The sequence below is a fragment of the Streptacidiphilus sp. EB129 genome (assembly GCF_041262645.1).
GTDB lineage: Bacteria > Actinomycetota > Actinomycetes > Streptomycetales > Streptomycetaceae > Streptacidiphilus.
The window spans coordinates 1-57,671 of the sequence record NZ_JBGCCS010000005.1 but is presented as its reverse complement, the minus strand read 5'-3'; the positions used below and the strand labels follow the sequence as shown (position 1 = coordinate 57,671).

The window sequence follows — 57,671 nt, the reverse complement described above, 5'->3', positions numbered from 1 at the left end:
CCGGCACAGCCCCAAGCACGGCACCGTCACGGTCCGGGCCGGACGGCGGGAGGACGGCGGGCTGCTGCTGGAGGTCGCCGACCAGGGCCCCGGCATCCCGGCCGAGGACCGGCACCGGGTGTTCGAGCGGTTCAGCCGGGGCAGCGGGCTGACCGCGCAGGGCCCCGGCAGCGACGGCGGCACCGGCCTGGGCCTGGCCATCGCCCGCTGGGCGGTGGACCTGCACGGCGGCACCATCGCGGTCGCGGACTCCCCGCTGGGCTGCCTGATCCGGATCACCCTGCCGGGTCCGCGCGCCGAATCCGACTGACTGGGACAGAATCGGAACAATTGCGGAAAGCTCCGGATATGTCCCATTTGGCAGCACTTATCCGACCGAACAGCCTCTCGTTATCCCCCATCACGACCGACCTCTAACGTTCAATTCCCGCCAAAGTCAGGGGCCGCACTGTGATCTGGGCGACGACCGGGGGGCGGGACCTGCGCGGACAGGCATCAGGGGCGTAGCCTTGGCATCCGCTGTCCACCATCCTTAAGGAAGCGGAAGAGGGCGGTTGCCGCCGTGTCGCCACAGTCCCCCCATACCTCGAACAGCTCGACCGCCACAGACCCCGGTCCCCTGCACTCGGGTCCCGGTGCCAACCCGGACGCCGGGTTCGGCCCCAACGAGTGGCTCGTCGACGAGATCTACCAGCAGTACCTCCAGGACCCGAACTCCGTTGACCGCGCCTGGTGGGACTTCTTCGCAGACTACAAAGCCGGCACCAAGGCCGGCTCCACAGCGGGTGCCCCCGCCGGAGCCGAGGTGACGGCGGCATCCCAGACCGCCGCGGCCCCCTCGTCCCCGGCAGCGGCCCCCGCGCCTGCGGCGTCCCAGCCGGCAGAGCCCCAGTCGGCGCAGTCCTATCCGGCGCAGTCCCAGCCGGTCCCCTCCGCCGCAGCGCCCGCAGCCACCGCTGCACCCGCTGCCGCAGCCGCCGCCCCGGCGGCACCGGCCGCCGCCGTCCCGGCAGCCGTCCTGCCGAAGCCACCGGCCCCACCGGCCCCGGTTTCGCATGCCTCGACCGTTCCGGCCGACCTGGCCGAATCTCCTAAGGACAGCAAGAACGTGACGTCCCCCGTCGCCCCCTCCGGCCCCGAGCTGATCGCCCTCAAGGGCCCCTCCGCCCGGATCGTGGCGAACATGGACGCCTCGCTCTCGATGCCGACCGCGACCAGCGTGCGCGCCGTCCCGGCGAAGCTGCTGATCGACAACCGCATCGTGATCAACAACCACCTGAAACGCGCCCGTGGCGGGAAGGTCTCCTTCACCCACATCATCGGCTACGCGATGGTGCAGGCCATCAAGGCGATGCCGGCCATGAACCAGGGCTTCCAGGAGAAGGACGGCAAGCCCTTCCTGGTCAAGCCGGAGCACGTGAACCTCGGCCTGGCGATCGACCTGACCAAGCCCAACGGTGACCGCCAGCTCGTCGTGGCCGCGATCAAGAAGGCCGAGACCCTCGACTTCTTCGGCTTCTGGCAGGCCTACGAGGACATCGTCCGCCGGGCCCGGCAGAACAAGCTCACGGTGGACGACTTCTCCGGCGTCACCTGCTCGCTGACCAACCCCGGCGGCATCGGCACCGTCCACTCCGTCCCGCGCCTGATGCCCGGCCAGGGCACCATCCTCGGCGTCGGTTCGATGGAGTACCCGGCCGAGTTCCAGGGGGCCGCCCAGGAGACCCTGTCCCGCCTGGGCATCTCCAAGGTCATGACGCTGACCTCGACCTACGACCACCGGGTCATCCAGGGCGCGCAGTCCGGCGAATTCCTCCGGACCATGCACCAGATGCTGCTCGGCCAGGGCGAGTTCTACGACCAGATCTTCGAGTCGCTGCGCATCCCCTACGAGCCGGTGCGCTGGGCCACGGACGTGGACAACAGCCACGACAACGAGGTCAACAAGACCGCCCGGGTGATGGAGCTGATCCACTCCTACCGGGTCCGCGGCCACCTCATGGCGGACACCGACCCGCTGGAGTACAAGCAGCGCAAGCACCCCGACCTCGACGTCCAGGCGCACGACCTGACGCTGTGGGACCTGGAGCGCGAGTTCGCGGTCGGCGGCTTCGCCGGCAAGGCGATGCTCAAGCTGCGCGACATCCTCGGCGTGCTGCGCGACTCGTACTGCCGCACCATCGGCATCGAGTACATGCACATCCAGGACCCGAAGCAGCGCCGCTGGATCCAGGCCCGGGTCGAGCGCGGCAACGACAAGCCGGAGCGCGAGGAGCAGCTGCGCATCCTGCGCCGCCTCAACGCCGCCGAGGCGTTCGAGACCTTCCTGCAGACCAAGTACGTCGGCCAGAAGCGCTTCTCGCTGGAGGGCGGCGAGTCCGTCATCCCGCTGCTGGACGCGATCCTGGACTCGGCCGCCGAGGCGAGGCTGGAAGAGGCCGTGATCGGCATGGCCCACCGCGGCCGGCTGAACGTCCTGGCCAACATCGTCGGCAAGTCCTACGCGCAGATCTTCCGCGAGTTCCAGGGCAACCTGGACCCGAAGTCGATGCACGGCTCCGGCGACGTCAAGTACCACCTGGGCTCCGAGGGCACCTTCACCGGCATCGACGGGGAGACCATCAAGGTCTCGCTGGCCGCGAACCCCTCGCACCTGGAGGCCGTGGACCCGGTCGTCGAGGGCATCGTCCGCGCCAAGCAGGACATCCTGGACAAGGCCGGCAACTCCTTCGACGTGCTCGCCGTGCAGATCCACGGTGACGCGGCCTTCGCCGGCCAGGGCGTCGTCGCCGAGACGCTGAACATGTCGCAGCTGCGCGGCTACCGCACCGGCGGCACCGTGCACGTGGTGATCAACAACCAGGTCGGCTTCACCGCCGCCCCGGCCGCCTCGCGCTCGTCGATGTACTGCACCGACGTGGCCCGCATGATCGAGGCCCCGATCTTCCACGTGAACGGCGACGACCCGGAAGCCGTGGTCCGCGTCGCGCGGCTGGCCTTCGAGTTCCGCCAGGCGTTCAACAAGGACGTCGTGATCGACCTCATCTGCTACCGCCGCCGCGGTCACAACGAGGCCGACAACCCCAGCTTCACCCAGCCGCTGATGTACGACCTGATCGACAAGAAGCGCTCGGTGCGCAAGCTCTACACCGAGGGCCTGATCGGGCGCGGCGACATCACGGTGGAGGAGGCCGAGCAGGCCCTCAAGGACTACCAGGACCAGCTGGAGAAGGTGTTCGCCGAGGTCCGCGCGGCCAACGCGGCGCCGGCCCCGGCCACCAGCGAGCGCCCGAAGGCCGACTTCCCGGTCAGCGTGCAGACCGGCATCTCCCAGGAGATGGTCAAGCGCATCGCCGAGTCCCAGGTCGCCCTGCCGGACTGGCTGACGGTGCACCCGCGGCTGCTGCCGCAGCTGCAGCGCCGCGCGGCGATGATCGAGGACGGCACCATCGACTGGGCCATGGGCGAGACGCTCGCCATCGGCTCGCTGCTGATGGAGGGCCACCCGGTCCGGCTGGCCGGCCAGGACAGCCGCCGCGGCACCTTCGGCCAGCGCCACGCGGTGCTGGTGGACCGGGTCACCGGCGAGGACTACACCCCGCTGCTGTACCTGACCCAGGACCAGGCCCGCTACACCATCTACGACTCGCTGCTCTCCGAGTACGCGGCGATGGGCTTCGAGTACGGCTACGCGCTGGCCCGTCCCAGCTCGCTGGTCGCCTGGGAGGCCCAGTTCGGTGACTTCGTCAACGGCGCCTCCACCATCGTCGACGAGTTCATCACCTCCGCCGAGGCCAAGTGGGGCCAGACCTCCGGGGTCACCCTGCTGCTGCCGCACGGCTACGAGGGCCAGGGACCGGACCACTCGTCCGCCCGCATCGAGCGCTTCCTGCAGCTGTGCGCGGACAAGAACATGACCGTCGCCCAGCCGACCCTGCCGTCGAACTACTTCCACCTGCTGCGCTGGCAGGTCCACAACCCGCACCACAAGCCGCTGATCGTCTTCACCCCGAAGTCGATGCTGCGTCTGAAGGCCGCGGCGTCCAAGGCGGACGAGTTCACCACCGGCGGCTTCCGCCCGGTGATCGGCGACTCCACGGTGGAGGCCGGCAACGTCCGCAAGGTCGTCATCACCGCCGGCAAGTTCTACTACGACCTGGAGGACGCCCGCACCGAGCGCGGTATCACCGACACCGCGCTGGTCCGGGTCGAGCGCCTCTACCCGCTGCCGATCGCCGAGCTCCAGGAGGAGCTGCAGCGCTACGGCACGGACGTCCAGTACGTCTGGGCCCAGGAGGAGCCCGCCAACCAGGGCGCGTGGCCGTTCATCGCGCTCAACCTGGTGGACCACCTGGACGTGGTCGTCGGCCGCAACGCCAACGGCTCCCGGCTGCGGCGCGTCGCCCGCCAGGCCTCGTCGGCCCCGGCGGTCGGTTCGGCCAACCGGCACAAGGCCGAGCAGGCGCAGCTGATCGAGGACGTCTTCAGCATCTGACCCACGGTCGCAGTACCCGTGGCCGCAGTCGCTGAACCGGGCCCGGTACCACTCCCTCGCGGGGCGGTACCGGGCCCGCCCCACACCCACCACCAGGAGATCCACCGTGTACTTCACCGACCGAGGCATCGAGGAGCTGCAGAGCCGGCGCGGCGAGGAGGAGGTCAGCTTCGACTGGCTGGCCGACCGGCTGCAGGAGTTCGTGGACCTCAACCCCGAGTTCGAGGTCCCGGTCGAGCGGCTGGCGACCTGGCTGGCCCGGCTCGACGACCAGGACGACGACGAGTAGCCCCGCGGCGCGGAACCGGCACCGAGGATGCGGAGCCGCTTGACTTCCCGGCAACACGATATATCGTGAATACCAGAGGACGCGATACATAGCGCGTCCTCGGTCAACGACCGTATCGGGGAGCCAGCATGTCCGAGCAGTGGACCGTCAGTACGCCGGAGAAGCTCACCTTCGAGGCCGGCGTCAGCCGGCTGAAGGTGCGCACCATCACCGGCGCCGTCAACGTCGTCGCCGCCGAGGGGCCGGCCCGGCTGGAGGTCACCGAGATCGACGGCCCGCCGCTGCTGGTCACCCTGGCCAACGGCGAACTCACGGTCAGCTACGACGACCTGCCCTGGAAGGACTTCTCCTGGAAGGATCTGGGCCCGCTGCTGGGCAGGTGGCGCACCGCCGCCAAGCGCCGCGCCGTGGTCTCGGTGACCGTACCGGCCGGGACCGCCGTCGAGCTCGGCTCCGCCTCCTCGGACACCGTCATCTCCGGCATCACCGCGCCGGTGACGGTCCACAGCGCCTCCGGATCCACCACCCTGGTCCGGCTGTCCGGTCCGGTCGACGCCAACACCGTCTCCGGCAGCATCCAGGCCCAGTCGGTCTCCGGCGACCTCAAGGTCAACACCATCTCCGGCGACCTCACCGTCTTCGACGGCACCAGCGGTCGGGTCAAGGCCCACTCGGTCAGCGGCGCGATCACCCTGGACCTGGTCCACGACAACGAGACCGACGTGCAGATCGCCAACGTCTCCGGCGACGTCGCGGTGCGCATCCCGGCCCCCACCGACGCCGAAGTTCAGGCCAACACCACCTCCGGCGACGTCTCCAACGCCTTCGACGAGCTGCGGGTCGGCGGCACCTGGGGCGCCAAGCAGATCAACGGCACCCTCGGCGCCGGCACCGGCAAGCTGAAGATCACCACCGTCTCCGGCTCGCTCTCGCTGCTCCGCCGCCCCACCTCCGAGGACGACGTCCCGGCTGACGCCACCGCACAGGACAAGACTCCCGCCGACGCGGCCCCCCAGGCCCTCGACTTCAGCAAGGAGGATGAGGCATGAGCCCCGTCTTCGCCCATGGCCGCCTGCGTCTCTACCTGCTCAAACTGCTGGACGAGGCCCCCCGCCACGGCTACGAGGTGATCCGGCTGCTGGAGGAGCGCTTCCACGGCCTGTACGCCCCCTCGGCCGGAACCGTCTACCCGCGGCTGGCCAAGCTGGAGCAGGAGGGCCTGGTCGAGCACAGCGTCGAGGGCGGCCGGAAGGTCTACCGCATCACCGACGCCGGACGGGCTGAACTCGCCTCCCGCGCAACGGAGATCAACGCTCTGGAGGCGGAGATCCGGGACTCGGTGGCCCAGCTCGCGGACCAGATCCGCGAGGACGTCCAGGACTCGGCGAAGGATCTGCGCGAGGAGATGCGCCGCGCCGCGAAGGAGTCCCGCCGCACCGGCAAGGACCGCGGTCCGGACCCGGTCTGGGGTGACGGACCCTGGCCCGGCATGGACCGCGAGTCCTGGCAGCGGACCAAGGAGGAGTGGCGGCAGGCCAAGGAACAGGCCAGGGAGCAGGCCCGGCAGGCGAAGGAGCAGGCCCGCAGCGCGCGCGAAGAGGCCCAGGCCACCCGCGAGCAGACCAAGGTGCTCCGGGAGCAGCTCCGTGCCGAGGCGCACCGGGTGGGCGAGCAGATCCGGGCCCACGCCAAGAACGGCGACTGGCCGACCGGGCTCTCCGAGGGGCTGTCCGAGCTGACCCGCACGCTCAGCGGCCTGGCCGACCCGTCCCGCTGGAACCAGCCCGCAGGCACCACACCGACGGATGCCCCGCCGGCTTCCGGGACCCGGATCGACCTGGACAAGGAGGAGCCGCCGGCCGACCTGCCGCCGTGGACCCTCACCAACCCGGCCGGCGAGCCGCTGCGCGAGCTCGGCGGCCTGCTGGACCGCTTCCGCGACGAGGTCCGTGACGCCGCGCGCGACCAGGGGTTCGACTCCGCCGCGCTGACCCGTGCGCGGGGTGTCCTCGCGGACGCGGCGAGGCGCTTGCGCGGCTGACGCCCTGAGGATCAGTACAACGGGGGCGCGGGGAACGGTGGCTGCCAACGCTCTACCTGCGTGGGTGGTTGGCAGCGCACGCGGTTCATCAAACAGAGCCTCGCGCCCCTTGGGCGCCCGCCTGGGTCAAGGGTTCAGGACGACCTTGCCGAAGAGGTCGCCCTTGGCCATCCGGGCGAAACCCTCGCGGGCCTCGGCCAGCGGCAGCACCGTGTCGATCACCGGGCGGATGCCGGTCGTCGCGCAGAAGGAGAGCAGTCCGGCCAGCTCCTCCTTGGTACCCATGGTGGAGCCGACGACCTTGAGCTCCAGGAAGAAGATCCGGGTCAGCTCGGCCGGCGGGTTGGGCCCGCTGGTCGCGCCGGAGATGACGATGGTTCCGCCGGGGCGCAGCGACTTGACCGAGTGCGACCAGGTCGCGGCGCCGACCGTCTCCATCACCGCGTCCACCCGCTCCGGCAGCCGCGCGCCGCTCGCGAAGGCCGCGTCCGCGCCGAGCTCCAGAGCCCTGGCGCCCTTGGCCTCGTCCCGGCTGGTGACCCAGACCCGCAGGCCGGCCGCCTTGCCGAGGACGATCAGGGCGGTGGCGACTCCGCCGCCCGCGCCCTGCACCAGGACCGTGTCCCCGGGCTTCACGCCCGCGTTGGTGAACAGCATCCGATACGCCGTCAGCCACGCCGTGGGCAGGCAGGCCGCCTGCTCGAAGCTCAGCTCGGCGGGCTTGGGCAGCAGGTTCCAGGTCGGCACGGCCACCTGCTGGGCGAAAGTGCCCTGGTAGTGCTCCGTCAGAATCGAGCGCGGCTCGCCGACGTCGACGCCGTGGCCGGTCTGCCCCACCACGGAGTGCAGCACGACCTCGTTGCCGTGCTCGTCCACCCCCGCCGCGTCGCAGCCGAGGATCATCGGCAGCTTCCCGGCCGGCAGGCCGACACCGCGCAGTGACCACAGGTCATGATGGTTCAGGCTGGCCGCCTTCACGGTGACCACGCTCCAGCCGGGGCGGGCCACCGGCTCCGGGCGCTCGCCCAACTCCAGCCCGCTGAGCGGGTCGTCGGCATCAATCCGGGCAGCATAGGCAGCAAACATGCCCCGACCCTAGGCCCGTACGCGTCCTTCCAGGAACATCAACCCGATGTGACTAGGCACACGACCAAGCACAACAGGGGCGCGAGGAACTGCGCTGCCAACCACCCACTCACGTAGAGCTATGGCAACACCGTTCCCCGCGCCCCAAAAGCAAACAGCTCAGCGCCGTGCGACGCCCTCAGCGCGAGCCGCCGCCGCCACAGCCTTGGTCACCGCCGGGGCAACCCGAGGGTCGAACGGGCTCGGGATGACCAGCTCTGCCGACAGGTCGTCGCCGACCAGCTCGGCCAGCGCGTCCGCCGCCGCGATCTTCATGCCCTCGGTGATCCGGGTCGAGCGGACCTGGAGCGCGCCGGCGAAGATCCCGGGGAACGCCAGCACGTTGTTGATCTGGTTCGGGAAGTCGCTGCGCCCGGTGGCCACCACCGCCGCGTACTTGTGCGCGACGTCGGGGTGCACCTCGGGGTTGGGGTTGGCCATCGCGAAGATGAAGCAGTCCTTCGCCATGGTCGCCACCGCCTCCTCCGGGACGGTGCCGCCGGAGACGCCGATGAAGACGTCCGCGCCCGCGAGCACCTCCACCAGCGAACCGGCCAGGCCGCCCCGGTTGGTGAGCTCGGCGATCTCCCGCTTGACGTCGGTGAGGTCGGTCCGGCCGACGTGCACCGCGCCCTGCCGGTCGCACAGCACCACGTCGCCGATACCGGCGCCGACCAGGATCTTCGCGATGGCGATGCCCGCCGCGCCGGCGCCGGAGATGACGGCGCGCAGGTCGCTGAGGGTGCGGTGGGTGAGGCGCGCGGCGTTGCGCAGCGCGGCCAGCGTCACCACGGCGGTGCCGTGCTGGTCGTCATGGAAGATCGGGATGTCCAGGGCCTCCTGCAGTCGCCGCTCGATCTCGAAGCAGCGCGGTGCGGAGATGTCCTCCAGGTTGACTCCGCCGAAGGACGGCGCGAGCCGGATCACCGTCTCGATGATCTCGTCGGTGTCCTTGGTCGCGAGCGCGATCGGGACCGCGTCCACGCCGCCGAACTGCTTGAAGAGGATCGCCTTGCCCTCCATGACCGGCAGGGATGCCTCCGGGCCGATGTCGCCCAGGCCGAGCACGGCCGTCCCGTCGGTCACCACGGCGACCACGTTGGACTTCCAGGTGTAGTCGTTCACCAGCTCGGGCTGTTCCGCGATGGCCGTGCAGACCCGGGCCACGCCCGGGGTGTAGGCGAGGGAAAGGTCGTCGGCGTTGCGCACCGGCACAGTCGCAGTGATCTCCATCTTCCCGCCGCGATGAAGCGCGAACGCGGGGTCGATGGGGTCCTGCTCGTCCACAGGGCGGGGGCTGATGATCTCGGCTGCCACGATGACCTCTTCGTCGTCGTCTGGGAGGAACGGCCGCCACGCTGGGCGACCTGGGCCTCCTGATGAGGGTTGGTTGAGTTTGCAATGCGTCCGGCCAGTGCCGATCTCGACACTAGTCGGGGCGCAGCTGCCGCACCTTCGTCTTTTCGTCCGCGTAACGGGGACTTCATGCGCCATTCCGTCGTTCGATCCGCCCGCACAGACGGAACCGGTTGCACACAGAGCACTCGGACGAGCGACGGCGTGACGCGAAGGTGGTACGGAAGCCGACCGTGCCGACGAGGCGCTCCGGCTCCGGAGCCTGCGTCGTCGGCTTCCGGTCCTCACGCCTCCCGGATCGGTCCCGATCCGGTGGCCTGCTCTCTCAGCGGGGGTCACCCGTTATGGGATTTTGACACACGAAGCGACCGGATTGGGAGCGGGGGGTGGCAAGATTCGATCTCATTCAGCCGTCGCGGCACCGCATAACGGTGTGCAGTCCGCAGCCCCACCAGCTCTACCTGCCCCCAACAGGAGGAATCCTCATGGCTCGCTCGATAGCCCAGCGCCTCGTCGCGACCGGTGCAGTGGTCGCAGCCGGTTCGCTGCTGCTCACCGGCTGCGGCAGCTCCAAGATCGGTGGAAACTCCGGTGCCGCGCCCAACGCCTCGCAGACGGTCAACGCCGAAGGCACCGACGCCGCGCTCGTGGCCCTGCTCCCGGCCGACATCAAGGCCAAGGGCAACCTGACGATCGCCACCGACTCCACCTACGCGCCGGACGAGTTCAAGGACGCGGGCGGCAACGTCGTCGGCATGGACGTCGACCTCGGCAACGCCATCCTGAAGAAGCTCGGCCTCACGGCCACCTGGCAGAGCGCCGACTTCGGCAGCATCCTGGGTGGCATCTCCGCCAAGAAGTACGACCTCAGCCTCTCCTCCTTCACCGACACCAAGGCCCGCGAGGCACAGGTCGACCTGGTCCAGTACTTCAACGCGGGCGAGGCCATCGCCGTACTGGCCGGTAACCCCGACAAGGTCGACGGCAACGCCGCCAACCTCTGCGGCTTCAAGGTCTCGGTGCAGAGCAACACCACCGAGTCCGACGAGATCAAGAACACCATCAACCCCGCCTGCAAGAAGGCCGGGAAGCCGACCGTTCCCAACGACGGCGACCAGTTCGCGGCGCAGACCGACGCCACCACCGCGCTGACCTCCAAGCGCGACCAGGCGATGATGGCCGACTCCCCGGTCATCGACTACGCGGTCAAGCAGAGCAACGGCGTGCTGCAGAAGATCGGCCAGAACTACAACAACGCTCCCTACGGCATCGTCGTCCCCAAGGGCAGCGCCCTGGGCCAGGCCATCGCCGGCGCGCTCAAGGACCTGATCGCGGACGGCACCTACGGCCAGATCCTCACCAAGTGGGGCGTGGACTCGGGTGCCATCACCGCCGACAAGGTCGTTCTCAACGGCGCCACCAGCTGAGTCGGGGCAAAGAACGTGACTATTCCTCAGGAATCTCTGCCTGAGGTGCCGGTGGCGAAGGGACGGCCCGAAGACATCCGGGCCGTCCCCGTCCGGCACCCCGGCCGCTGGGTCGCCGTCGCGGCGATCGCAGTGCTCGCGGCGATGTTCCTGCACGCGATGCTGACCAACGGCGCTCTGCACTGGGACGTCGTCGGACAGGTGTTCACCTACTCGACGGTGATCTCCGGCATGGAGCAGACGCTGCTGCTCACCGTGCTCGCCATGGTGCTCGGCATCGCCGGCGGCATCCTGCTCGCGGTGATGCGGCTGTCGCACAACCCGGTGCTGTCCGGGGTCTCCTGGATGTACATCTGGGTGTTCCGCGGCACTCCGGTGCTGGTCCAGCTGTTCTTCTGGAACTTCCTCGGCGCGATCTTCCCCAAGGTCGGACTCGGCATCCCGTTCGGGCCGACCTTCGTGTCCTGGAACTACAACGACCTGATGCCGCTGTTCACGGTCTGCGTGCTGGGTCTGGGCCTGAACGAGGCCGCCTACTTCTCGGAGATCGTCCGCGCCGGCATCCTCTCGGTGGACGAGGGGCAGGCCGAGGCCGCGTCCTCGCTCGGACTGACCCACGGCCAGACGCTGCGCCGGATCATCCTGCCGCAGGCGATGCGGGTGATCATCCCGCCGGCCGGCAACGAGACCATCTCGATGCTCAAGACCACCTCCCTGGTCAGCGCCATCGCCTTCACCGAACTCACCCGCGCGGCCACCGACATCGGCAACCGCACGCTCTACGTGATCCCCTCACTGATCGCGGCGAGCCTCTGGTACCTGCTGTTCACCTCGGTCCTCTCGATCGGCCAGTTCTACGTGGAGCGCTACTACGCGCGCGGGACCAACCGGGTGCTCCCGGCGACCCCCTGGCAGAAGGTCCGCCAGAACCTCAGCACGCTGCGGCTGCGCAAGCCGGTCGGAGACGCCTCATGACCACCACCGAACCCATGGTCCGCGCCGAGCAGGTGCACAAGTCCTACGGACCGGTCGAGGTGCTCAAGGGCATCGACCTGGAGGTCAAGTCCGGGGAGGTGTTCTGCCTGGTCGGCCCGTCCGGCTCGGGCAAGTCCACCTTCCTGCGCTGCATCAACCACCTGGAGAAGATCAACGCGGGCCGGCTCTCGGTCGACGGCGAACTGGTCGGCTACCGCGAGCGGAACGGCAAGCTCTACGAGCTCAAGGACCGCGAGGTGGCGCTGAAGCGCCGCGACATCGGCATGGTGTTCCAGCGCTTCAACCTGTTCCCGCACCTCACCGCGCTGGAGAACGTGATCGAGGCCCCGGTCCGGGTCAAGGGCGAGCCCAAGCAGGCCGCCCGCGAGCGGGCGCTCGCGCTGCTGGCCCGGGTCGGCCTGGCCGACAAGGCGGGCAACTACCCGTCCCAGCTGTCCGGTGGCCAGCAGCAGCGGGTCGCCATCGCCCGGGCGCTGGCGATGGAGCCCAAGCTGATGCTCTTCGACGAGCCCACCTCTGCGCTCGACCCGGAGCTGGTGGGCGACGTGCTGGACGTCATGCGCGGGCTGGCCGAGGACGGGATGACCATGATCGTGGTCACCCACGAGATGGGCTTCGCCCGGGAGGTGGGCGACGCGCTGGTGTTCATGGACGGCGGCGTGGTCGTCGAGTCCGGACACCCGCGCGAGGTCCTCACCAACCCGCAGCACGAGCGCACCCGCGCCTTCCTGTCCAAGGTGCTCTGACCCGCGGGGTTCTGACCCGCGGGGTTCTGACCCGCGGGGGTCTGACCCGCGGGGGTCTGACCCCCGCGGGGGTCTGACCCGCGGGGGTCTGACCCGCGGCCGCCCCGGTCCCTCCACAGTGGGGACCGGGGCGGCCGCGTGTCCGCACGCCCTCCGGATGCCCCTTCACCACCCTGCGGGCTATGGGTCTTGTCACAGGCGGAACCGTCCGGGCCCCGGGTGCGGTCCAATTGCGCAGGGGGCGTACCGTACTGCCCCGGAACCGGGGGAGTCACCATCATGTCGAACCGTCACCGTGCGGCCCTGGCCGCGCTGTCCGGCCTGGCGCTCGTCGCGCTGCTGGCCGGCTGCAAGTCCACCTCGTCGGGCACCAGCCCGTCCTCGCCGATCTCCGGACTGCCGTCGGGTCTGCCGACCGGCCTGCCCACGGGACTTCCCTCCGGGCTGCCGTCGAACCTGCCCAGCGGCTTCCCGACCGACATCCCCAGCGGTCTCGCCAGCGATCTGCCCAGCAGCTTCCCGACCTCCGTCAGCTTGCCCTGACCTGCCGGCGGCGTAATACCCTGGTAGCAAGCACGGCCATTACGCACTCTCCGTACCGTGGCCGCCCGGCATCCGAGGAGCAACCGTGGAGCTCACCTCCTACGCCGACCTGGCCGTACGGCTGGTGAATACGGAGGAGCCGGCCCGCGGCACGGACCGGCTCACCACCGTGGAGGCGGTCCGCGCACTGTTCACCAGCGGCAGCCGGGGCGTGCGCCTCGCCGACGAGTCCGACCTGCCCCGGCTGCGGTCGGTGAGGGTGCGGCTGCGGGCGGTGTTCGAGTCCGCCGACGAGGGCGACGAGACCCGCGCCGTGAACCTGCTCAACGAACTGCTCACCGAGTACCCGGTCAGCCCGGTCATCTCCGGGCACGGCCTGCTCGACGAGAACGGCCGCCCGGACTGGCACATGCACCTGGGCGAGAACGCCGGCACGGCCACCGCCCTCTTCGCGGCCGGGGCCGCGATGGGCCTGGCCGTCCACCTGACCCAGCACGGCGTGGACCGGCTCGGCATCTGCCAGGCCGCCCCCTGCCGCAACGCCTACCTGGACACCTCCACCAACCGCTCGCGCCGCTACTGCTCCGACCGCTGCGCCACCCGCGCCAACGTCGCCGCGTACCGGGCCCGCAAGCGCGAGGAGGCCCGCGCCGCCGGCGCGTGACCGCGCCGCCCGGCCGGCTGCCCGGTCAGCGCAGCAGCAGCCGGACGATTCCGCGCGCGTACTCGGCCCGGTCGGCCGAGAGCCCGGCGGCGGCCGTCAACTGCTCGGGCTCGACCAGCATCACCAGGAAGGCGTACTGCTGGCAGGAACCCAGCAGTGCCGCCGCCAGATCCGGTGGGCGGAGCTCCGCCGCGATCCGCCCGGCCCGCTGCTCCGCGCCGAGGTAGCCGATCAGTGCCTCGTGGCCGCGGAGCGGCCCGAGTCCCTGCTCCGGCATCTCCCGCCGGATCTGCGCCAGCATCACCGGGTCGCCGTACACCGACCCGGTGACCGGAAGCAGCCGGCCGTAGAAGCCGATCACCGCCTCCGCGGCGCCGACCAGGTTGTCCTCGACCGTCCCCGCGCCGACCCGGCCGAGCAGGTCGAGCATGGCGTCCCTGACCCCGCCCGCCAGCTCGGCCATGGTCGCGCCGATCAGCTCGGTCTTGTTGCCGAAGTGGTTGTAGAGGCTGCCCTCCGACACCCCGGCCGCCCGCGCGATCTCCTTGGTCGTGGCGGCCGCGATGCCACGCTCGGTGACCACGTCGACCGCCGCCGCGAGGATGCGCTCGCGCATCGCCTCCGCCATCTCGGTGCTCCTGTCCCACTGCCGGAACACCGACGCTACCAGGCACGCCGACGATGAGTGAGCCCCCACTCATGCCGCTGAACTCATGCCGCTGACGCCTGCGGCGACGGCGCCGCTACGTGGTCAGCCGGCGGAACGCGCCGAAGCGGCGGGCGAAGGCGTACGGCGCCCGCTCCAGCAGCCGCTCCAGCCATCCGGCCGGGGCCAGCCAGGCCGGACGCGGGCCGGTCCGGAGCAGCACGCGCCCCAGCACCAGGTCGTCCGGCACCACCCCGAAGTCCCTGCTGTCGCCCTCCACCAGGCTGTTGTCCGACAGCAGCCACCAGCCGCCGGGCCGCCGCTCCACCGCCCGTTTCACCACGAACAGTTCCTGCCGCAGCGGGTGCCGGGCCACGACGATCGCGCCGGGGCGCACCCGCCCCCCGTACCGGCAGAGCAGCCGGTCCCCGTGACTGAGGGTGGGGGCCATCGACGGTCCGTCAACGTCCAGCCGTCCGTACCTCCGTGGCGTTCCGCCGCCCTCCGGGGGCTCCTGCGGCAGTACGCCAGAGCCGAGGTCGTGGGTCTGCTCCGCCATGCCGTTCATCCCTTGCCGCTCATCCCGTGGCGCCCTGCCTGTCCCGCCTGCTTCCATCTTGGCCCACGCCGCCCGGAAGTCCACGAACACTACGGCTTTTGTCCTAAGACCCCGACCTGGACGCGATTCGGCGGCGGAAGCGGAGTAATCTCATGGCGGGAAGACGATCACAGGAAAGGGACTTTCATGTTCTCTCGGCTGTTTGCACCGCGGATCACTGTCCACGCCCACTGCGACCTGCCGTGCGGCGTCTACGACCCGGCGCAGGCCCGTATCGAGGCGGAGTCGGTCAAGGCCACCCAGGAGAAGTACCAGGCCAACGACGACCCGCACTTCCGCGCTCGCGCCATCGTCGTCAAGGAGGAGCGCGCCGAGCTGGCGAAGCACCACGTGTCGGTGCTCTGGTCCGACTACTTCAAGGCGCCGCACTTCGAGAAGTACCCGCAGCTGCACCAGCTGGTCAACGACACCCTGAAGGCGCTCAGCGCCGCCAAGGCGTCCACCGACCCGGCGACCGGCCAGAAGGCCCTCGACCTGATCGCCGAGATCGACAAGATCTTCTGGGAGACCAAGCAGGCCTGATCCGGCCTCATATGTCCTGGCCGGCACCAGCACCGCTGGTGCCGGCCAGGTCTGCTTCCCGCCGGGGCCTGATGCGCAGAGACAGGGTCTGATTCGCGGAGACAGGGCTTGATTCGCGGAGACAGGGCGTGAATCGCGGAGACCGCGTGAGGATATGCGGCGCTTTGCATGGTGATGCGGGATTGACACCTGATGCCCCTTGCTACGACGCGCGTCGCACTCCTACGTTCGATCATCGTGCACGCTTCTCCGATGATCAGTGTGATTGTGGCCGCCTACGACCCTCAGGGCGGCCTGGACGACTGCCTGAAGTCGATCCTGACCCAGTCCTTCCGGGACGTGGAGGTCGTCGTCGTCCTCGACCAGTCCCCCGAGTGTCCCGCCGACGTGGTGGACGCCCACGCCCGCAGCGACGACCGGGTCTCGGTGGTGCGGCTGGACGCCACCGTCGGCATCGGCCGGATCCGCAACGCGGGAGCCGAGCAGGCCGTCGGCGACTACCTGCTCTTCCTGGACAGCGACCACATCGTCGGTGGCGGAACGTTCCAGGCGATGGCCGAACGGTTGCGCGCCACCGACGAGCCGGACCTCCTCCTCTTCGGGCACACCCGCCTGCATCGAGGCCGTACCTGGCCCGGCGCCTCCGCGGGGCTGCTGGCCCAGCACGGGAGGGCGTCCTTCGCCCCGGTCGCGCAGCCCGAGCTGTTCGGCGCGCCCGCCTACGCCTGGGACCGGCTGTTCCGCCGCGACCTGTGGACCCGTCAGGCGCTCGCCTTCCCGGACGGTCTCCACGAGGAGGTCGCGGTCGTGTACCGCGCCATGCTCGCCGCCGACCGGATCGCCACGCTGAAGTGGGACTGCGTGCAGATCCGCCGACGCCACACCCAGCACCCCGCCGGATCGCCCGGCGGCACCCACCTCGACGTGTTCGACCGGTACGAGGAGAGCTTCGGCCTGCTGACCGAGCGCCACGACCTGGACGCGGCGGTTCCCTTCCTCTTCACCCGGACGATCCGTCACTACCTCTTCATCCTCAACCTCTCCGGGTGCCTCTCCAGTGCCGAGCGCCCGCAGTTCTTCCGCCGCGCGAGCGAGCACTACCGCAGGTTCCTCCCCGGCAACTACGAGCGCCCCGAGGGCCGGGAGGGCGTCAAGTTCCAGCTCGTCGCGAGCGGCACGTACAGCGCGTTCGAGGCCACCAAGCTCACCACCCTCGCCCGCGGCGTCCTCGGCCGCGGGAGGTAGCACCCATCGCTGTGGTGACGCACCGTAGCCGGACCCCGGCCGGACCGTGGGCGCGGCTGGAACGCCCTCGGGATTGTCGGAGCCGAGTCGTAGGCTGCATGCATGATCCGTCCCGCCGTCGCCAGCGACATCCCCAGCATCCACGCCATGGTCCGCGAGCTCGCCGACTACGAGAAGGCGCTGTCCGAAGCCGTGGCCACCGAGGCTCAGCTGCAGGCCGCCCTCTTCGGCCCGAACCCGGCCGCCTTCGCGCACATCGCCGAGGACGACGGCACCGGTGAGACCGTCGGCTTCGCGCTGTGGTTCCTCAACTTCTCGACCTGGACCGGCGTGCACGGCATCTACCTGGAGGACCTGTACGTCCGGCCGGAGGCTCGCGGCGGCGGCCACGGCCGGGCGCTGCTCGCCCAACTGGCCCGGATCTGCGTCGAGCGCGGCTACGGCCGGATGGACTGGTCGGTGCTGGACTGGAACGAGCCCTCGATCGGCTTCTACAAGTCCCTCGGCGCCTTCCCCCAGGACGAGTGGACGGTGTTCCGGCTCACCGGCGCCCCGCTGGCCGCGCTGGGCGCCGCCCCGGCGGCCGGGTGAGCGGAATCCGGCCAACCGGACCCACGATTTTCGTCATGCCCGTTGCCACGCTGTGTAGATGACGGCTTACCATGAGTCACCCACTCCCGGGGGCCGTCGGCGGCGGCCACTGCCAGGCGACAGCGCACCGAGGATCGCGGTAGCGTCACCAGTCACCAGCACTGCGCAACAGCACTGTGAGAGCAACCGCGGCGGCGGCGACGCCCGCCGCCGCGGCGCAACACCAACGGAGGTGAGGGTGTCCCAGATCGACGGCGAGCCCGACGCGAAGGACTTCGTCGAAGTCCGGCTGCCAGCGGCGGGTGCCTACCTCTCGGTCCTGCGTACCGCGACAGCGGGCCTGGCCGCGCGGCTCGACTTCACCCTCGACGAGATCGAGGACCTGCGGATCGCGGTCGACGAGGCCTGCGCCATCCTGCTCCAGCAGGCGGTTCCCGGCAGCGTGCTGCGCTGCGTGTTCCGCCTGGTCGGCGACTCGCTCCGGGTGACCGTGTCGGCCCCGACCACCGACGGACGCGCTCCCGAGCGCGACACCTTCGCCTGGACGGTGCTCTCGGCCCTGGCCGGCGAGGTGGAGTCCACGGTGGCCGAGGACCGCACGGTCTCCATCAGCCTGCACAAGAAGCGCGGGGCGGGCCCCGGTCAGCCCTGAGGGCCTGATCGACCTGACAATCCAGTAGATCCCGGAGCGAACAGAACGGGGGATCGCCATGAGTGATCTGGACCGCACCAACAGTGCGGGGCTGGAGGCCGCCGGGCCCAGGCCGGGTACCGCCCGGCCGGTCGTGCCCGCGCAGCCGGGCGGGCCGGGAACGACCGGCATGGCGTCATCCCCGGTATCCGAGCACGCCGGGGCGGAACGGGCGGAGGACAACAGGGTGCAGTCGGAGTCGGCGGCCGGAAAGCCAGGAGCCGAGGAGCCGGGCGTCGGGAAACCGGGCGTCGGGGAACCGGGCGTCGGGAAACCGGTGGTCGGGGAGGGCGACGGCCTCGACAAGGTCGACGTCGACCACGGCGCCGGCACGGAGCTCAGCGGGGACGCCGGGATCGACGCCGACGTCGAGCTCGGCGCCGACCTGGAGATCGGTGCCGGGGCGGAGCTCAGCGGCGAGACCGATGTCGAGGCGGAGCACGCCCCCGCCGCCGAGCCGCACGTCTGGGGTGGTGGCCGGCCGTCCACCCCGCGCCACGGCGCCCCGGACCGTGAGGCCGCCCGCGCGCTGTTCGTCCAGCTCGCGGCCCTGCCCAAGGACTCACCCGAGCGGGTGGAGCTGCGCAACCAGCTGGTGCGGATGCACATCCCGCTGGTCGAGCACCTGGCCCGGCGCTTCCGCAACCGCGGCGAGCCGCTGGACGACCTGACCCAGGTCGCCACCATCGGGCTGATCAAGTCGGTGGACCGGTTCGACCACGAGCGCGGGGTGGAGTTCTCCACCTACGCCACCCCCACCATCGTGGGCGAGATCAAGCGGCACTTCCGCGACAAGGGCTGGGCGGTACGGGTGCCGCGCCGGCTCCAGGAGCTGCGGCTGTCGCTGACCACCGCCACCGGCGAGCTCTCCCAGCAGCACGGCCGCTCCCCCACGGTGCACGAGCTGGCCGAGCGCCTGGGCATCTCCGAGGAGGAGGTGCTGGAGGGCCTGGAGTCCGCCAACGCCTACAGCACGCTGTCCCTGGACGTCCCCGACACCGACGACGAGTCGCCGGCGGTGGCGGACACCCTGGGCGCGGAGGACGACGCCCTGGAGGGCGTGGAGTACCGCGAGTCGCTCAAGCCGCTGCTGGCCCAGCTGCCGCAGCGGGAGCAGCGGATCCTGGTGCTGCGCTTCTTCCGCAACATGACGCAGTCGCAGATCGCGGCCGAGGTCGGCATCTCCCAGATGCACGTCTCCCGCCTGCTGGCCCGCACCCTGGCCCAGCTCCGCGACAAGCTCCTGCTGGAGGAGTAGGCACGAACGCCCGACGGCCGCGGGCCGGGGCTCCTGCCTGGAGTCCCGGCCCGCGGCCGTCCCCTGCTCGGCGGCTCAGCCGTGGCACGGCGCGGTGGCCGTCGGCCGCCGTGCGTCGCCTACGCGTCGGTCGCGGGCCAGAGCGCCGCGGTGGTGCGGGGGTGCAGCAGCAGCACCACGCCCGCGATGCCGACGAGGCCGACCAGCACGCCGACGGCGATCTGCGCGCCGCCGTTCTGGACCGTGAAGTAGGTGACCGCCAGGCAGAGGGTGTCCACCAGCACCGCCGGGCTGCGCCCCCAGCGCCTGACCCGCAGCAGCGCCAGGCCCGCGGCCAGCGGCAGCAGTCCGAGCAGCAGCACCACGAAGCCGCCGAACTCGGTCAGGCCCAGGCCCGTGCGCGGGTGCGCGGCGACCAGCCCCTGCACCATCAGGGCGACCCCGTAGGCGGCGATCAGGCCGCCCTGGAGCAGCGCGACGACGGCGCCGGTGGTCAGCGTCCAGGGCCGGCCGGACCCGGTCGTGGCGGCGGGACGGGCGGGCAGCGAGGCATCAGCAGTCACGCACCCAGGCTAGCCCCCGCGCCACCACGTCCCGCCGTGCCCCTCCCGGAGCTCATACCTGCCGGTAGGTAAGCTGACCGTATGCGTGCCCTCCTGGTCGTCAATCCGAAGGCGACCACCACCAGCGGCCGGACCCGCGACGTGCTGGCGCACGCGCTCGCCAGCGACCTGAAGCTGGAGGTCGCCGGGACCGAGTACCGGGGGCACGCGCGGGACCTGGCCCGCGACGCGGCCGCCTCCGGGACCGTCGACCTGGTGGTCGCCCTCGGCGGCGACGGGACGGTCAACGAGGTCGTCAACGGACTGCTGGCCGAGGGCCCGTCCGAACACCTGCCCAGACTCGCGGTGGTCCCCGGCGGCAGCACCAATGTCTTCGCCCGGGCGCTCGGCCTGCCGAACGACCCGGTCGAGGCGACCGGGATGCTGCTGGACGCGCTCTCGGCGCCGGGCGGGAGCAGGGAGCGCACCATCGGGCTCGGAAGGGCGTCGACCAAGGGCCTGCCGGAGCGCTGGTTCACCTTCACCGCGGGCTTCGGCTTCGACGCCGGCGTCGTGGGCCGGGTCGAGCAGCACCGCCGCAGCGGTCGCCGGTCCACCCACGGGCTCTATCTGAAGCAGGCGGTGCGGCACTACATCGGCGAGCGGGAGCACCGCAGAACCGGGCCGATCACGCTGAGTGTTCCCGGGGCGGAACCGGTCGACGGGCTGGTGGTGTCCATAGTGTCGAACACATCGCCGTGGACCTTTCTCGGCAACCGCCCGGTCTACGCCTCGCCCGAGGCGACGTTCGAGACCGACCTGGATCTCTTCGGACTCAACCGGATGTCACTCGTCCAGACGCTACGTACGATCCCGCAGCTTCTGGACGCCTCCGGGGCCGGTCCGCGGGGCAAACATGTGGTCGCTTACCACGACCTGGCGGAATTCACCTTGCATTCGCAGGAACCGCTGCCATTTCAGGTCGACGGAGACCACCTTGGAGAGCGGAACCAAGTCAGCTTCTCAGGCGTTCGCCGCGCACTGCGTGTGATTGTGTGACTGGGAGAGCGGAAAACCCTTCTTCTCGAACGCGCGACCCCCTTCACTCCATCGAAGTACAGGTTGTGACCTAGGCGACACCAAGGAATCAAAATTTCCTACCTGAAGGGGGTTGTATCCAGAGTCGAGGTTTGCGAACCTTTACCTGGCGATCGGGACAGTCCGTTACCGGACATCCGCCTGAGTCGCCCGAACCCACTCTGCAACGCCGCAGGCGCCCTGTGTCGACCCATCCGTCGGCCCTGCGCCCGCCCCAGGGTTCGTGAAAGCGTTCACATTCACAAGCTACCGATGCGCCTGCGGGACAACCCCGTTGGCGGGAGGAGTTGGATCACCATGGACTGGCGCCACCGCGCTGTCTGCCGGGAAGAAGACCCCGAGCTGTTCTTCCCCATCGGCAACACGGGGCCCGCCCTGCTGCAGATCGAGGAAGCGAAGGCCGTCTGCCGTCGCTGCCCGGTCATGGAAAGCTGCCTGCAGTGGGCCCTGGAGACCGGCCAGGACGCCGGCGTCTGGGGCGGAATGAGCGAGGACGAGCGTCGTGCGATGAAGCGCCGCGCCGCCCGCAACCGCGCGCGCACCGCCTGAGCTGCCTCAGCCGCAGCTCCACAGCACCGCCGCACCACCGAACCGCCGCACCACAGCTGATCAACCCTTGATCGAGTGCCCTGACCCACAAAGGGCGCTTTCCGAGGCAAAGCACACCACTCGCGGTGCTTCCCGGCCCCGACTTTTTGATACCGTCGGAGCCGAGGGCAACCGCTCGTGCGATGCACGCGGGCGAAGGCCCGCACCCAGAGCCCCTGCTCCGGCCGATTCCCCCCGACGGCCGGAGCAGGTCTGAGAGGCCCTGTCGACCCTCCCCCCCCGGTCGGCAGGGCCTCGCTGCTCTCCCGGGCCGCTGCTCCCCGGTCGGCAGGTCCTAGGGCCCGACCCGCTTCCGGACGGCGCCCCGAACGGGGCAGCCCGGTTGCTGTCGGATCGTCAACTCGACTGCGCCACCGGGTTGCCCAGCCAGCGGCTGGCGGCCGGCAGCGCCTCGCCGCGCATCACCAGCGACGACGGCCCGACCCCGGCGCCCGCCCCCAGCGCCGCTCCCGGCAGCACCACCGAATGCGGCCCGACGCTCGCCCCGGGGCCCAGCTCGATGCCGTCCATCCGCAGCAGCCGGTCGTGGAACAGGTGCGTCTGCACCACCACGCCCCGGTTCACCGTGCAGCCGTCACCCAGGCGGACCAGATCGGGCTCCGGCAGCCAGTGGCTCTCGCACCACACGCCCCGCCCCACCCGGACGCCGAGGCTGCGCAGCCAGCAGTTGAGGTACGGGGTGCCCAGCAGGGTGCTGCCCAGCCAGGGCATCGCCAGTTCCTCGACGAAGGTGTCGAAGAGCTCGTTGCGCCAGACGAATGAACTCCACAGCGGTTCGGTCCCCGGACGCAACGGCCCCACCAGGAGCCATTTGGCCGCAGAGGTGAGCAGACAGGCCGTCAGGCCGCAGCCCAGCAGCACGAGTCCGGCCGTCAGCGCGCACACCGCCAGTCCGGCCCGGTCCAGCACGCTCTGCAGAGTGGTCGCCGCCAGGTCCCCCAGCAGCACCGTGAGCAGCACCGGCAGCAGCCGGCACAGCTCCACCGCGGCCCGCGCCCAGACCAGGCGCCGGGGCGGGTCGTAGGTGCGCGCCCGCTCGGCCGGCTCCACCACCCGCTGCAGCGCGAAGGCCGGACGGCCCAGCCAGGAGGTGCCGGGACCGGCCTGCGCGGGGGCGTCGGAGAGCACGCCCACCAGGGAGTCGGCCGGCAGCTCGCGGCCCGGTCCGACGGTGCCGGAGTTCCCGACGAAGGAGCGCCGCCCGACGTGCACCCGCCCCAGCCGGAGCCAGCCGCCGCGGACCTCGAAGGGCGCGAGCAGGGTGTCGTCGGCCAGGAAGGCGTAGTCGTCCACACTGGTCAGCCCGGGCAGCGCGAGCACCGTGGACGCCTCCACCCGGCGCCCGACCCGCGCGCCCAGCAGCCGCAGCCAACCCGGCGTCAGCAGCGAGGAGTACAGCGGGAAGAGCGCGCCGCGCGCGGAGGTCATCAGCTGGTGCACCACCCAGACGGACCAGGCGACCCGCCCGTGGGCCGGGTGCAGGCCGGGCCGGACGGCCCGGGAGAACAGCCGGACCAGCCCCGCCACCAGGCCGGCGTAGCTGAGCACGGTCAGCACGGTGAGCGGCGCCGTGGCGGTCAGCAGCCGGTCGAACACCCCGCTGTAGGAGGGGTCGTGGCCCAGCAGCGTGTACAGCACGACCAGGGCCGGCGCCATCGCCAGCAGCGGCACCGCCTGCAGTGCGGGGAGCGACAGCGCGTACACCGCGTTCCAGAGGCGGGGGTGGGCGGCACGGGGCGGGGCGGCCTGCGGCCAGGCGTCCGCGCGGTCCGCCGGGCCGGGCCGGGCGGGCACGCCGTGCCAGCGCTGCCCGGCCGGGACGCGCCCGGTGACGCAGCTGCCGGGGGCGATCTCGGCGCCCGGTCCGACGTCGGCCCCGGGCATCAGCATGCTCCGGGTGCCCACCCGGGCACCCGCCCCGACCCGGACCGCGCCGACATGCAGCACTCCGCCGTCGAGCCACCATCCGGCCGCGTCGACCTCGGGTTCCAGCGAGCAGCCGTCGTCGAAGCAGGCCAGACCGGTAACCGGCGGCAGCGTGTGCAGCTGGACGTCGCGCCCGACCCGGCAGCCGAGCAGCAGGGCGTAGCGGCGGGCCAGCGGGGTGCCGGTGACGGCGGCGACGTTGAACATGGCGACCACGCGCTCGGCCGTCCACAGCCGCAGATGGATCCGCCCGCCCCTGGGGTAGCTGCCGGGCCGCAGCCCCCGGGTCAGCAGCCGCGCGGAGGCCGCCCCGAGGGCCGCCCGTCCCAGCGCGCTGGACAGCACCAGCCAGCCCCCGCCGAGCAGCCACCACGAGGTGTCCGGCGCCCACGGCAGCGGACGCAGCAGATCGTCGACGGCGGCGAGGGCGAGCAGCCAGCGCGACCCGGTGACGGTCTGCAGCAGCAGGACGACGGCACCCTGGTAGGCGCCGGTCCAGCGTCGGCGGCGGGGGGTGTCCGGCTCGGACGTGCGGCGGCCCGGGCCGGGGGCCGGGGCGGCGGGTTGGTCGGGGACTGCAGCGGAGCGGTCCAGGTGGACCGCGAAGTCCCCGAGCCGGGGCTGCTGGTAGAGGTCGGCGACGGACAGCCCGGGGTGGCGCTCACGCAGCGTGGAGACCAGTCGGGCGGCCGCCAGGCTGGTGCCGCCGAGCGCGAAGAAGTCACTGTCGGCGTCGGCCGCGACTCCCAGCAGTGAGCGCCACTCCTCGGCCAGCCGGGCCGCGGTCCCTCGCAGCCCGCTCGACCCGGAGCCGCTGCCGCCGTGGCGTGCCGCCCCCACGTCGGCCCCGGTGGGCGGCTCGGACCTCAACCCGGACCGCGGCTCGGGCGGCGGCCAGGGCAGCGCCGCCCGGTCGATCTTCCCCGAGGTCCGGGTCGGCAGCTCCGGCAGCACGGTCAGCACCGGCACCAGCGCCGCCGGCAGCCGCTGCAGCAGCAGCCCCCGCAGCGCGCCGAGATCAAGCCCACCACCCGCCACCGCGACTGGCGCCGACGGCGCCGCCATCACAGACCCCGCCGCCGTCGACCCCACGGTCGTGACCGCAGCCGCGCCGGGCGCTGCGGGCAGCAACTGCTGCGGGACGGCCGTACGAGCGGGCGCCGGGGCGGGCGTCGTTGCGGCCGGGACCAGGTAGCCGACCAGGACCTGGCCGCCGCCGGGGGTGTCCCTGACCGCCGCGGCCGCCGCCCGGACGCCGGGCAGGGCCTGCAGCGCGGCGTCGACCTCGCCGAGTTCGATCCGGCGTCCGCCGAGCTTGACCTGCTCGTCCGCCCGGCCCATGAAGACCAAGCCCTGCGGGTCGGCGCGGACCAGGTCGCCGCTGCGGTAGACCCGGCCGCCCGGAAGCGCCGGGTGGGGACGGAACTTCTCGGCGTCCCTGGCCGGGTCGAGGTAGCGCGCGGTGCCGACGCCGCCGATCAGCAGTTCGCCGGTCTCCCCCCAGGCGACCGGCTCACCCGCCGGGTCGACCACGGCCAGTTCCCAGCCGTCCAGCGGGCCGCCGATGCGCACCGGTTGGCCGGCCCGCAGCAGCGAGGCGCACGCCACCACGGTGGCCTCGGTCGGGCCGTAGGTGTTCCAGAACTCGCGCCCGGGCACGTCCAGCCGCTCGACCAGCTCGGCCGGGCAGGCCTCGCCGCCGACGATCAGCAGCCGGACCCGGTCCAGCGCCTCGGCCGGCCACAGCGCCGCCAGCGTGGGCACCGTCGAGACGACGGTGATGCCCTCGCGCACCAGCCAGGGGGCCAGCTCCGCCCCGGCGCGGACCAGTGCGCGCGGGGCGGGCACCAGGCAGGCGCCGTGCCGCCAGGCCAGCCACATCTCCTCGCAGGACGCGTCGAACGCCACCGAGAGACCCGCCAGCACCCGGTCCCCGGGACCCAGCGGAGCATCGCGCAGGAACAACCGCGCCTCCGCGTCCACGAACGCCGCCGCCGAACGGTGGGTCACCGCCACACCCTTCGGCCGCCCGGTGGTCCCCGAGGTGAAGACGATCCAGGCGTCGTCCTGAGGGCCCGGCTTCCGGCCCGCGCCGGTCCCGGGGACGACTCCGGGGGTCACCGCGCCGCCCGCGCCGACGATCGCGCAGACGCCCGCGTCGGCCCAGATCAGCGTCGCCCGTTCGTCCGGGTCGTCCACGTCCACCGGGACGTACGCGGCCCCGGACCGCAGCACGGCCAGGATCGCGACGTAGAGGTCCGCCGTCCCTGACGGCGCCCGTACCCCGACCCGGTCGCCCGGGCCCACGCCCAGGGCGGCCAGCCGGGACGCGAGCGCCGCCACCGCCCGGAACAGCGCGCGGTAGTCGAGCACGACGCCGCCCGCGTCCAGCGCCGGCGCGCCCGGATGGGCCAGCGCGGTCGCGTCCAGGACGTCCAGCAGGGTGCGCGCCGGCGCAGGTTCGTGCACCGGCCACACCGCGTCCGCCGGGACGCGCAGCGCGAGAGGGTTCTCAGTGTTCACTGGTGGAGAACGAGACACCTGGGTCGCAGGTTGACCAAGAATCCTTAAGAAGCTCGTAAATCCTGATAAGCCATCAGCAATGCGGCCGGAAACGGCCAAGTGCGGTCGAAAACGGTCAGGCCCGGTGCACCGGGACCTCCAGCACCACCCTGGTCCCGCCGGCCTCCGCCGGGACCATGTCGAAGCCCCCGCCCAGCTCGCCCACCACCAGGGTCCGGACGATCTGCAGCCCCAGGTTGCCGGCCGTCTTCGGGTCGAAGCCCTCCGGCAGGCCGACCCCGTCGTCGGTGACGGTGATCAGCAGCTGCTCCTCCGGCTTGCCAGGTCCGCCGCCGGCCGGCATCCGGGCCCGGACGGCGGAGACCTCGACCGTGCCGCCGGCCTTCGGGCCGTAGGCGTGCTCCAGCGCGTTCTGCAGGATCTCGGTCAGCACCATCGCCAGCGGGGTGGCCACGTCCGCCGAGAGGATGCCGAAGCTGCCGCTGCGGCGCGCGGTCACCCGGCCGTCCTGGGAGAGCTCCATCACCATGGCCAGCACCCGGTCCGCGATCTCGTCGAAGGCCACGTGCTCGTCCAGGTTCTGCGACAGCGTCTCGTGGACGATGGCGATCGAGCCGACCCGGCGCACCGCCTCGTCCAGCGCCCCGCGCGCCGCGTCGGAGTCCATCCGCCGCGACTGCAGCCGCAGCAGCGCGGCCACGGTCTGCAGGTTGTTCTTCACCCGGTGGTGGATCTCCCGGATGGTGGCGTCCTTGGTCATCAGCTCGCGCTCGCGCCGGCGCAGCTCGGTGACGTCGCGCAGCAGCACCAGCGAGCCGATGTGGACGCCCTTGGGCTTCAGCGGGATGGCCCGCAACTGCACCACGCCCTCGACGCTCTCCACCTCCGCCTGCCTGGGGGCCCAGCCGCTGGCCAGCTTGACCATGGCCTCGTCCACCGGGCCGCGGGAGGGCGGGGCGAGCTCGGCGGTGGTCTTGCCGAGGTGCAGTCCGACCATGTCGGTGGCCAGGCCGAGCCGGTGGTAGGCGGAGAGCGCGTTGGGACTGGCGTAGGTGACCACGCCGTCGGCGTCCAGCCGGATCAGGCCGTCGCCGGCCCGCGGCGAGGCGTCCATGTCCACCTGCTCGCCGGGGAAGGGAAACGTTCCTGCGGCGATCATCTGGGCCAGGTCGGACGCGCTCTGCAGATACGTCAGCTCCAGCCGGCTGGGGGTGCGCACGGTCAGCAGGTTGGTGTTGCGCGCGATCACCCCGAGCACCCGCCCCTCGCGCCGCACCGGGATCGACTCGACCCGCACCGGTACGTCCTCACGCCACTCCGGGTCGCCCTCGCGGACGATCCGGCCCTCGTCCAGCGCGATGTCCAGCATCGGCCTGCGGCCACGCGGGACCAGATGGCCGACCATGTCGTCCTGGTACGAGGTGGGGCCGGTGTTGGGCCGCATCTGCGCCAGCGAGACGTAGCGGGTGCCGTCACGGGTGGGCACCCACAGCACCAGGTCGGCGAAGGAGAGGTCGGAGAGCAGCTGCCACTCGGACACCAGCAGGTGGATCCACTCCACGTCGGCGCTGTCCAGGTTGGTGTGGTGGCGCACCAGCTCATTGAGGGAAGGCATCCTCCGAGCGTATCCGGAGCCGGAGCTTCGACGCCGCTCGGAGAATTGTCCCGCACTGGTCTGGACAATGAGAATTGGTCTAGTCCACAATGGGAAACGCATCAAGGAGAGGCCTACCGCACGATCTGCCCTGACCGCGCACCGGACCTCTTCGCTGGAGAAAGTCGGCCTTGACCGTCTCGCGCCCGCGGGCCCGCACACCCGCCGCACGAACGACGCCAGCCGCCGACCATGCCTCGGGCCGCGGTGCCGGACAGGTTGAGGGTCCTGTCCCGGCGCCACGGCCCGTTGTGCTTCCCCCGGCTGCGGATCTTCACCCCGGCAACAGATCTTCCCCCCCGGCGGCGACGTTCCCCCGGACGGCGGACCGGAGGATCAGTGCGTCTCGGTGACCTTCGCGAGGGCGCGGGGCGCGTCCGGGTCCTGGCCGCGGGCGATGGTCACCTCGTAGGCCAGCAGCTGCAGCGGCAGGATCTCCAGGATCGGCTGCACCTCCTCGGGCACCCCGCCCGGCAGCGCGAAGCCCGCCGAGGCCGCGTCCACCTGGGCCTGTTGGCCCACCACGACCAGGTCCGCGCCGCGTCCGCGCAGCCGGTCGAGCACCGGCTGCAGTGCCTCGCCGCCGCGCCCGTCCGGGACGATGGCGATCACCGGCGAGACGTTGTCCACCATGGCCAGCGGGCCGTGCAGCAGGTCGGCGCCGGAGAACGGCGTCGCCGGGATGTAGGTGGTCTCCATCAGCTTCAGCGCGGCCTCCCGCGCCGTGGGGTAGCCGTACCCGCGCGAGGTGATCACCAGCCGCTGCGCGAAGCGGTAGCGCTCGGCCAGCTGCCGCACCTCGTCGTGCCGCGCCAGCACCGCCCCGGCCAGCTCCGGCAGGCCCTTGGCGGCCGCGCCGTCGCCGCCGCGCAGTCCCTCGACGAAGAGGTACAGCGCCAGCAGCTCGGCGGTGTAGGTCTTGGTCGCGGGCAGCGCCTTCTCCGGGCCCGCCAGCACGTCGATGTGGAACTCGGAGACCTCCGCCAGCGGCGAGGCGGCGTTGTTGGTCACCGCCAGCGTGATCGCGCCGGCCTCGCGGGCCGCCCGGGTGGAGGCGACCAGATCCGGGGAGCCACCCGACTGGCTGACCGTGATCACCAGGCAGTCGGTGAGGTCCGGGGTGGCCCCGTAGGCCGTGGTGGTGGACATCGAGGTCAGCCCGGCCGGCCGGCCCAGCAGCACCTCCACCAGGTACTTGGCGTACAGGGCTGCGTTGTCGCTGGTCCCCCGGCCGGTCAGCAGGACGAAGCGCGGGTTGCGGGCGGCGATCTCCGTCGCGACGGCGTGGATCCGCGGGGCGCCCTCGTCGAGGATGCGCCGCAGCACGTCGGGCTGCTGGGCGATCTCCGCGGCCATGATCCGGCCGGGACGGTGGTCGAGATCCTGGGTTCCATGGGGGAGGAAGGGCTGCGCGGACATGAAGGGTCCTCCAGGGACGGCTGCCGGCACCCCGGACGGGGCCGGTCGTCGGCGGCCTGTCCGCACACGGGTCGCCGGGACGATCCTAGGGCCCGCCCTCCGGTGGCTGCCCGGTCACCCCTCGGCGAGCCGGTTGTCCAGCTTCACGTCCGCCGCGGCCGCTGCGGCCTGCGGATCCTGGCCCTCCAGCACCGGGGTGAGGAACTGGCTGACGATGGGGTTGGGCGGGTTCTCCACGTTCCCCCAGGCCGGGACGCCCGGGGTGAAGCCGGCGTTGGCCTCCGCCTGTTGCGCCGCCGCCGCGTAGGCGTTGCCGTCCAGGGCCCGATAGAGGCCGGTCTTGTTCGGCAGGAAGCCGGTGGCCTGGACGTAGGCGCTCTCGTTGGCGTCGTCCAGGGCGATCGCCAGGAAGCCCAGGGCCAGCTCGCGGTTGGTGGAGTTGGACGAGACGGCGAGGTTGGACCCGCCGAGGAAGGTCCTGGCCGGGGTGCCCGCGGTGGCACCGGGGATCGGGAACCAGCCGATGTCGTCCTTCATGGCCGGGTTCGACTGCAGCACCGTGGCCTGCTCGTAGCCCATCGCGATCATCGAGGCCACGTTCCCCCTGGCGAACACGGTGGCCTCGACCGGGTTGGCCTCGTCCTGGTCCTTGGGGGCCTTGCCGAAGGCCTGCAGCTTCTTGAAGAGCCTGGCGGCGCCGATCGCGGCCGGGCTCTCCAGGTCGCCGACCCAGGTGTTGTTCCGCTGGGCGAGGATGTCGGACCCGGCGTCCTGGAGGAAGCCGTCGAAGGCGTACCAGTTCTGGCCGGGCAGGTAGAGCGCGGAGTCCACGCCCGGGGTGTGCTGCAGGACGTCCAGGTCGCTGATCCACTGGTCCATGGTGGCCGGCGGACTGAGCCGGGCCCTGGCCCAGAGCCGCTTGTTGTACATCACCACCCGGCTGCCGGCGAACCACGGCGCCGCGAACTGCTTGCCGCTGACCAGGGTCGACCGGTTCATGGCCGGCGACCAGGAGGCGCCGCCCAGCTGCGCCCGGTAGGGGTCCAGATCGAGCAGACCGCCGGTGGTCACGTAGTAGGCGGTCTGGGTGTTGCCGATGTCGATCACGTCCGGCGGGACGGTCGCGGACAGCGCGAAGGTCACCTTCTGCTGGATGCCGCTCCAGCCCTGCCGCTGGATGTCCACCGTGGCACCCGGGTACTTCTGCTCGAACTCGGCCCTGACCGTGGCGACCCAGGAGGCCGGATCGTCCCCCGCCATCAGCCAGACCGTCAGCACCCTGCCCCGGTAGGACGTGGGTGCCACCCGCGCCCCCGCCGTCCCCCCGGTGCTGCAGGCGGTGACCCCCGCCATCAGCACTGCCGCGCCAAGAGCAACGACAAGTCTTCGCTTCACGCCATCCTCCCCGGATGCGGGTCGATTCCCGCCATTGGCATAGACCAATTGCCGGAGTGTGGCCGCCGGGGAGCGGCAGCGTCAAGGAATCCGGCCCGCTGCGGCGCCAGCTGTTACCCGACCGACATCAGCGCCGGATCCGCGCCCACTACGGGGCATTCACCCACTTCTGCTCTGATTTGATGAGGCCGGTTGGTCCAGTCCTGGAGCCCTGGTTGGTCCAGTCCTTCACCTGATGGACTCCGGACGACGTCGCGCTTGTCAAGCGTTGGTAACGGCTTGGGCTTCGCCGCCGAGAACCCTTGACGCTCCTCATTGGTCCATGCCAATCTCCGAGCACTGGTCTACACCAATCAGGTTGCTGCGTCAGAGCGATGGGCGACCCGGTCGCATCTCACCACCAAGCACCGCCAGAAGTCCGCACCACCCTCAGTCGAGCACTTCCTCTCAGGCACGGTCTGGCTCCGGAACTCCTCCGGGACACCACCGGCACCGGTGCCCTACCTCGCTCATCCCCCAGGAGGATGTTTTGAAGCGCAAGATCGCAGTCGCGGCGGCACTCGCCAGCGTCCTGACCGCAGCCGCCTGCTCCTCTTCCTCGTCGGCCGGCTCCGCCAAGCAGAGCACTCTCAGCACCGACGGCAAGGGCAAGACGGTCACCGTCTGGCTGATGAACGACGCGCAGAAGGGCTGGCCGGACGTCGTCGCCGCGGCCAAGAAGCAGTTCGAGGACGAGACCGGCGCGACCCTGAACATCCAGTGGCAGAACTGGACCAACTTCGGCACCAAGCTGGACACCGCGCTGCTCTCCAACAACGCGCCCGACGCGCTGGAGCTCGGCGACACCCAGACCGCGAAGTACGTCTCCTCCGGTTCCTTCGTCGACCTGACCAGCGTCAAGGGCCAGTTCGACAACTCGGCCACCTGGCTGGACTCGCTGGCGGCCTCCGGCCAGAGCGCGGACGGCACCAAGACCTACGCCATCCCCTACTACGCCGGTGCCCGCGTCCTGATCTACCGCAAGGACCTGTTCGCCGCGGCCGGCGTCACCACCGCGCCGACCACGCTGGCCGAGCTGACCGCCGACCTGGACAAGGTCAAGGCCAAGAACGCCTCGGTGCCCAACTTCTCCGCGCTCTACCTCCCGGGCAAGAACTGGTACACCGCCGTCTCCTTCGGCGCCGGCAGCTACGGCGTCAGCGGCGTCATCGCGAAGGCCAGCGGCAGCAACTTCACCGGCACGCTGACCGACCCGCAGTTCATCAACGGCATCAACACCTGGTACAACCTGCAGAAGAACTACTCCGTGGGCGGCACCACCGTCGACGAGTCCAACCAGGACGCGCTGATGGCCAAGGGCAACATCGCCGCCATCATCGGCAACGGCTGGGAGGTCAGCTCCGTCGCCGACCCGAAGACCGGCGACCCGTCGCTGGCCGACAAGCTCGCCACCATCGCCGTCCCCGGCACCACGGCCGGCCAGCCGACCCCGGCCTTCCTCGGCGGTTCCGACCTGGCCGTCCCGAGCAAGGCGCAGAACCCGGGCCTGGGCGCCGAGTTCCTGCGCATCTTCACCAACACCGCGCAGCAGACCCTGCTGACCAAGTACGCCATCCCCAACAACAAGACGCTGCTCTCCGCGTACCGCGCCGCGTCCCCGGCCAACGCCGCCGCCGCCGACGCCGCCGCCGGCAAGACCTGGTTCATCCCGAACTCGCAGTTCTGGAGCCAGGCCTCCGACGAGGTCGCGCTGCAGACCGCCTTCAGCGACATCGCCACCGGCAAGGACCCGTCCACCGAGCTGGGCACCGCGCAGACGGCCATCCTGAAGGACCTCAACAACACCAACTGATCCGTCCGGTCGGGGTCGGCGCCCACTCCGGGGTGCCGGCCCCGGCCCCGGCCATGGTCCGCGGCCCGTCCGCGGACCCGTACCACCTGTTTCCGTACCACCTGACGTGCTGGCTCCAGGGAAGGACCCTGATGAGTGTGATTGACTCCGACCGCCCCACGGCGAAGCCCGGTCGGCAGGGGAGAACCCCGGAGCCGCGCAAGCGCCGCGGCGGTGTCTCCGGACGCAGCTACATTCCGTACGCGCTGATCATCCCGGCCGCCGCGGTGATGCTGGGGGTGCTCGCCTATCCCCTGTTCCAGCTGTTCAACCTGGCCTTCCAGAACGTCAACGACTACCTGCACCTGGTCAACCCGGGCACGGCGAAGTACATCGGCTTCGACGGCTTCACCAAGGTGCTCAGCAGCGGCGACTTCTGGGACTCGGTGCGGCGCACGGTGCTGCTGGTGCTGGAGGTGGTGCTGCTGTCGGTGGTGCTCGGCCTGGGCGTCGCGGTGCTGCTGAACCGGGTGTCCAACTGGGCCAAGGTCACCGTCATCACGGTGCTGATGTTCGTCTGGGCCATCCCGGCGATCGTCACCGGCACCGTCTTCCGCTGGCTGTTCGCCAGCACCTCCGGCGTCGTGGACTACATCTGCTACCTGTTCGGCGGCAAGGGGATGCTGAACCACGACTGGTTCGCCGACCCCACCCAGGGCCTCTACGTGGTGGTCGCGGTCTCGGTCCTGTGGGGCGCGCTGCCGTTCCTGGTGATCGGCTTCAACGCGGCGATGACCCAGGTCCCCAAGGAACTGGTCGAGGCGGCCACGCTGGACGGCGCCAACGGCTGGCAGGCCTTTCGGCACGTGGTGATCCCGGTGATCAAGCCCTTCCTGATCGTGGCCACCGCGCTCAGCGTGATCTGGGACTTCCAGGTCTTCGGGCAGATCTGGGCGCTGCGGCAGAACTCGCCGGAGCCCGGCTACCGGACCATCGGCGTCTACCTCTACATGCAGGGCATCGGCAGCTCGCACTACAGCAGCAGCGCGGTGACCTCCATCGCGATGATCCTGCTGATGCTCGCGGTGCTGGTCTTCTACATCCGCCAGGTCGTCAAGATCGGAGAGCAGGACTGATGGCTATCGCCGCTCCCAAGCCCAAGGCCGCCCGCTCGTCCGGCTCGGACCGTGCGCCGCACCAGAACCGCTGGATGACCGGCGTCTGGAACACCGTCGCCCTCGCCTTCGCGGTGGTCATGGCCTTCCCGATCTACTGGATGATCCTGACCACGGTCAAGAGCAACAAGGACCTGCTGTCGCAGAACCCGACGTTCTGGCCGATCCACTTCGACTTCTCCAGCTACTCGACGATCTTCAGCGACCCCAACTTCCTGCCCGACCTGGGCAACACCGCGGTGATCACGCTGGGCGCTGTGCTGGCCGGCCTGGTCGTCGGCTTCCTCGCCGCGGTCTCGGTGGCCCGGTTCCGCTTCCGCGGCCGCAACTTCTTCATCGTCAGCATGCTGGTGGTGCAGATGGTGCCGCTGCTGGCGCTGGTCATCCCGATGTTCATCATCCTGAACAACGCCGGACTGTACGACCAGCTGATCGGCGTGGTGCTGGCCTACCTGGTGTTCACCATCCCCTACGTGGTGTGGACGCTGCGGTCCTTCATCGTCAACATCCCGCCGGACCTGGACGAGGCCGCGATGGTGGACGGCTGCACCCGCTGGGAGGCCTTCTACCGGGTGGTGCTCCCGCTGACCGTCCCGGGCCTGATCACCACCGGCGTGTACTGCTGGATCCAGGCGTGGAACGAGTTCGTCATCGCCAACACCCTGCTGTCCGACAACAACAAGCAGACCTCGATGGTCTGGCTGACCAGTTACTCCGCCTCGCCCACCCACGGCGCCGACTACGGCGCGCAGATGGCGGGCGCGCTGCTGGTGTCGCTGCCGGTGATCATCCTCTTCGTCATCTTCCAGAAGCGCGTGGCCTCCGGACTGACGGCCGGCGCCGTCAAGGGCTGACCCGTCCCTCCGCCCCGCCTCTGTACGCACCTGAGACACGCTTGGAAGGAACCATGACGAATCCCGGCCCGGACACCGTCCAACTCCTCGTAGACGCCGGATCGGTGCTCCAGCCGGGCTTCGCCGGCCTCACCCCTCCGGACTGGGTACGGCGTCGCCTGGAGTCGGGCGAGCTCGGCGGCGTCGCCCTGTACGGCCGTAACATCGCCGGCCGCGAGCAGGTGGCCGCGCTGACCTCGGCCATGTACGCGCTGAACCCGGACCTGCTGATCGCCACCGACGAGGAGGGCGGCGACGTCACCCGCCTGGAGGTGATGACCGGCTCCTCGTACCCGGGCAACCTGGCCCTGGGCGCGGTCGACGACACCGCGCTGACCGAGGACGTGGCCCGCTCCATCGGCGTGGACCTGGCCGCGGCCGGCATCAACCTCAACTACGCCCCGGACGCGGACGTCAACTCCAACCCGGACAACCCGGTGATCGGGGTGCGCTCCTTCGGCGGCGACGGCGAGCTGGCCGCCCGGCACACCGCCGCCTACGTCCGCGGCCTGCAGTCGGCCGGCGTGGCCGCCTGCGCCAAGCACTTCCCCGGGCACGGCGACACCGCCTCGGACACCCACCTCGGGCTGCCCCGGATCGACATGCCGCTGGACCTGTTCGGCGCCCACCTGGCACCGTTCCGGGCCGCCGTCGAGGCCGGCGCCAAGTCGATCATGACCGCGCACATCCTCTTCCCCGCCTACGACCCGGACATGCCCGCGACCATGTCCCGGGCCATCCTCAGCGACCTGCTGCGCAAGGACCTCGGCTACGACGGCCTGATCGTCACCGACGGCATCGAGATGGGCGCCATCTCCGGCACCCACGGCATCGCCGAGGGCACGGTCAAGGCGGTGGCCGGCGGCGCCGACGCGATCTGCGTCGGCGGCGGGCTGCAGGACGAGGCCACCTTCCTCTACCTGCGCGACGCCCTGCTCTGGGCGGTCCGCGAGGGCCGGCTCTCCGAGGACCGGCTGCACGAGGCCGCCGAGCGCAACCGGGCCGTGGCCCGCTGGTCCGCCGCGCTGCGCGCACAGGCCGCCGCCAGCGTCGAGCCGGGGATCGGCCTGGCCGCCGCCCGCCGGGCGCTGCGGGTGCACGGCGAACTGCGCCCGCTGCGCGGCATCCCGCACGTCGTCGAGTTCTCCCCGGCGGCCAACTTCGCGGTGGGCGACGAGACCGCCTGGGGCCTGTCCGGGCCGCTGGCCGAGCTGGTCCCCGGCACCACCGCCACCCGGGTCGGCGCCCCGGCCACCAGGACCGTCAGCAAGGGCCTGCTGAGCACCTCGGTGGACGCCGGCGAGGGTACCGTGGACACGGCACCGTTGCTGGGCGCGGCCGTCGGCCGTCCGTTCGTCATCGTGGTGCGCGACCTGCACCGCTACGGCTGGATGAAGCGCGCGGCGCTGGAGTTGACGCGGGCGCGGCCCGACGCGGTGGTGGTGGAGATCGGCACCGCGTACCGGCTGGAGGAGACCTTCGCGGGACGCGGGGTCACCGTGCTGGCCACCTACGGCGGCGCCCGGGTGTGCGGCATCGCCGCCGCCGAGGCCCTGGCCGGAACGACCACGGGCAGCACCTCGGGAACGATCAGGGTCGCCTGACAGGCGGCCCGGCCCGGGGCCGTGCCGGATCGACACCACGCCGAGGGCTCACGGCCGACAGACCCGGCATGCCACCATGAGTGCCGCAGGAGTACGGAGATGCCGGTGAGGGCCACGGAAAAGGAAGCAGGAGCGGCGATGACGACCGAAGGGGGTCCCGACGTGGAGCCGGCCGGAGAGGGAAGCGTGAGCGCGCGCGTCCCCAAGTACTACCGGCTCAAGCGGCACCTGCTGCAGATCACGCAGACCCAGGCCCCCGGCACTCCGGTCCCGCCCGAGCGCACCCTGGCGCTGGAGTTCGAGACCTCGCGGACCACGGTCCGGCAGGCGCTGCAGGAGCTCGTGGTCGAGGGCCGGCTGGAACGGATCCAGGGCAAGGGCACCTTCGTCGCCAAGCCCAAGGTCTCCCAGGCGCTCCAGCTGACCTCGTACACCGAGGACATGCGCGCGCAGGGCCTGGAGCCCACCTCCCGACTGCTGGAGGTCGGCTACGTCACCGCCGACGACCGGCTCGCCGCGCTGCTGGACATCCGTCCCGGCGGGCGGGTGCTGCGGGTGGAGCGGCTCCGGCTGGCCAACGGCGACCCGATGGCGATCGAGGCGGCGCACCTGTCCGCCAAGCGCTTCCCGGCGCTGCGCCGGAACCTGGTCAAGTACAACTCCCTGTACGCGGCGCTGAGCGAGGTCTACGGGGTGCACGTGGCCGAGGCCGAGGAGACCATCGAGACCTCGCTGGCCACCCCGGCCGAGGCCGGCCAGCTCGGCACCGACGTGGGCCTGCCGATGCTGCTGCTGTCGCGGCACTCCTTCGACGCGGCCGGCGAGCCGGTGGAGTGGGTCCGCTCGGTGTACCGCGGCGACCGCTACAAGTTCACCGCCAGGCTCCGCCGCCCGGACTAGCCGGCCCGGACCGGTCCGCCGGTACGGCGCGGGGCATCGGTACGGCGCGGGAACGCGTCCCCGCGCCGTACCTCCGCTCTCGTATGCCGAGAAGGTGTACGCCTAAAAAATCATGCAGCTTCCCGTGACGTGGGCTCGTCAATGTCCTAGATTCCGGGAGTCACCTGTACGAATGTCCGGTGGCGCCTCGGGGGAGGCCTGCCCTGCTGCGCCGTCGGCCTTTGCGAGGAGCCGCCGACATGGCCGATACCGCTCCACCCGACCGACCCCCGGTGGTCACCGGCACCAGGATCGTCTGCGCGATCCTGCTGCTGGCCCCGTTCGTGGCCCTGCTCTGGGTCAACTCCTACTCCCGGCTGACCCCCGCCTTCATCGGCATCCCGTTCTTCTACTGGTACCAGCTGCTCTGGGTGATCGTCTCCGCGGTGCTCACCGGGGCCGCCTACCTGCTGTTCCGCCGTGAAGAGGACCGCCGCAAGGCCACAGCGACGGAGGCCGGGCGATGACCGAACTCGCCGGACAGAAGGTCGACGCCGTCTCGCTGACGGTCTTTCTGCTGTTCTTCCTCGCGGTCACCCTGGTCGGCTTCTACGCCGCCCGCTGGCGCCGCGCCGACAACCCGCTGCACCTGGACGAGTGGGGCCTGGGCGGCCGCGGCTTCGGCACGGTGGTCAGCTGGTTCCTGCTCGGCGGCGACCTGTACACCGCCTACACCTTCATCGCCGTCCCGGCGCTGGTGTACGGGGTGGGCGCGGCCGGCTTCTACGCCGTGCCCTACACCATCGTGGCCTGGCCACTGGTCTTCGTCTTCCTGCCCCGGCTCTGGTCGGTGGCGCGCAGCAGGGGCTACGTCACCCTTGCCGACTTCGCCCGCGGCCGCTACGGCTCGCGCTACCTGGCCCTGGCCGTCGCCCTCACCGGCATCCTGGCCACCATGCCCTACATCGCGCTGCAACTGGTGGGCATCCAGGCGGTGCTGGACACCATGGGCCTCGGCGGCTCCAGCGGATTCGCCAAGGACCTGCCGCTGCTGATCGCCTTCGCGGTGCTGGCCGCGTACACGTACTCCTCGGGGCTGCGCGCCCCGGCGCTGATCGCCTTCGTCAAGGACACCCTGGTCTACGTGGTGGTGCTGGTCGCGATCATCTACATCCCGATCCGGCTCGGCGGCTACGGCCACATCTTCCACGACGCGGCCACCGCGCTGGCGGCGAAGAACCCGGCGACCGGGGCGCCGCGCGGCTCGCTGGTCTCCGGCCCCAAGGCGCAGTGGGCGTACGCGACCCTGGCGCTGGGCTCGGCGATGGCGCTGTTCATGTACCCGCACTCGGCGACCGGGGTGCTGGCCGCCAAGGACCGCAACACCGTGCGGCGCAACCTGGCGATCATGCCGGCCTACTCGCTGATGCTGGGTCTGCTGTCGCTGCTGGGCTTCATGGCCCTGTCGGCGGGCGTCGGCAAGGGGGTCGCCGGTTACAACGCGCAGCTGGCGGTGCCGCAGCTGTTCCAGCAGATGTTCCCGTCCTGGTTCGCGGGCGTGGCGTTCGCGGCCATCGGCATCGGCGCGCTGGTCCCGGCCGCGATCATGTCGATCGCGGCGGCGAACCTGTTCACCCGCAACGTGTACCGGGAGTTCATCCAGCCCCGGGCCACCCCGGCGCAGGAGACCCGGGTCGCCAAGATCGTGTCACTGCTGGTGAAGCTGGGCGCGCTGGGCTTCGTGCTCGGCATCGACAAGCAGTTCTCGATCAACCTGCAGCTGCTGGGCGGGATCTGGATCCTGCAGACCTTCCCGGCCATCGTCACCGGCCTGTTCAGCCGCTGGTTCCACCACTGGGCGCTGCTGGCCGGCTGGGCCGCGGGCATGGCCTACGGCACCTGGGCCGCCTACGGCGTGGCGGCCGCCGGCAAGCCGCACTCGCACTTCGGCGGCGGCTCGGCGACCATCCCCGGGATCGGCCAGATCGGCTACATCGGGGTCACCGCCTTCGTGCTGAACCTCGCGGTCGCGGTGCTGCTCACGCTGCTGCTGCGGGCCTTCGGCAGCGCACCGGCCCCGGACGAGACCACGCCCGCCGACTACCTGGTGGACGGCCTGCCCGTACCCCTGCCGGAGGCGGTCGTGACTCCTATTGCCCCCTGATTCACCCCTTTTACGCCCCCCTCGCGGGCCGTCGCTCCCCCACACTGGGACGGCGGCCCGCACGCACCTCCGCGGCGGGCTCGGCCGACCCGCAGGGGGCAATCCGTGTCAGTCGCCAGCAGCAGCACCAGCCACCACCACGGCCCGCTCGACCGGCAGGCGCCCGCGCCCCCGCGCCCGCTGTCGCTGATGGTCACCCGGCACGGGCAGAGCACCGCCAACGCCGCCTTCGCCGCCGCCGAGGCCGTCGGGGCGCTGGACGTCGGCATCACCTGCCGCGACGCGGACCTCTCGCTCAGCGCGCTCGGCCGGGAGCAGTCCGCCGCCCTGGGTCGCCGGCTCGCCTCCCGCGCCGACGGCCCGCTGCCGCAGAGCGTGTGGGTGTCCCCGTACCTGCGCACCCAGGAGACCGCCGAGCTGGTCCTGGCCGAGATCGACCGGGCCGGCCTGCCGCTGCCCGAGGTCCGCACCGACGAGCGGCTGCGCGACCGCGAACTGGGCGTCCTGGAGATGCTCACCTCCGCGGCGATCGAGTTGCACCACCCGACCGAGGCCAAACGCCGCAGGCTGCTCGGCGAGCTCCGCTGGCGCCCGCCGGGCGGCGAGTCGCACGCGGACGTGGCGCTGCGGCTGCGCAGCCTGCTGCGCGACCTGTACGAGGCGGAGGAGTCCCGCAGGGTGCTGCTGATCGGTCACGACGCGGTGGTGCTGATGCTCCGGCACATCCTCGACGAGCTGGACGAGGACGCCATGGAGGAGGTCTACCGTTCCGGCTGCGTCGCCAACACCTCGATCACCCGCTGGACCCGCGACCCGGCCGGCGACCTCCGCCTGGACTGCTACAACACCACCCCCCACCTGCCCTGACCCCGCCGCCCCCGTTCACCGGCGGAGCCGACGCCAACTCATTGCCGGCGGAGCCGACCCCAACTCATTGCCGGCGAAGCCGGAAGTAGTGCGGATCGGTGATGCCGACCGGCAGCGGGACCATCACGCCGGCCAGGCGTACCCGTTCGTAGCCGACCGCCATGGTCAGCCAGCGGCCGGGGGGCGCGCCCGCTCCGAACCGCATCCGCAGCAGCACGGACACCCGGCCGCCCGCCGCCGGCGCCAGCCCCCTGGCCGGGCCGACCTGCCCGGCCAGGGCGCCCTCGCCCTCCACCATCGGCACCGGCACCCAGCGGCCGTGGCGACCGCCCCGCCGCCACTCCAGCCGCACCTCGCCGGTCCGCAGCCCACCGGCCTTCGTTCCGAACACCAGCACCGGACGGACCCCGGCGCAGCGGACCCCGGGGCGGTCCGCCGCCGTCAGCCGGAACGCCGACCAGCCCGAACCCCGCACCCGGTACACCCGGTGCAGCCGCTCCAACCGCAGCGTCAGCGGCGGCCGCCCCAGCCGGCCCGCGTCCACCCCGCAGCTGCGCGCCCGCGTCGTGTGGACCGGGGAGTGCCGGGCGGCGGCCGAGGCCGCCGGCGCCGCGGCGAGCAGCAGACCCGACCCGGCCAGCGCCGCGACCAGCAGCGACCCGCACCTCCGCAGCACCGTCCGGCGCAGTCCCATCGCACCCCTCCGCTCCCGCCCGCCGCCGCCCACGTCGGTCCATCCGGCACAGCCCTCATCCGGCAGAGCTCACATCGGGCACAACCCGAATCTGACACAGCTCCGGCCGGCCCGCCCGGCGGCGGCAACCGACGGAGTGACGGCCCCGCGCAGCAGGTGCGCCGCACCGTTCAGGCAGACTTTCGGGTATGGACATAGTCATCCGCCCCGCACTGGACTCCGAGCTGGACGCCGCAGGCCACCTCACCGCCGAGTCGTTCATCGCCGACGGCCACACCTCCCGTGGCGGCGACTACGAGCCCCGGCTACGGGACGGACGCGACCGCGCGGAGCGGGCGGAGCTCCTGGTCGCGGTGGACCCGGAGAGCGGTGCGCTGCTGGGCTCGGTCACCTTCGCCCCGCCCGGCTCGCCGTACGCCGACCTGGCCGAGGGCCAGGAGGGTGAGTTCCGGATGCTGGCGGTGTCCCCGGAGGCCCGGGGCCGGGGCGCGGGCGAGGCGCTGGTGCGGGCCTGCCTGGAGCGGGCACGGGAACTGGGGCTGCCCCGGGTGGTGATGTCCACCCAGGCGGAGATGGTGCACGCGCACCGGATCTACGAGCGGCTGGGCTTCGTGCGGACGCCGGAGCGGGACTGGATGCCCATCCCCGGACTGCAACTGATGACGTACGCCGTCGAACTGACGAGTGATTCCCCTCACTGAGGACACAACATCTAGGGGTGCAATCTCGAAGCACCCCTACATGTATGCTCACTCTCGCTGTCGACGCAGGGGAACCCGGTGCGAGTCCGGGACTGCCCCGCAGCGGTGAGCGGGCCTGCCCGCGAGTCCGAGTACCTGCCGACGGCACGCCCCGGGAGTCCCGGGGCTGCACGTCCGGGCCTCGCGGGTGGGCCGGGGACGCGCCCCGTGCTGCCCTCGTGCGCCCGGACGCGCCCCTGCTCCCGCGGCCCGCCGCCGACCGGCCGCCAACGAGGAGCGCACAGTGACCATCACCGAGACAGCAGCACTGCCACAGCAGGGCGACAGCCCCGCCTCCCCTGGCACCGTTGACTACCCCGGGACCGCTGACTCCCCTGGCACCACCGGCTCGCCGGGCACCACGCTGCTGCGCACCCTCACCGAGCGCTCCACCGACCTGACCGAGGTCGACCCCGGCCGGGTCGCCGCCGCCGCCCTGCGCGGGCGCAGCTCCGTCGCCGACTACACCGAGCTGCGCGGCCTGGCCATCGAGGCCGCCGCCGCCCTGATCGCCGAGGACCCGCAGTACTCCCGGCTGGCGGCCAGGCTGCTGGCCGAGGAGATCCGCGAGGAGGCCGCCGGGCAGGGGTCGACCGGCTTCGCCGCCTCGGTCGCGGTCGGCCACCGCGAGGGCCTGATCGGCGACGCCACCGCCGACTTCGTGGCCGCGCACGCCGCCGTACTGGACGCCACCGTCGACCCGGCCGGCGACGACCGCTTCGAGTACTTCGGGCTGCGCACCCTCTACTCCCGCTACCTGCTGCGCCACCCGATCACCCGTCAGGTCATCGAGACCCCCCAGCAGTTCATGCTCCGGGTGGCCTGCGGGCTTGAGGTCGGTGGCGACGGCGCGTCCGTGACCGAGGTGGCGGAGCTGTACCGGCTGATGAGCCGGCTGGAGTACCTGCCCTCCTCCCCGACGCTGTTCAACTCCGGTACCCGGCACCCGCAGATGTCCTCCTGCTACCTGCTGGACTCCCCGCTGGACGAGCTGGACTCGATCTACAGCCGCTACGCCCAGATCGCCCGGCTCAGCAAGCACGCCGGCGGCATCGGCCTGTCGTACAGCCGGATCCGCTCCCGGGGCAGCCTGATCCGGGGCACCAACGGCCAGTCCAACGGCATCGTGCCGTTCCTGCGCACGCTGGACTCCTCGGTCGCCGCGGTCAACCAGGGCGGCCGCCGCAAGGGCGCGGCCTGCGTCTACCTGGAGACCTGGCACGCGGACGTCGAGGAGTTCCTGGAGCTGCGCGACAGCACCGGCGAGGAGGCCCGGCGCACCCACAACCTCAACCTGGCGCACTGGATCCCCGACGAGTTCATGCGCCGGGTCGACGCCGACTCCGAGTGGTCGCTCTTCTCCCCCGGTGACGTGCCCGAGCTGGTCGACCTGTGGGGCGCCGAGTTCGACGCCGCCTACGCCAAGGCCGAGGCGGCCGGGCTGGCCATCCGCACCCTGCCGGCCCGGACCCTGTACGCGCGGATGATGCGCACCCTGGCGCAGACCGGCAACGGCTGGATGACCTTCAAGGACGCCTCCAACCGCGCCGCCAACCAGACCGCGCTGCCCGGGCGCACCGTGCACTCCTCGAACCTCTGCACCGAGATCCTGGAGGTCACCGACGACGGCGAGACCGCCGTCTGCAACCTCGGCTCGGTCAACCTCGGCGCCCACCTGCTCGATTCGGGCGACGTCGACTGGGAGCGGCTGGACCGCACCGTCCGTACCGCGGTGACCTTCCTCGACCGGGTCGTGGACATCAACTTCTACCCGACCCCCGAGGCCGCCGCCTCCAACGCCCGCTGGCGCCCGGTCGGGCTGGGCGTGATGGGCCTTCAGGACGTCTTCTTCAAGCTGCGGCTGGACTTCGACTCCGCCGAGGCGAAGGCGCTCTCCACCCGGATCGCCGAGCGGATCATGCTCGCCGCCTACGAGACCAGCTGCGACCTGGCCGAGCGCCTCGGCCGCCACGTCGCGTACGAGGAGACCCGGGCCGCGCGCGGACAGCTGCACATCGACCACTTCGACGTGCGGCCGGAGTGGGCCGACCGCTGGACGGCACTGCGCGAGCGCGTCGCGGTGACCGGTCTGCGCAACTCGCTGCTGCTCGCCATCGCGCCGACCGCGACCATCGCCTCGATCGCCGGAGTCTACGAGTGCATCGAGCCGCAGGTCTCCAACCTGTTCAAGCGGGAGACCCTCAGCGGGGAGTTCCTTCAGGTCAACCCGTACCTGGTGGCCGACCTCAAGCAGCGCGGGCTGTGGAACGCGGCCACCCGCGAGTCGCTGCGCGAGGCCAACGGCAGCGCGCAGGAGATCCCCGGCCTGCCGGCCGAGCTTGCCTCGCTCTACCGCACCGCCTGGGAGCTGCCGCAGCGCGCGCTGATCGACCTGGCCGCGGCCCGGATGCCGTACCTGGACCAGAGCCAGTCGCTGAACCTGTTCCTGGCCTCGCCCACCATCGGCAAGCTGAGCTCGATGTACGCGTACGCCTGGAAGGTCGGTCTGAAGACCACCTACTACCTGCGCTCCCGCCCGGCCACCCGGATCGCCCGCGCGGCCGCCGCTGCCGCCCCCGTCGTCCCCGTCGTCGAGGAAGAGGCGATCATCGCCTGCTCCCTGGAGAACCCCGAGTCCTGCGAGGCCTGCCAGTAATGACCACCCCTGAAAAGAATCTCCTGGACCCGGGCTTCGAACTGACCCTGCGTCCGATGCGCTACCCGGACTTCTACGAGCACTACCGCAACGCCATCAAGAACACCTGGACCGTCGAGGAGGTGGACCTGCACTCCGACGTCGCCGACCTGGCCAAGCTCAGCGCGGACGAGCGGCACCTGCTGGGCCGCCTGGTCGCCTTCTTCGCCACCGGCGACTCGATCGTCTCCAACAACCTGGTGCTGACCCTCTACAAGCACATCAACTCGCCGGAGGCGCGGCTCTACCTCTCCCGCCAGCTGTTCGAGGAGGCCGTGCACGTCCAGTTCTACCTGACCCTGCTGGACACCTACCTGCCCGACCCCGAGGACCGCAACGCGGCCTTCGCCGCGGTGGAGAACATCCCCTCGATCCGCGAGAAGGCCCAGTTCTGCTTCCGCTGGATGGACCAGGTCGAGAAGCTGGACTCGCTGCAGACCAAGGCCGACCGGCGCCGCTTCCTGCTCAACCTGATCTGCTTCGCGGCCTGCATCGAGGGCCTGTTCTTCTACGGCGCCTTCGCCTACGTGTACTGGTTCCGCTCCCGCGGCCTGCTGCACGGTCTCGCCACCGGCACCAACTGGGTGTTCCGCGACGAGTCCATGCACATGGACTTCGCCTTCCAGGTGGTGGACACCGTCCGCGCCGAGGAGCCGGACCTCTGGGACGAGGAGCTGGGCGCCCAGGTCACAGCGATGCTGGAGGAGGCCGTCGAGGCCGAGCTGCAGTTCGCCCGTGACCTCTGCGGCGACGGCCTGCCGGGCATGAACACCGAGTCCATGCGCGAGTACCTGCAGTGCGTGGCCGACCAGCGGCTCACCCGCCTCGGCCTGCCGGTCCGCTACGGCTCCGAGAACCCGTTCGGCTTCATGGAGCTCCAGGGCGTCCAGGAGCTGACCAACTTCTTCGAGCGCCGCGTCTCCGCCTACCAGGTCGCCGTCGAAGGCACCGTCTCCTTCGACGACGACTTCTAGGCCGACTGCGGCAGGGAGTGGATCAGCCTGCCCTCGCCGTCCAGCTTGCCCTCGCTCGGAGTGAATCCGAGCCGTTCGGCCAGCCGCAGCGAGGGCAGGTTGTCCGGCCTGATCAGCGCCACCACCCGCAGCTCCGGGAATCGGGGCCGCCCCAGGTCGAGTCCGGCCTGCGCGGCCTCCCGGGCCAGCCCCCGGCCCCATACGGACGGGGAGAACCGGTAGTAGAGGTTCAGCACCCGCTCGCCCTCCAGGAGCACCACCTTGGTCCCGGCGAAGCCGATGACGGCTCCGGGATCCCCGCGCAGCGCCACCGCGCAGTAGCCGATGCCCTCCGTGGCCCAGTCCTCGTCCCAGAGCCGCAGCCACTCCCGGCCCATCTCGACCGACCGCATCGGCCCGTGCGGGTTGTACCGGTTCGTCTCCGGATCCCCGTGCACCGCGAACACCGCCTCCGCGTCATCCGGCTGCGGCCGCGTCAGCACCAGCCGCTCGGTCTCGGCAACCCGGATCCGCGACACCACAGCACCACACTCCCCGTCCCGACTACGCACCCCATCCGCCCCAGTATCGGTCAGCACCCCGGCGGGAACCCTCGAATATTTCAGAGCAGGGTCCGCCAGTAGGACCGGAAGCGGATGAGTACCAGGCCGGCGGTGACCCCCGCCTGCAGGCCCAGCCAGAACCAGGGCCGGTAGCGGGCGCCGGCCGGCAGCCCCACGGCCAGGGTCAGCGTGACCGCGAAACCGGCGATGCCGAGCAGCGGGTTGGGGAAGCCGAAGAGCGCGGCCTGCCATCTGGTCATGACATTGCCGCAGCTGATGATCGGGTTGATGCTGCAGCTGGGAGTGTACCCCGGGGTGGTCAGCAGCTTGAAGCGCTCGTAGGTGAGGGTGAACGAGGCCACGAAGCCCAGGAGTGAGGTGACCACCAGGAACCAGGTCATCGCCCGGCCCGCTCCGGTGCCGGTTCGGGCGTCCTGGTCGGCTGCGTCCATGCCTCCCAGGATCACCCACGTCCCGGCCACCCGCAGAGGGAGCTAGTCGTTCGGCACTACCTCGTAGCGCGGGGTCAGCTCCGCCATCTGCCGCAGCGCGTCCTTGCGGTCCCGCTTGGACAGCCGGTCGATGTAGAGGTAGCCGTTGAGGTGGTCGGTCTCGTGCTGCAGGCAGCGCGCGAAGAAGCCGGTGCCCTCCACCACGACGTCCTTGCCGTCCCTGTCCTGGCCGCGGACCACGGCGTACTCGGGGCGGGCGAGGTCGGCGTACGCGCCGGGCACGGAGAGGCAGCCCTCCGGGGACTCGTCCAGCGTGCGCTGGGCCGGGTCCAGCTCGTCCAGCACCGGGTTCACCACGACGCCGATGTGCCGCACGCCGTCGTCGTCCGGGCAGTCGTAGACGAAGACCCGCTGCGCGACACCGATCTGGTTGGCGGCCAGGCCCACGCCCTCCGCCGCGTACATGGTCACGAACATGTCGTCGATCAGCGCGGACAGGTCCGCCCCGAAGTCGGTGACCGTGGCGCACGGGTGGTGCAGCACCGGATTGCCGACGACGGTGATCGGCCGAAAAGCGCCCTTGGACGTGTCCGGCTCCTCGCCGACCACCCGCACCGGGGCCTGCTCCTCGACCTGTTCGACCTGCTCCTCGACCTGCTGCTCCGCCATGCCGCTCGCCTTCACTGTGTACCGGGGACCCCTCAAGCCTACGGGCTCGCCCTCACCCGCCGGGACCAGTCGGCCCCTGCGGACAGGCCGGCAGCCAGTCGGCGGACGCGGAGGGTGACCGGCGACAGCGGGTCAGCACACCTCTTCGAGGTCCCGGTAGGCGCGTCCGGCCGGGCGCCCGGCCACCCAGCGGTCCAGCAGCAGCCCGACCAGGTCGGCCGGCGCGGCCAGCCCGCACTCCCGCTCCGGGATCCAGAGCGCGCCGGCGCTGCGGTGGCTCAGATGCCCCAGCTCGCCGTTGTCGTGCGGGTCGTGGTGCTCGCTGTGACCGTCGTCGGCCGGCATCCGGCTCTCCGAGCAGTCCCGGCACAGCAGCCGCACCGACGAGGTCCAGTCCTCGGCCGCGTACCCGGCCTCGGAGACCAGTCGCTCCAGCGCGTCCCGGTCCGCCTCGGTCTCGGCCTGCAGCAGCACCACGTAGGTCGGCACCGGTGACGGCGCCCACAGCTCGATCTCGTCGAACACCGGGTAGGGCACCCCGTCCGCGACCCGCTCGCCGTGCGGCGAGCCGTCGTGCAGCACCACCTCGCCCCAGCGGCGGCCGGAGGAGGGCAGCGGGATGGACAGCACCTCGACCCGGGCCGGGTCCAGCCGGCGGCCCCAGACCACCTCGGACTCGCCCTCGGGCGACAGCCGTACCGGGGTGGTGCCGAAGTCCAGGCTGACCGGGCCCTCCCCGGGCGCGAGCCGCAGCCCGTACGCCTGCCAGGAGCGCCGGGCCAGCGCCCAGTCCTGCAGCGCGGTCGCGGCGATGCCCAGGTTCCACCAGTCGGGCGCGCCCGGGTTGCGGTCCAGCAGGGCGACGGCGCGCAGCCCCGCCGCGCGCGCCTGCTCCCAGTCGCGACGGAACTTGTGCAGCAGCGCCAGGTTGAACCAGGAGTCGGAGAGCCAGGGCTCCAGGTCGGCGGCGCGGACCAGCAGGGCGCCGGCGTCGTCGAAACGCCCGCTCCCGATGAGCGTGAAGGCCCGGTCGGTCGTCTGCCGCCAGGTGGCGGACGGCCGCTGCCGTGCCCGATTGAAGATCTTCACCTCGGCCTGCCACTCGTCCGATTCCACCCGGCGGTCCGGGCTGAGTTCTTCCGGTGCTCTGCGTTGTTCCGGTGCCCTGCTGCGTTGTTCCGGTGCTGTGCCGTGTCCCGTTCCCAGGCCGGTGAGTGCCTGCTGCCCGCCAGGGGTCGGACCACCGGATCGGATTGCCGCCCCGGATGCACGCTACGTCCGTGCGCTCCCCGACGCCATGCGCACGCCCCCGACCCGCACTCCCGCCCCTGCCCGACTCCATGCCCGCTCCGCGGCCCGTCACACACCCCGGCCCACCCTCTCTCCTGCATCCAACCATGTCGCACGCTCCCGGCGCTCACTACCAGCCGGTTATCCGCCCGCTCCGGCCAGCAGCACCCGACCGAGTGCATCCACCACGGCCGGCTCGTACAGCAGCGCGGTGTCCTGGCGCAGTTGCTCCAGCACCTCGCGCTGCCGGGCCGGACAGCCGTCGTCGCAGACCAGGTCGTCGAAGGCATTGGCCACCCGGATGATGGCCGACGCCCGCGGCACCCCGGGGTCCCGGCGGCCGTCCGCCCGCCGGTACGGCTCGGCCAGCAGCGCCACCGTCTCGGCCACCTGCGGCGGTACGCCGGTCTGCCGGATCACCTCGCTGCCCAACTGCCCGATCCGTCGCTGCTCGGCCACCGGGAGCAGCGCGGTGGCCCCTCCCGGCACCGGATCCACCAGGGAGAGCTGGCCGATGTCGTGCATCAGCGCCGCGTACTCCAGCAGAAGCAGCTCCCGCTCACCCAGTGCCAGCTCCCGGCCGATCCGGCCGGCCAGCGAGGCGACCCTGCGGGCGTGGCCCGGGAGGGTGTAGCCGGCCACCTCGGTGGCCCGGGCCAGCGAGGCGACGGTCTGCCGCTGGGTGGCCAGGATCGCGGTGTAGCGGCGGAACGACACCTGGCTGAGCAGCAGCGGGGCCGAGAACAGCGGCAGCGCCCACAGCCCGATCTCCCCGGCGGCGAGGCTCACCACCATCCCGGTGGCCACGATCGCCGTGCCGATCCCGACCAGCGCGGCCAGTTCGTCCCGTACCGCCCGCCCCGGCGGGACCCGGCTGCGCTCGCTGCGCAGCGCCGCCGCCAGCAGCACGTCGACCAGTGCCGCGCAGGCGGCGTCACCGGTGAGCAGCATCGCGTAGACCGGTCCCGGCAGGTGCAGCCGGTCCAGCATCCCGCTGTTGTAGCAGGGCTGGAACAGGGCGGCGGCCACCGCGACGGTGAGGATCCGCCGGGCGAACAGGTCCGGGTCCAGGCGCACCCCGGCGGCCAGCGACGGCAGCAGGCCGAGCAGCATCGCGCCACCGCAGAGCAGTACCACCTGGGCGACCCCGTGGTGCGTGCGCAGCCCGCCCAGGCTGCCGAGCAGCGCGTACGCCAGCGCGGCCGCGGCCCCGAGCGGGGCCTGCTGCCGGTCCCCCGGCAGGGGGGTGCGGACCAGCTCGCCGACCACCATGAACGCTCCGAAGGCCGCGGCGACCCGCAGGTCGACGGCCCCGTTCAGGGCGACCGCCAGCGCCGACCAGAGGAGCAGCGCGCCCGCCGACGCCCGGACCGCCGACGCCGTACCCAAGCCCCTCACCGCTGCTCCCGCGCCGGCTGATCCCGCAGCGGATCGCCCCGTAGCGACTCAGCCCGCAGCGACTCAGCCCGCAGCGGATCGTCCCGCAGCGGATCGGCGCGCGGGGGCCGGCCGCAGGCCGCGCCGCGCCGTTGTCCGGCAGGGTCCCGCTGTGCGCCGATCGGACGGCCGCTGCCGCCGGCGGCGGAGCGGACCGACGGTTCACGCGGGCCGAGCGGGATGTCCGGGGCGGACGCGTCCCCCGCCACGACCGGTTCCCAGCCGTGTCGGTCCAGCGCCCGGACCAGCGCGTCGACCATCGCCGGGTCGAACTGGCTGCCGGCACAGCGCTCCAGCTCCGCCACCGCCTCGTTCAGCGGGCGGCCGCGCCGGTAGGGACGGGTGGAGGTCATCGAGTCGAAGGCGTCGGCGACCGCGATCACCCGGGCGAACTCCGGGATGGCGTCGCCGGCCAGCCCGTGCGGGTAGCCGCGCCCGTCCACCCGCTCGTGGTGGTGCAGGATGCCGTCGCGGGCCTCGCCGAGGAAGCCGATGCCGCGCACCATCTCGTGGCCGTACTCCGGGTGCAGCGCGACCGCCTGGTACTCGTCGTCGGTCAGCGGCCCGTCCTTGCGCAGCACCCGGGTGGGCACACCGAGCTTCCCCACGTCGTGCAGGGTGCCGGCGACCCGCAGCGAGGCCACCCGGTCCTCGCGCATCCGCAGCTCACGGGCTATCAGCACGGCGGCCCGGCCGACCCGTTCGCTGTGTTCCCGGGTGTACTCGTCCTTGATCTCCACCGCCTGGACCAGGGCCCGCACGGTGGCCTGGTGCGCGGCGTGCTCCAGGTGGTACTGGGCGAACACCCAGGTGGAGACCGTCAGCGGGAGCAGCAGCAGGACCGCGGCGAAGACCCCGTAGGGCCCCGCCCACAGCACCGCCATCATCAGTCCTATCAGTCCGTGGCCCAGGGCCGGGCCCGGGCAGCGCAGCAGCACGTGCGACCAGAGCCGGTGGTGCGTGCCGGGCTCGGCGGCGGCCAGGATGCCGCCCACCAGCAGGCCGTTGACGGCGCAGAAGGTCAGCGCGGCGGCCCCGGCCGGCAGCAGCACCCCGGGGAACCGGGTCAGCTCCGGCTGCCCGGTGCCGCCCAGGGCGTGGAAGACGCAGGCCGCGGTGCAGGAGGCGAGGCCCAACTGGGCGGCGTTCCACACCCTCCGGGTGGTGCGCGGCGGTTCGGCGGGCGCCAGCAGCGCCCCGGGCAGCGCCACCAGCGCGGCGGCGGACGGCGGCAGCAGCACCACCCCCGCCAGCAGCACCGGGAAGTACGCGGCCCAGGGCCCCTGGAACGGGTCCGGCGCCGGTTCCGCACCACGCGCCCGCACGCCACCGCCGGACCCCCGGCCGCGCGCCAGCCGATCGCAGCCGGCGTACAGCAGCGCCAGCACCGCGACCCGGGACCACTCGCCCGGGTCCGGCCGGGCCGGGTCGCCACCGAGCAGTACGCCCCAGGGCAGCGCCGTGCGCAGCGCCGGGCAGAGCGGCAGCACGGCGAGTAAGGCGGCCACCAGGACCACGGCGACGAAGCCGGCCGCCACCGGGGGCAGCGCACGGCGCGGCGGGTCCGCTCCTGGAGTATGGATCTCGGCCTCCGCGCTCGTCCCGGTACCCGTCACGGAGGATATGTCCCTGAAGCGGGCGGAACCGCCCGGTCGCCGAATTGCCGCGTTCGGTGGGAGCAGACTCACACGATCAGGTGAAACTCAGATGATTCGAGCCGTCAATACCCGTGGCCCCAGGGCTTGATGCCCCGGGGCCACGAGTTCTTACAGAGATTTTCAGGTACAGCGATTTTCAGGTACGGGGATGGTCAGTCCGGCACTCCCGCGCCGCCTCAGTCCTGCGGCGCCGCCGCCTGAGCCGTCGCGGGCGCCGCGGTCAGGGGCGCCGAGGTCACGGGCGCCGCCGCCGGGTCACCGACGAGGTCGCCCTCGACCGGCAGACCGGCGCGGATCCGCTCGATCCGGGCCAGCACCTTGCCGCGCAGGTCGCTGGGTGCGGTGTCGCAGCCGCAGGAGCGCTTCACCAGCGCCTTGATGGCCTGCTCCAGCCCGTACTTCTCCAGGCACGGCGAGCACTCGTCGAAGTGCACGCGCAGCTTGGCGCAGTCGCCCTCACCCATCTCGTTGTCGAGGTACTCGTAGAGATGGTCGAGCACCTCGCTGCACGCGGTGTCGTGGTGGTTTCCGCAGCTCATGACCCCGAGCCTTTCGCCTGGTCCTTCGAGACACCGGTCCCCGCGCCACTGCCGGCCGGGACCAGCCCCCGGTCGCGGGCGTAGTCCTCCAGCAGGTCGCGCAGCTGACGGCGACCCCGGTGGAGGCGGGACATCACCGTACCGATGGGTGTCCCCATGATGTCGGCAATCTCCTTGTACGCGAAGCCCTCGACGTCCGCGAGATACACCGCGATCCGGAACTCCTCCGGGATCGACTGCAGGGCGTCCTTCACGTCACTGTCCGGGAGGTGGTCCAGGGCGACCGCCTCGGCGGAGCGCAGGCCCGTCGACATGTGCGACTCGGCCCGCGCGAGCTGCCAGTCCTCGATCTCCTCGGCACCGGTCCGCTGCGGCTCGCGCTGCTTCTTCCGGTACGAGTTGATGAACGTGTTGGTCAGGATTCGGTACAGCCACGCCTTGAGGTTGGTGCCCTCACGGAACTGGTGGAAGGAGGCGAACGCCTTGGCGAAGGTCTCCTGCAACAGGTCCTCGGCGTCAGCCGGATTGCGGGTCATCCGCAGCGCGGCTGAGTACATCTGGTCCAGGTAGCCCAAGGCGTCCCGTTCGAAGCGCGCGGAGCGCTCCGACTCGGTCTCCTCCGCGGCAGCCCGGAAGGTGTCGCCCTCGAAGTCGGCATCGGGCACACCGCCCGTCACCGGCTCGCTCGCGGCCCCCGTCTCGTCCTCGGTCCCGGCGACCGGACCCACCTCCTCAGCGAAGAACGCACGGCCCACAGTGGCGGACCTGCTCGCAAGGGAGACTATCGGGCTCACGCTCGAATCGCCTGCGACAGGCCACTCGGGCCAGGACAGGACCGACTCCGCGGCGCCCTCAGGACGTGCGGGGCATGCGGCTGCAACCATGAGCGCTGCCTTTCACTGACGCTGTGATACCGACAGTGAGGAGAACCACCGGGCCGCCGGGGTCATTCCCGGATCCGTGCGCATGCCTTGACATTCAGAACGGCGTGGGGGTTCAGAACAGCGTGGTCTCCGGCTCGGGCTCCGGCTCCACCCGCGCCGTCAGCTCGGGACCGTTGTTGCGGACGTTGCCGACCGCGGCCGAGACCGGCCGGGCCTCCAGCAGCCCGGGCGGCGGCGGGGCCAGCAGCGCGCGGGCCTCGTCCAGGTCGGTCAGGGACGGATCCAGCCAGTCGTCCCAGGAGTCGGGGCGCAGCATCAGCGGCATCCGGTCGTGGATCCGGGCCAGCGCGGGTTCCGCCGCGGTGGTCACGATGGTGCAGGTGCACCACCAGGCGGCCGGATCGTCCTGCTCGCGGATCTGCGGATCGCGCCAGAACTCGTACAGTCCGGCCATCGCCAGCACCGAGCCGTCGGCCGGGGTGATGAAGTACGGCTGCTTGCGCAGCGCGGACCTGGGCGTTCCGGGTCGCGACGGCATCGTGAGCCACTCGTAGTAGCCGTCGGCGGGGACGATGCAGCGGCGCGAGGCGAAGGGGTGGCGGTAGGCCGGCTTCTCGTGGACGCTCTCGGCCCGCGCGTTGAACATCTTCACCGCGACGTCGGCGGACTTCGCCCAGGACGGCACCAGCCCCCAGCGCAGCGCCCGCAACTGCCGTACCGGCCGCGGATCCGGCTGCGGGTCCGCGTCCCGTACCGCCCGCTCCAGCACCGCGAAGACCGGGTCGGTCGGGGCGGTGTTCCAGCTCGGCTCCACCGTCTCGGTGGGATCCCACCGCTGCACCCCGAACAGCTCGACCAGGTCCTCCGGCTTACGACTTGCCGCGTATCGACCGCACATGCCCCCACCTTGCCAGCCCGGCCGCCCGGCATCCACAGCCGGTCGGCGGCCACGGCCCGGCGGCGGGCGACGGCGCCGGGCGACGCGGCGCGCGGACCGGCGCGGGCGCGGGCCGGACGAACCGGCGGCTACCGCTGCCGCGTCCTCCCGTGCGAGGCTTCCCCCTTCGCGCCGTCCCCGACGAGGTGAGAGACACCCGCATGCACCCGCAGAGCATCAGCCAGGTCTGGGACCAGGTCACCGGAGTCCAGTCCGCGCCGTCCGCGGCGGTGGTGTGGGCCAGCGCCGTGATCGCCCTGATGGCCGTGGCCCCCCATCTGACCTGGCACTACACCCGCAACGTGGTCACCATCGCGCACGAGGGCGGGCACGGCCTGGCCGCCGTGCTCACCCGCCGCAAGCTGCACGGCATCCAGCTGCACTCCGACACCTCCGGACTCACCGTCTCCTCCGGCAAGCCGCACGGGCCGGGGATGGTGCTCACCGCCGCCGCCGGCTACTCGGCGCCGCCGCTGCTGGGGCTGGGCGGGGCCTGGCTGATCTCCGGCGGGCACGTCACCGCGCTGCTCTGGGCGGTGGTCGCGCTGCTGGTGCTGGTGCTGGTCAAGGTCCGCAACGCCTACGGCGCGGTGACCGTGCTGGTCACCGGCGGGCTGTGCTTCGCGGTGTCCTGGTTCGGCAGTGCGCAGTTGCAGGGCGCCTTCGCGTACCTCAGCGTCTGGTTCCTGCTGCTCGCGGGCGTGCGCCCGGTGGTCGAACTGCAGCGCAAGCGGCGGCAGAACGGCGCCCCGGACTCCGACGCGGACCAGCTCGGCCGGCTGACCGGGGTCCCCGCCCTGCTCTGGGTGACGTTCTTCCTGGTCATCTCGCTCGCCTCACTGGCCGTCGGCGCCCGCTGGCTGCTCACGCGGTGAAGCCGTCCGGCTCCGGAGAGGCGATAGGCTCGGTGGCCATGACCGGCTCTCTCGAACCTCTGTGGCCCGCGCCGACCGCGACCGACCCCGTCGACGCGGTGGTCACCGTCCCCGGATCGAAGTCGGCGACCAATCGCGCCCTGGTCCTCGCCGCCCTCGCCGACCAGCCCGGCTTCGTCCGCCGCCCGCTGCGCAGCCGCGACAGCCTGCTGATGGCCGACGGGCTGCGGGCGATGGGCATCGGCGTCGAGGACACCCTCAACAGCAGCAGCGGGGTCAGCGGCGGCGGCGACGCCTGGCGGGTGCTGCCGGCCCCGCTGAACGGTCCGGCCCGGGTGGACGTGGGCAACGCCGGGACGGTGATGCGCTTCCTGCCGCCGCTGGCCGCGCTGGCCACCGGCCCGGTCCACTTCGACGGCGACCCCCGTTCGCACGAGCGCCCGCTCGGCGGCGTGATCACCGCGCTGCGCGGTCTCGGCGCCCGGATCGAGGACGACGGCCGCGGCGCGCTGCCGCTCACCGTGCACGGCACCGGCGGACTGGTCGGCGGCTCGGTCACGGTCGACGCCTCGTCCTCCTCGCAGTTCGTCAGCGCGCTGCTGCTGTCCGGACCGCGCTACCAGCAGGGCGTGGAGGTCCGGCACGTCGCCGCGGGCTCGGCCCGCGGCGGCGCCGACGCGGGCGGCGCCCGGGTCGGCACCGTCCCCTCGCTGCCACACATCCGGATGACCGTGGAGATGCTGCGAGCCGCCGGAGCCCGGGTCGACGCACCCGAGGACGGCGGTGAGCCGGACGTCTGGCGGGTCGCGCCGGGCGCGCTGCTGGGCCGCGACCTGGTGGTGGAGCCCGACCTGTCCAACGCCGCGCCGTTCCTGGCCGCCGCGCTGGTCACCGGCGGCACCGTACTGATCAGGGACTGGCCCCGGCACACCAGCCAGCCCGGCGACCAGTTGCGCGAGCTGCTCACCCGGATGGGCGGATCCTGCGCCTTCACCGAGGACGGGCTGCGCTTCACCGGGTCCGGCTCGGTGCACGGGCTGGACGCCGATCTGCACGAGGTCGGCGAGCTGACGCCGGTGATCGCCGCCGTCGCCGCGCTGGCCGACTCGCCGTCCCGGCTCAGCGGCATCGCCCACCTGCGGGTCCACGAGACCGACCGGCTGGCCGCCCTCGCCAACGAGCTCAACGGCCTAGGCGGTGACGTCACCGAGACCGCCGACGGCCTGGTGATCAAGCCCCGCCCGTTGCACGGCGGCGTCTTCCACACCTACGAGGACCACCGGCTGGCCACCGCCGCCGCGGTGATCGGCCTCGCGGTTCCGGGCGTACAGGTCGAGAATGTGGGCACCACCGCCAAGACCCTGCCCGACTTCCCCGGGCTCTGGTCCGACCTGCTCGACCCCACCAGCACTGTGAAGGACTGACGCACCACCATGCGCCGCTACGGCGAGGACGCCGACGAGGACGACATCCGGGCCCGCCCCTCCCGCCGGGGCTCACGCCCCCGCACCCGGACCAGGCCCACCCATGAGGACGCCGCCGAGGGCATGGTGCTCACCGTCGACCGGGGCCGCTTCACCTGCCTGGTCGAGGCCGGCACCAAGCGGGAGCGGGAGATCGCCGCGATGAAGGCCCGCGAGCTGGGCCGCAAGGGCGTGGTCGTCGGCGACCGGGTCGGCCTGGTCGGCGACCTCTCCGGCGAGCCCGGCGTGCTCGCCCGCATCGTCCGGGTCGAGGAACGCGCCTCGGTGCTGCGCCGCACGGCCGACGACGACGACCCTTACGAGCGGATCGTCGTCGCCAACGCCGACCAGCTGGCGATCGTCATCGCGCTGGCCGACCCGGAGCCCCGGGCCCGGCTGATCGACCGCTGCCTGGTCGCCGCCTACGACGCGGGCCTGCGGCCGCTGCTGGTGCTGACCAAGTCCGACCTGGCCGCGCCGGAGCCGCTGCTCGACATCTACGCCCCGCTGGGCGTGGACCACGTGGTCACCCGCCGCGACGACCTCGCCGCCGAGGGCGCGGAGCGGGTGCGCGAGCACTTGCGCGGCCTGGCCACGGTCTTCATCGGCCACTCCGGCGTCGGCAAGACCACGCTGGTCAACGCCCTGGTCCCGGAGCACCAGCGCTCCACCGGGGTGGTCAACGCAGTCACCGGCCGGGGTCGGCACACCACCACCTCGGCGCTGGCACTGCGGCTGCCGCCGGCCCCCAAGGCCGAGCGCGGCGCCGAGCCGGGCTGGGTGATCGACACCCCGGGCTTCCGCTCCTTCGGCCTCTCCCACATCGAGCCGTCCCGGGTGATCCTGGCCTTCCCCGACCTGGTGCCCGGCACCGAGGGCTGCCCGCGGGCCTGCAGCCACGACGAGCCCGACTGCGCCCTGGACGCCTGGGTCGCCGACGGCCACGCCGAGCAGGCCCGGCTCTACTCGCTGCGCCGGCTGCTCTCCACCCGCGAGAGCCGCGAGGGCGACTGAGCGGGGCGCCCCGCGGCCGCTGGGGCGGTACCGGGGAGACCCGGTACCGCCCCAGCGGCCTGGATCAGTGTCCGAGGGCGACCTGGACGATCTTGATGATGACCAGGATCATGGCGATGAACAGGTAGCCGCGCAGGGCGCTCATGCCGATCTTGCGGCCGGTGGCCATGACGGGCTTGGTGAGGGTCTCCAGTGGGGGCATGCGCCAGGTGTCGCGGCCGGTGCGGTCGACCGGGTCTTCCTTGGTGGCGGTGCGGCGGCGGGTGAGGGCGTAGCCGGCGGCGAGTACTCCGGCCAGGCCGCAGGTGGCCATGATGTCGAGGATGGCGCCGGCGGTGATGTCGGGGAAGAGCACCGATGCGGTGAGGATGATCGACAGGGTGACCAGGACGCCGACGACGGCGGCGGTGAAGGCGTTGGTCTTGGGGCCGTTGACCCAGGGGCCGAGGACCTGCTTGTCGTTGCAGAGCAGCAGCAGGAATACCGAGGCGGAGGGGAGCAGGACGCCGGCGAGGGTCTGGACGCCTTCGGTGAGCAGGCCCAGGGGGGAGCCGGGGATGAGCACGATGGCGGCGGCCAGGCTGACCAGTCCGGCGTAGACGGCGTAGAAGCCCTTGGCGCCGCCGACGCCGCGGTGCAGGGAGTGCTTCATGCCGAAGACGTCGCCGATGGCGTAGGCGGTGGACAGGGAGACGGCGAAGGCGCCGATGATCGAGGCGTCGAGCAGGGCGATGGCGAACAGGACGCCGGCGAGTTTGCCGGCGTGGGCCTGGATGCCGTGGGCCAGGCCGGCGGCGTCGGTGAAGGTGCCGAAGTCCTTGGTGCCGGCGAAGGCGGCGCTGGTGGCGCCCATCAGGGCGGCGGCGCCGATGACGACGACGGCGATGCCGATCCACAGGTCGGCCTTCTCGTACTTCATGAAGCGGGGGGTGATCCGCTTGTCGATGACGTAGGACTGCTGGAAGAACAGCTGCC

The 57,671-nt window shown here is 71.7% G+C and carries 51 protein-coding genes and 1 riboswitch (1 of these 52 running past the window's edge); of the genes, 31 read left to right on the top strand and 20 right to left on the bottom strand.

From position 1 onward, the window contains the following. The 5 genes from ABH925_RS08090 to ABH925_RS08070 all read left to right on the top strand — a co-directional run. On the top strand, positions 1–310 hold the final stretch of the coding sequence (locus ABH925_RS08090; protein WP_370146438.1) for a sensor histidine kinase. 812 nt of this gene lie to the left of the window's left edge; only the last 310 of its 1,122 coding nucleotides appear in the window; the start codon falls outside the window, past its left edge; it ends in the stop codon at positions 308–310. A gap of 252 nt (positions 311–562) precedes the next feature. Continuing rightward, positions 563–4,495, top strand: a complete 3,933-nt coding sequence (locus ABH925_RS08085; protein ID WP_370146435.1) for a multifunctional oxoglutarate decarboxylase/oxoglutarate dehydrogenase thiamine pyrophosphate-binding subunit/dihydrolipoyllysine-residue succinyltransferase subunit — start codon at positions 563–565, stop codon at positions 4,493–4,495. A gap of 106 nt (positions 4,496–4,601) precedes the next feature. Next, entirely contained in the window at positions 4,602–4,784 is a 183-nt protein-coding gene (locus tag ABH925_RS08080) for a DUF6104 family protein (protein ID WP_370146434.1), read from the top strand. 128 nt (positions 4,785–4,912) lie between these two features. After that, positions 4,913–5,833: a DUF4097 domain-containing protein gene (locus tag ABH925_RS08075; protein ID WP_370146433.1), complete on the top strand. Its 921-nt coding sequence runs from the start codon at positions 4,913–4,915 to the stop codon at positions 5,831–5,833. Further along, a complete protein-coding gene (locus ABH925_RS08070) occupies positions 5,830–6,825 on the top strand; it encodes a helix-turn-helix transcriptional regulator (RefSeq protein ID WP_370146432.1) in 996 nt (331 codons plus the stop codon). Before ABH925_RS08075 ends, ABH925_RS08070 begins: the two co-directional genes overlap by 4 nt. Before the next feature lie 126 nt (positions 6,826–6,951). On the opposite strand, the gene ABH925_RS08065 is transcribed toward ABH925_RS08070, so the two are convergent. Both ABH925_RS08065 and ABH925_RS08060 read right to left on the bottom strand, forming a co-directional pair. Beyond that, positions 6,952–7,911, bottom strand: a complete 960-nt coding sequence (locus ABH925_RS08065; RefSeq protein WP_370146431.1) for a zinc-binding dehydrogenase — start codon at positions 7,909–7,911, stop codon at positions 6,952–6,954. 159 nt (positions 7,912–8,070) lie between these two features. After that, positions 8,071–9,267 carry an NADP-dependent malic enzyme gene (locus ABH925_RS08060; protein ID WP_370146430.1) on the bottom strand — a complete coding sequence of 399 codons (1,197 nt, stop codon included), beginning with the start codon at positions 9,265–9,267 and terminating at the stop codon, positions 8,071–8,073. Positions 9,268–9,791: 524 nt separating this feature from the next. Here ABH925_RS08060 and ABH925_RS08055 point away from each other — a divergent pair. The 5 genes from ABH925_RS08055 (at position 9,792) to ABH925_RS08035 (ending at position 13,682) form a co-directional block, all read left to right on the top strand. Next, complete coding sequence (locus tag ABH925_RS08055; RefSeq protein ID WP_370146429.1) at positions 9,792–10,733, top strand: ABC transporter substrate-binding protein; 942 nt, start codon at positions 9,792–9,794, stop codon at positions 10,731–10,733. Positions 10,734–10,784: 51 nt separating this feature from the next. Then, entirely contained in the window at positions 10,785–11,708 is a 924-nt protein-coding gene (locus ABH925_RS08050) for an amino acid ABC transporter permease (RefSeq protein WP_370146428.1), read from the top strand. Beyond that, positions 11,705–12,475, top strand: a complete 771-nt coding sequence (locus tag ABH925_RS08045) for an amino acid ABC transporter ATP-binding protein (protein ID WP_370146427.1) — start codon at positions 11,705–11,707, stop codon at positions 12,473–12,475. Before ABH925_RS08050 ends, ABH925_RS08045 begins: the two co-directional genes overlap by 4 nt. 279 nt (positions 12,476–12,754) lie before the next feature. Then, positions 12,755–13,018 carry a hypothetical protein gene (locus ABH925_RS08040; protein WP_370146426.1) on the top strand — a complete coding sequence of 88 codons (264 nt, stop codon included), beginning with the start codon at positions 12,755–12,757 and terminating at the stop codon, positions 13,016–13,018. A gap of 85 nt (positions 13,019–13,103) precedes the next feature. After that, on the top strand, positions 13,104–13,682 hold the full coding sequence (locus ABH925_RS08035; protein ID WP_370146425.1) for an ABATE domain-containing protein: 579 nt from the start codon (positions 13,104–13,106) through the stop codon (positions 13,680–13,682). A 25-nt stretch (positions 13,683–13,707) separates the two neighbouring features. On the opposite strand, the gene ABH925_RS08030 is transcribed toward ABH925_RS08035, so the two are convergent. Beyond that, complete coding sequence (locus ABH925_RS08030; RefSeq protein ID WP_370146424.1) at positions 13,708–14,310, bottom strand: TetR/AcrR family transcriptional regulator; 603 nt, start codon at positions 14,308–14,310, stop codon at positions 13,708–13,710. A gap of 115 nt (positions 14,311–14,425) precedes the next feature. After that, complete coding sequence (sodX, locus tag ABH925_RS08025) at positions 14,426–14,887, bottom strand: nickel-type superoxide dismutase maturation protease (protein WP_370146423.1); 462 nt, start codon at positions 14,885–14,887, stop codon at positions 14,426–14,428. 186 nt (positions 14,888–15,073) lie between these two features. Here sodX and sodN point away from each other — a divergent pair, with 186 nt between their 5' ends. From sodN to ABH925_RS08000, 5 genes are all read left to right on the top strand, one after another. Then, on the top strand, positions 15,074–15,469 hold the full coding sequence (sodN, locus tag ABH925_RS08020; RefSeq protein ID WP_370146422.1) for a superoxide dismutase, Ni: 396 nt from the start codon (positions 15,074–15,076) through the stop codon (positions 15,467–15,469). A gap of 252 nt (positions 15,470–15,721) precedes the next feature. Beyond that, a complete protein-coding gene (locus ABH925_RS08015) occupies positions 15,722–16,714 on the top strand; it encodes a glycosyltransferase family 2 protein (RefSeq protein WP_370146421.1) in 993 nt (330 codons plus the stop codon). Between the two features lie 102 nt (positions 16,715–16,816). After that, positions 16,817–17,305 (top strand): N-acetyltransferase family protein, encoded by a 489-nt coding sequence (locus tag ABH925_RS08010; protein ID WP_370146420.1) that lies wholly within the window; start codon positions 16,817–16,819, stop codon positions 17,303–17,305. Between the two features lie 238 nt (positions 17,306–17,543). Continuing rightward, a complete protein-coding gene (locus tag ABH925_RS08005) occupies positions 17,544–17,957 on the top strand; it encodes an anti-sigma regulatory factor (RefSeq protein ID WP_370146419.1) in 414 nt (137 codons plus the stop codon). 169 nt (positions 17,958–18,126) lie between these two features. Continuing rightward, positions 18,127–19,254 carry an RNA polymerase sigma factor SigF gene (locus ABH925_RS08000; RefSeq protein ID WP_370146801.1) on the top strand — a complete coding sequence of 376 codons (1,128 nt, stop codon included), beginning with the start codon at positions 18,127–18,129 and terminating at the stop codon, positions 19,252–19,254. Between the two features lie 119 nt (positions 19,255–19,373). Here ABH925_RS08000 and ABH925_RS07995 read toward each other — a convergent pair whose 3' ends face one another. Next, a complete protein-coding gene (locus ABH925_RS07995) occupies positions 19,374–19,817 on the bottom strand; it encodes a hypothetical protein (RefSeq protein ID WP_370146418.1) in 444 nt (147 codons plus the stop codon). Positions 19,818–19,898: 81 nt separating this feature from the next. Between ABH925_RS07995 and ABH925_RS07990 the strand changes: the two genes are divergently transcribed. Next, positions 19,899–20,855, top strand: coding sequence for a diacylglycerol kinase family protein (locus ABH925_RS07990; protein WP_370146417.1), 957 nt, complete (start codon positions 19,899–19,901; stop codon positions 20,853–20,855). Positions 20,856–21,191: 336 nt separating this feature from the next. Beyond that, positions 21,192–21,443 carry a WhiB family transcriptional regulator gene (locus tag ABH925_RS07985; protein WP_030257455.1) on the top strand — a complete coding sequence of 84 codons (252 nt, stop codon included), beginning with the start codon at positions 21,192–21,194 and terminating at the stop codon, positions 21,441–21,443. A gap of 396 nt (positions 21,444–21,839) precedes the next feature. On the opposite strand, the gene ABH925_RS07980 is transcribed toward ABH925_RS07985, so the two are convergent. The 4 genes from ABH925_RS07980 to ABH925_RS07965 form a co-directional block, all read right to left on the bottom strand. Then, a complete protein-coding gene (locus ABH925_RS07980) occupies positions 21,840–25,952 on the bottom strand; it encodes a Pls/PosA family non-ribosomal peptide synthetase (protein WP_370146416.1) in 4,113 nt (1,370 codons plus the stop codon). 115 nt (positions 25,953–26,067) lie between these two features. Beyond that, entirely contained in the window at positions 26,068–27,567 is a 1,500-nt protein-coding gene (locus tag ABH925_RS07975) for a sensor histidine kinase (protein WP_370146415.1), read from the bottom strand. Positions 27,568–27,942: 375 nt separating this feature from the next. Then, the gene (locus tag ABH925_RS07970) at positions 27,943–29,025 is read right to left on the bottom strand and encodes an SIS domain-containing protein (RefSeq protein WP_370146414.1); all 1,083 of its coding nucleotides are present in this window, start codon (positions 29,023–29,025) and stop codon (positions 27,943–27,945) included. 114 nt (positions 29,026–29,139) lie between these two features. After that, the gene (locus tag ABH925_RS07965; protein ID WP_370146412.1) at positions 29,140–30,420 is read right to left on the bottom strand and encodes an extracellular solute-binding protein; all 1,281 of its coding nucleotides are present in this window, start codon (positions 30,418–30,420) and stop codon (positions 29,140–29,142) included. Between the two features lie 529 nt (positions 30,421–30,949). On the opposite strand from ABH925_RS07965, the gene ABH925_RS07960 reads away from it, so the two are divergent. The 8 genes from ABH925_RS07960 to ABH925_RS07925 all read left to right on the top strand — a co-directional run bounded on the left by ABH925_RS07960 (position 30,950) and on the right by ABH925_RS07925 (position 39,833). After that, complete coding sequence (locus tag ABH925_RS07960) at positions 30,950–32,272, top strand: extracellular solute-binding protein (RefSeq protein WP_370146410.1); 1,323 nt, start codon at positions 30,950–30,952, stop codon at positions 32,270–32,272. A 131-nt stretch (positions 32,273–32,403) separates the two neighbouring features. Continuing rightward, on the top strand, positions 32,404–33,387 hold the full coding sequence (locus ABH925_RS07955; RefSeq protein WP_370146409.1) for a carbohydrate ABC transporter permease: 984 nt from the start codon (positions 32,404–32,406) through the stop codon (positions 33,385–33,387). Continuing rightward, positions 33,387–34,280 carry a carbohydrate ABC transporter permease gene (locus ABH925_RS07950; protein WP_370146407.1) on the top strand — a complete coding sequence of 298 codons (894 nt, stop codon included), beginning with the start codon at positions 33,387–33,389 and terminating at the stop codon, positions 34,278–34,280. The genes ABH925_RS07955 and ABH925_RS07950 overlap by 1 nt, the downstream gene beginning before the upstream one ends. Before the next feature lie 53 nt (positions 34,281–34,333). Further along, positions 34,334–35,923, top strand: coding sequence for a glycoside hydrolase family 3 protein (locus tag ABH925_RS07945; protein ID WP_370146405.1), 1,590 nt, complete (start codon positions 34,334–34,336; stop codon positions 35,921–35,923). Positions 35,924–36,061: 138 nt separating this feature from the next. Beyond that, on the top strand, positions 36,062–36,823 hold the full coding sequence (locus ABH925_RS07940) for a GntR family transcriptional regulator (RefSeq protein WP_370146404.1): 762 nt from the start codon (positions 36,062–36,064) through the stop codon (positions 36,821–36,823). Between the two features lie 239 nt (positions 36,824–37,062). Further along, complete coding sequence (locus ABH925_RS07935) at positions 37,063–37,329, top strand: DUF3311 domain-containing protein (protein WP_370146402.1); 267 nt, start codon at positions 37,063–37,065, stop codon at positions 37,327–37,329. Then, a complete protein-coding gene (gene mctP, locus ABH925_RS07930) occupies positions 37,326–38,966 on the top strand; it encodes a monocarboxylate uptake permease MctP (RefSeq protein ID WP_370146401.1) in 1,641 nt (546 codons plus the stop codon). The genes ABH925_RS07935 and mctP overlap by 4 nt, the downstream gene beginning before the upstream one ends. Before the next feature lie 105 nt (positions 38,967–39,071). Beyond that, complete coding sequence (locus ABH925_RS07925) at positions 39,072–39,833, top strand: histidine phosphatase family protein (RefSeq protein ID WP_370146399.1); 762 nt, start codon at positions 39,072–39,074, stop codon at positions 39,831–39,833. Positions 39,834–39,897: 64 nt separating this feature from the next. Here the strand turns inward: ABH925_RS07925 and ABH925_RS07920 are convergent, their stop codons facing one another. Beyond that, positions 39,898–40,527, bottom strand: coding sequence for a hypothetical protein (locus ABH925_RS07920; protein WP_370146398.1), 630 nt, complete (start codon positions 40,525–40,527; stop codon positions 39,898–39,900). Between the two features lie 188 nt (positions 40,528–40,715). Here ABH925_RS07920 and ABH925_RS07915 point away from each other — a divergent pair, with 188 nt between their 5' ends. The 3 genes from ABH925_RS07915 (at position 40,716) to ABH925_RS07905 (ending at position 44,936) form a co-directional block, all read left to right on the top strand. After that, positions 40,716–41,228, top strand: coding sequence for a GNAT family N-acetyltransferase (locus tag ABH925_RS07915; RefSeq protein ID WP_370146397.1), 513 nt, complete (start codon positions 40,716–40,718; stop codon positions 41,226–41,228). Between the two features lie 69 nt (positions 41,229–41,297). Next, positions 41,298–41,364: riboswitch (cobalamin riboswitch) on the top strand. 267 nt (positions 41,365–41,631) lie between these two features. After that, on the top strand, positions 41,632–43,923 hold the full coding sequence (locus ABH925_RS07910) for a ribonucleoside-diphosphate reductase subunit alpha (protein ID WP_370146800.1): 2,292 nt from the start codon (positions 41,632–41,634) through the stop codon (positions 43,921–43,923). Next, positions 43,923–44,936 carry a ribonucleotide-diphosphate reductase subunit beta gene (locus ABH925_RS07905; RefSeq protein WP_370146396.1) on the top strand — a complete coding sequence of 338 codons (1,014 nt, stop codon included), beginning with the start codon at positions 43,923–43,925 and terminating at the stop codon, positions 44,934–44,936. Before ABH925_RS07910 ends, ABH925_RS07905 begins: the two co-directional genes overlap by 1 nt. On the opposite strand, the gene ABH925_RS07900 is transcribed toward ABH925_RS07905, so the two are convergent. From ABH925_RS07900 to ABH925_RS07860, 9 genes are all read right to left on the bottom strand, one after another. Continuing rightward, positions 44,933–45,457, bottom strand: coding sequence for a GNAT family N-acetyltransferase (locus tag ABH925_RS07900; RefSeq protein WP_370146395.1), 525 nt, complete (start codon positions 45,455–45,457; stop codon positions 44,933–44,935). The two genes, ABH925_RS07905 and ABH925_RS07900, sit on opposite strands and share 4 nt — an antisense overlap. An 80-nt stretch (positions 45,458–45,537) precedes the next feature. Next, entirely contained in the window at positions 45,538–45,930 is a 393-nt protein-coding gene (locus tag ABH925_RS07895; RefSeq protein ID WP_370146394.1) for a vitamin K epoxide reductase family protein, read from the bottom strand. 42 nt (positions 45,931–45,972) lie between these two features. Beyond that, entirely contained in the window at positions 45,973–46,599 is a 627-nt protein-coding gene (def, locus tag ABH925_RS07890; protein ID WP_370146393.1) for a peptide deformylase, read from the bottom strand. A 132-nt stretch (positions 46,600–46,731) separates the two neighbouring features. Next, positions 46,732–47,688 (bottom strand): tetratricopeptide repeat protein, encoded by a 957-nt coding sequence (locus ABH925_RS07885; RefSeq protein WP_370146799.1) that lies wholly within the window; start codon positions 47,686–47,688, stop codon positions 46,732–46,734. A 342-nt stretch (positions 47,689–48,030) separates the two neighbouring features. Then, on the bottom strand, positions 48,031–49,287 hold the full coding sequence (locus ABH925_RS07880) for an HD domain-containing protein (RefSeq protein ID WP_370146392.1): 1,257 nt from the start codon (positions 49,285–49,287) through the stop codon (positions 48,031–48,033). Next, a complete protein-coding gene (locus ABH925_RS07875) occupies positions 49,284–50,873 on the bottom strand; it encodes an HD-GYP domain-containing protein (protein WP_370146798.1) in 1,590 nt (529 codons plus the stop codon). Before ABH925_RS07875 ends, ABH925_RS07880 begins: the two co-directional genes overlap by 4 nt. Before the next feature lie 287 nt (positions 50,874–51,160). After that, positions 51,161–51,523, bottom strand: a complete 363-nt coding sequence (gene rsrA / locus ABH925_RS07870; protein ID WP_370146389.1) for a mycothiol system anti-sigma-R factor — start codon at positions 51,521–51,523, stop codon at positions 51,161–51,163. Next, positions 51,520–52,251 carry a sigma-70 family RNA polymerase sigma factor gene (locus ABH925_RS07865; protein ID WP_370146797.1) on the bottom strand — a complete coding sequence of 244 codons (732 nt, stop codon included), beginning with the start codon at positions 52,249–52,251 and terminating at the stop codon, positions 51,520–51,522. The genes rsrA and ABH925_RS07865 overlap by 4 nt, the downstream gene beginning before the upstream one ends. Positions 52,252–52,519: 268 nt before the next feature. Then, the gene (locus tag ABH925_RS07860; protein ID WP_370146388.1) at positions 52,520–53,305 is read right to left on the bottom strand and encodes an SOS response-associated peptidase; all 786 of its coding nucleotides are present in this window, start codon (positions 53,303–53,305) and stop codon (positions 52,520–52,522) included. Positions 53,306–53,505: 200 nt separating this feature from the next. Between ABH925_RS07860 and ABH925_RS07855 the strand changes: the two genes are divergently transcribed. From ABH925_RS07855 to rsgA, 3 genes are read left to right on the top strand one after another with little or no spacing between them, the layout of a single operon-like run. Beyond that, positions 53,506–54,219 (top strand): M50 family metallopeptidase, encoded by a 714-nt coding sequence (locus ABH925_RS07855; RefSeq protein ID WP_370146386.1) that lies wholly within the window; start codon positions 53,506–53,508, stop codon positions 54,217–54,219. 38 nt (positions 54,220–54,257) lie between these two features. After that, entirely contained in the window at positions 54,258–55,643 is a 1,386-nt protein-coding gene (gene aroA / locus ABH925_RS07850; protein WP_370146385.1) for a 3-phosphoshikimate 1-carboxyvinyltransferase, read from the top strand. A 9-nt stretch (positions 55,644–55,652) separates the two neighbouring features. Beyond that, positions 55,653–56,696: a ribosome small subunit-dependent GTPase A gene (rsgA, locus tag ABH925_RS07845; RefSeq protein WP_370146384.1), complete on the top strand. Its 1,044-nt coding sequence runs from the start codon at positions 55,653–55,655 to the stop codon at positions 56,694–56,696. Between the two features lie 64 nt (positions 56,697–56,760). On the opposite strand, the gene ABH925_RS07840 is transcribed toward rsgA, so the two are convergent. Then, the coding region (locus ABH925_RS07840; protein WP_370146383.1) for an NRAMP family divalent metal transporter at positions 56,761–57,671 on the bottom strand (911 nt) is incomplete at its 5' end.

Bases quoted from the DNA above. Each gene is read 5' to 3' on its own strand.
- ABH925_RS08075 (WP_370146433.1), top strand. From the start codon at position 4,913: ATGTCCGAGCAGTGGACCGTCAGTACGCCGGAGAAGCTCACCTTCGAG.
- ABH925_RS08070 (WP_370146432.1), top strand. From the start codon at position 5,830: ATGAGCCCCGTCTTCGCCCATGGCCGCCTGCGTCTCTACCTGCTCAAA.
- ABH925_RS08065 (WP_370146431.1), bottom strand. From the start codon at position 7,911: ATGTTTGCTGCCTATGCTGCCCGGATTGATGCCGACGACCCGCTCAGC.
- ABH925_RS08055 (WP_370146429.1), top strand. From the start codon at position 9,792: ATGGCTCGCTCGATAGCCCAGCGCCTCGTCGCGACCGGTGCAGTGGTC.
- ABH925_RS08045 (WP_370146427.1), top strand. From the start codon at position 11,705: ATGACCACCACCGAACCCATGGTCCGCGCCGAGCAGGTGCACAAGTCC.
- ABH925_RS08040 (WP_370146426.1), top strand. From the start codon at position 12,755: ATGTCGAACCGTCACCGTGCGGCCCTGGCCGCGCTGTCCGGCCTGGCG.
- ABH925_RS08030 (WP_370146424.1), bottom strand. From the start codon at position 14,310: ATGGCGGAGGCGATGCGCGAGCGCATCCTCGCGGCGGCGGTCGACGTG.
- sodX (WP_370146423.1), bottom strand. From the start codon at position 14,887: ATGGCGGAGCAGACCCACGACCTCGGCTCTGGCGTACTGCCGCAGGAG.
- sodN (WP_370146422.1), top strand. From the start codon at position 15,074: ATGTTCTCTCGGCTGTTTGCACCGCGGATCACTGTCCACGCCCACTGC.
- ABH925_RS08015 (WP_370146421.1), top strand. From the start codon at position 15,722: ATGATCAGTGTGATTGTGGCCGCCTACGACCCTCAGGGCGGCCTGGAC.
- ABH925_RS08010 (WP_370146420.1), top strand. From the start codon at position 16,817: ATGATCCGTCCCGCCGTCGCCAGCGACATCCCCAGCATCCACGCCATG.
- ABH925_RS08000 (WP_370146801.1), top strand. From the start codon at position 18,127: ATGGCGTCATCCCCGGTATCCGAGCACGCCGGGGCGGAACGGGCGGAG.
- ABH925_RS07990 (WP_370146417.1), top strand. From the start codon at position 19,899: ATGCGTGCCCTCCTGGTCGTCAATCCGAAGGCGACCACCACCAGCGGC.
- ABH925_RS07985 (WP_030257455.1), top strand. From the start codon at position 21,192: ATGGACTGGCGCCACCGCGCTGTCTGCCGGGAAGAAGACCCCGAGCTG.
- ABH925_RS07975 (WP_370146415.1), bottom strand. From the start codon at position 27,567: ATGCCTTCCCTCAATGAGCTGGTGCGCCACCACACCAACCTGGACAGC.
- ABH925_RS07970 (WP_370146414.1), bottom strand. From the start codon at position 29,025: ATGTCCGCGCAGCCCTTCCTCCCCCATGGAACCCAGGATCTCGACCAC.
- ABH925_RS07955 (WP_370146409.1), top strand. From the start codon at position 32,404: ATGAGTGTGATTGACTCCGACCGCCCCACGGCGAAGCCCGGTCGGCAG.
- ABH925_RS07950 (WP_370146407.1), top strand. From the start codon at position 33,387: ATGGCTATCGCCGCTCCCAAGCCCAAGGCCGCCCGCTCGTCCGGCTCG.
- ABH925_RS07945 (WP_370146405.1), top strand. From the start codon at position 34,334: ATGACGAATCCCGGCCCGGACACCGTCCAACTCCTCGTAGACGCCGGA.
- ABH925_RS07940 (WP_370146404.1), top strand. From the start codon at position 36,062: ATGACGACCGAAGGGGGTCCCGACGTGGAGCCGGCCGGAGAGGGAAGC.
- ABH925_RS07935 (WP_370146402.1), top strand. From the start codon at position 37,063: ATGGCCGATACCGCTCCACCCGACCGACCCCCGGTGGTCACCGGCACC.
- mctP (WP_370146401.1), top strand. From the start codon at position 37,326: ATGACCGAACTCGCCGGACAGAAGGTCGACGCCGTCTCGCTGACGGTC.
- ABH925_RS07920 (WP_370146398.1), bottom strand. From the start codon at position 40,527: ATGGGACTGCGCCGGACGGTGCTGCGGAGGTGCGGGTCGCTGCTGGTC.
- ABH925_RS07915 (WP_370146397.1), top strand. From the start codon at position 40,716: ATGGACATAGTCATCCGCCCCGCACTGGACTCCGAGCTGGACGCCGCA.
- ABH925_RS07905 (WP_370146396.1), top strand. From the start codon at position 43,923: ATGACCACCCCTGAAAAGAATCTCCTGGACCCGGGCTTCGAACTGACC.
- ABH925_RS07895 (WP_370146394.1), bottom strand. From the start codon at position 45,930: ATGGACGCAGCCGACCAGGACGCCCGAACCGGCACCGGAGCGGGCCGG.
- def (WP_370146393.1), bottom strand. From the start codon at position 46,599: ATGGCGGAGCAGCAGGTCGAGGAGCAGGTCGAACAGGTCGAGGAGCAG.
- rsrA (WP_370146389.1), bottom strand. From the start codon at position 51,523: ATGAGCTGCGGAAACCACCACGACACCGCGTGCAGCGAGGTGCTCGAC.
- ABH925_RS07860 (WP_370146388.1), bottom strand. From the start codon at position 53,305: ATGTGCGGTCGATACGCGGCAAGTCGTAAGCCGGAGGACCTGGTCGAG.
- ABH925_RS07855 (WP_370146386.1), top strand. From the start codon at position 53,506: ATGCACCCGCAGAGCATCAGCCAGGTCTGGGACCAGGTCACCGGAGTC.
- aroA (WP_370146385.1), top strand. From the start codon at position 54,258: ATGACCGGCTCTCTCGAACCTCTGTGGCCCGCGCCGACCGCGACCGAC.
- rsgA (WP_370146384.1), top strand. From the start codon at position 55,653: ATGCGCCGCTACGGCGAGGACGCCGACGAGGACGACATCCGGGCCCGC.